This is a genomic window from Nocardiopsis sp. NPDC058631 (genome assembly GCF_042716955.1).
In the GTDB taxonomy this organism is placed as follows: domain Bacteria; phylum Actinomycetota; class Actinomycetes; order Streptosporangiales; family Streptosporangiaceae; genus Nocardiopsis.
Genome location: NZ_JBHXQY010000053.1, coordinates 1 through 46,060 on the forward strand (window position 1 = coordinate 1; position 46,060 = coordinate 46,060).

The 46,060-nt window shown below is 71.5% G+C and carries 45 protein-coding genes; 14 read left to right on the forward strand and 31 right to left on the reverse strand.

The genetic code is table 11. From position 1 onward, the window contains the following. Positions 1-172: 172 nt before the first annotated feature. The 9 genes from trpA to hisI all read right to left on the reverse strand — a co-directional run bounded on the left by trpA (position 173) and on the right by hisI (position 6,705). Entirely contained in the window at positions 173-985 is an 813-nt protein-coding gene (gene trpA / locus ACFWTE_RS18115) for a tryptophan synthase subunit alpha (protein ID WP_378780656.1), read from the reverse strand. After that, positions 985-2,202: a tryptophan synthase subunit beta gene (gene trpB, locus ACFWTE_RS18120; RefSeq protein ID WP_378780657.1), complete on the reverse strand. Its 1,218-nt coding sequence runs from the start codon at positions 2,200-2,202 to the stop codon at positions 985-987. Before trpB ends, trpA begins: the two co-directional genes overlap by 1 nt. Positions 2,203-2,579: 377 nt before the next feature. Continuing rightward, positions 2,580-3,386 (reverse strand): indole-3-glycerol phosphate synthase TrpC, encoded by an 807-nt coding sequence (gene trpC, locus ACFWTE_RS18125; protein ID WP_378780658.1) that lies wholly within the window; start codon positions 3,384-3,386, stop codon positions 2,580-2,582. 256 nt (positions 3,387-3,642) lie between these two features. After that, positions 3,643-4,035, reverse strand: coding sequence for a CD225/dispanin family protein (locus ACFWTE_RS18130; RefSeq protein WP_378780659.1), 393 nt, complete (start codon positions 4,033-4,035; stop codon positions 3,643-3,645). A 98-nt stretch (positions 4,036-4,133) separates the two neighbouring features. Next, a complete protein-coding gene (locus ACFWTE_RS18135; protein WP_378780661.1) occupies positions 4,134-4,640 on the reverse strand; it encodes a DUF2752 domain-containing protein in 507 nt (168 codons plus the stop codon). A 96-nt stretch (positions 4,641-4,736) separates the two neighbouring features. Beyond that, a complete protein-coding gene (locus ACFWTE_RS18140; RefSeq protein ID WP_378780662.1) occupies positions 4,737-5,117 on the reverse strand; it encodes a CD225/dispanin family protein in 381 nt (126 codons plus the stop codon). Between the two features lie 258 nt (positions 5,118-5,375). Continuing rightward, complete coding sequence (locus tag ACFWTE_RS18145) at positions 5,376-5,657, reverse strand: HGxxPAAW family protein (protein WP_378780664.1); 282 nt, start codon at positions 5,655-5,657, stop codon at positions 5,376-5,378. Continuing rightward, positions 5,657-6,364, reverse strand: coding sequence for a Trp biosynthesis-associated membrane protein (locus tag ACFWTE_RS18150; RefSeq protein ID WP_378780665.1), 708 nt, complete (start codon positions 6,362-6,364; stop codon positions 5,657-5,659). The genes ACFWTE_RS18145 and ACFWTE_RS18150 overlap by 1 nt, the downstream gene beginning before the upstream one ends. Beyond that, positions 6,361-6,705: a phosphoribosyl-AMP cyclohydrolase gene (hisI, locus tag ACFWTE_RS18155; protein ID WP_378780666.1), complete on the reverse strand. Its 345-nt coding sequence runs from the start codon at positions 6,703-6,705 to the stop codon at positions 6,361-6,363. The genes ACFWTE_RS18150 and hisI overlap by 4 nt, the downstream gene beginning before the upstream one ends. A gap of 191 nt (positions 6,706-6,896) precedes the next feature. Here hisI and ACFWTE_RS18160 point away from each other — a divergent pair, with 191 nt between their 5' ends. Continuing rightward, the gene (locus tag ACFWTE_RS18160; RefSeq protein WP_378780667.1) at positions 6,897-7,898 is read left to right on the forward strand and encodes a sugar isomerase; all 1,002 of its coding nucleotides are present in this window, start codon (positions 6,897-6,899) and stop codon (positions 7,896-7,898) included. A 15-nt stretch (positions 7,899-7,913) separates the two neighbouring features. On the opposite strand, the gene ACFWTE_RS18165 is transcribed toward ACFWTE_RS18160, so the two are convergent. The 10 genes from ACFWTE_RS18165 to hisD form a co-directional block, all read right to left on the reverse strand. Next, positions 7,914-9,767, reverse strand: coding sequence for an ABC transporter ATP-binding protein (locus tag ACFWTE_RS18165; RefSeq protein WP_378780668.1), 1,854 nt, complete (start codon positions 9,765-9,767; stop codon positions 7,914-7,916). Then, entirely contained in the window at positions 9,764-11,785 is a 2,022-nt protein-coding gene (locus tag ACFWTE_RS18170; RefSeq protein WP_378780669.1) for an ABC transporter ATP-binding protein, read from the reverse strand. The genes ACFWTE_RS18165 and ACFWTE_RS18170 overlap by 4 nt, the downstream gene beginning before the upstream one ends. 287 nt (positions 11,786-12,072) lie before the next feature. Next, positions 12,073-12,660 (reverse strand): peptidoglycan-binding protein, encoded by a 588-nt coding sequence (locus tag ACFWTE_RS18175; protein ID WP_378780671.1) that lies wholly within the window; start codon positions 12,658-12,660, stop codon positions 12,073-12,075. A gap of 344 nt (positions 12,661-13,004) precedes the next feature. After that, entirely contained in the window at positions 13,005-13,778 is a 774-nt protein-coding gene (hisF, locus tag ACFWTE_RS18180) for an imidazole glycerol phosphate synthase subunit HisF (RefSeq protein ID WP_378780672.1), read from the reverse strand. Then, positions 13,775-14,542: a bifunctional 1-(5-phosphoribosyl)-5-((5-phosphoribosylamino)methylideneamino)imidazole-4-carboxamide isomerase/phosphoribosylanthranilate isomerase PriA gene (gene priA / locus ACFWTE_RS18185; RefSeq protein ID WP_378780673.1), complete on the reverse strand. Its 768-nt coding sequence runs from the start codon at positions 14,540-14,542 to the stop codon at positions 13,775-13,777. The genes hisF and priA overlap by 4 nt, the downstream gene beginning before the upstream one ends. A 33-nt stretch (positions 14,543-14,575) precedes the next feature. Next, positions 14,576-15,229: an imidazole glycerol phosphate synthase subunit HisH gene (gene hisH, locus ACFWTE_RS18190; RefSeq protein WP_378780674.1), complete on the reverse strand. Its 654-nt coding sequence runs from the start codon at positions 15,227-15,229 to the stop codon at positions 14,576-14,578. Between the two features lie 16 nt (positions 15,230-15,245). Next, entirely contained in the window at positions 15,246-15,407 is a 162-nt protein-coding gene (locus ACFWTE_RS18195; protein ID WP_378780676.1) for a hypothetical protein, read from the reverse strand. Then, a complete protein-coding gene (hisB, locus tag ACFWTE_RS18200; protein ID WP_378780677.1) occupies positions 15,408-16,001 on the reverse strand; it encodes an imidazoleglycerol-phosphate dehydratase HisB in 594 nt (197 codons plus the stop codon). 85 nt (positions 16,002-16,086) lie between these two features. After that, positions 16,087-17,184, reverse strand: a complete 1,098-nt coding sequence (locus ACFWTE_RS18205; RefSeq protein WP_378780678.1) for a histidinol-phosphate transaminase — start codon at positions 17,182-17,184, stop codon at positions 16,087-16,089. A gap of 98 nt (positions 17,185-17,282) precedes the next feature. Beyond that, positions 17,283-18,584, reverse strand: a complete 1,302-nt coding sequence (gene hisD / locus ACFWTE_RS18210) for a histidinol dehydrogenase (protein ID WP_378780679.1) — start codon at positions 18,582-18,584, stop codon at positions 17,283-17,285. 247 nt (positions 18,585-18,831) lie between these two features. On the opposite strand from hisD, the gene ACFWTE_RS18215 reads away from it, so the two are divergent. The 4 genes from ACFWTE_RS18215 to ACFWTE_RS18230 all read left to right on the forward strand — a co-directional run bounded on the left by ACFWTE_RS18215 (position 18,832) and on the right by ACFWTE_RS18230 (position 22,947). Continuing rightward, positions 18,832-19,392 carry a ferritin gene (locus ACFWTE_RS18215; RefSeq protein ID WP_378780680.1) on the forward strand — a complete coding sequence of 187 codons (561 nt, stop codon included), beginning with the start codon at positions 18,832-18,834 and terminating at the stop codon, positions 19,390-19,392. Between the two features lie 178 nt (positions 19,393-19,570). Beyond that, complete coding sequence (locus ACFWTE_RS18220; protein ID WP_378780681.1) at positions 19,571-20,347, forward strand: LON peptidase substrate-binding domain-containing protein; 777 nt, start codon at positions 19,571-19,573, stop codon at positions 20,345-20,347. 151 nt (positions 20,348-20,498) lie between these two features. Then, positions 20,499-20,957, forward strand: a complete 459-nt coding sequence (gene ybaK, locus ACFWTE_RS18225) for a Cys-tRNA(Pro) deacylase (protein ID WP_378780709.1) — start codon at positions 20,499-20,501, stop codon at positions 20,955-20,957. Between the two features lie 127 nt (positions 20,958-21,084). Then, positions 21,085-22,947, forward strand: a complete 1,863-nt coding sequence (locus ACFWTE_RS18230; protein WP_378780682.1) for an AMP-dependent synthetase/ligase — start codon at positions 21,085-21,087, stop codon at positions 22,945-22,947. A gap of 21 nt (positions 22,948-22,968) precedes the next feature. Here the strand turns inward: ACFWTE_RS18230 and ACFWTE_RS18235 are convergent, their stop codons facing one another. Beyond that, a complete protein-coding gene (locus ACFWTE_RS18235; protein ID WP_378780683.1) occupies positions 22,969-23,658 on the reverse strand; it encodes a hypothetical protein in 690 nt (229 codons plus the stop codon). 83 nt (positions 23,659-23,741) lie between these two features. On the opposite strand from ACFWTE_RS18235, the gene ACFWTE_RS18240 reads away from it, so the two are divergent. After that, a complete protein-coding gene (locus tag ACFWTE_RS18240; protein ID WP_378780685.1) occupies positions 23,742-24,272 on the forward strand; it encodes a DinB family protein in 531 nt (176 codons plus the stop codon). Positions 24,273-24,410: 138 nt separating this feature from the next. Further along, the gene (locus ACFWTE_RS18245) at positions 24,411-24,944 is read left to right on the forward strand and encodes a DinB family protein (protein ID WP_378780686.1); all 534 of its coding nucleotides are present in this window, start codon (positions 24,411-24,413) and stop codon (positions 24,942-24,944) included. A 90-nt stretch (positions 24,945-25,034) separates the two neighbouring features. Here the strand turns inward: ACFWTE_RS18245 and ACFWTE_RS18250 are convergent, their stop codons facing one another. The 3 genes from ACFWTE_RS18250 to ACFWTE_RS18260 all read right to left on the reverse strand — a co-directional run bounded on the left by ACFWTE_RS18250 (position 25,035) and on the right by ACFWTE_RS18260 (position 30,671). Then, the gene (locus tag ACFWTE_RS18250) at positions 25,035-25,817 is read right to left on the reverse strand and encodes a PadR family transcriptional regulator (protein WP_378780687.1); all 783 of its coding nucleotides are present in this window, start codon (positions 25,815-25,817) and stop codon (positions 25,035-25,037) included. Positions 25,818-25,968: 151 nt separating this feature from the next. Beyond that, the gene (dnaE, locus tag ACFWTE_RS18255) at positions 25,969-29,532 is read right to left on the reverse strand and encodes a DNA polymerase III subunit alpha (RefSeq protein WP_378780689.1); all 3,564 of its coding nucleotides are present in this window, start codon (positions 29,530-29,532) and stop codon (positions 25,969-25,971) included. A gap of 275 nt (positions 29,533-29,807) precedes the next feature. Next, a complete protein-coding gene (locus tag ACFWTE_RS18260; RefSeq protein WP_378780690.1) occupies positions 29,808-30,671 on the reverse strand; it encodes a hypothetical protein in 864 nt (287 codons plus the stop codon). A 169-nt stretch (positions 30,672-30,840) separates the two neighbouring features. On the opposite strand from ACFWTE_RS18260, the gene ACFWTE_RS18265 reads away from it, so the two are divergent. Beyond that, positions 30,841-32,112, forward strand: a complete 1,272-nt coding sequence (locus ACFWTE_RS18265; protein ID WP_378780691.1) for an endonuclease/exonuclease/phosphatase family protein — start codon at positions 30,841-30,843, stop codon at positions 32,110-32,112. 49 nt (positions 32,113-32,161) lie between these two features. On the opposite strand, the gene ACFWTE_RS18270 is transcribed toward ACFWTE_RS18265, so the two are convergent. From ACFWTE_RS18270 to ACFWTE_RS18280, 3 genes are all read right to left on the reverse strand, one after another. Then, positions 32,162-32,521, reverse strand: a complete 360-nt coding sequence (locus tag ACFWTE_RS18270; protein WP_378780710.1) for a chorismate mutase — start codon at positions 32,519-32,521, stop codon at positions 32,162-32,164. A gap of 309 nt (positions 32,522-32,830) precedes the next feature. Continuing rightward, positions 32,831-33,487, reverse strand: coding sequence for a PaaI family thioesterase (locus tag ACFWTE_RS18275; protein ID WP_378780693.1), 657 nt, complete (start codon positions 33,485-33,487; stop codon positions 32,831-32,833). A gap of 145 nt (positions 33,488-33,632) precedes the next feature. Continuing rightward, positions 33,633-34,070 carry a GNAT family N-acetyltransferase gene (locus ACFWTE_RS18280; RefSeq protein WP_378780694.1) on the reverse strand — a complete coding sequence of 146 codons (438 nt, stop codon included), beginning with the start codon at positions 34,068-34,070 and terminating at the stop codon, positions 33,633-33,635. Between the two features lie 65 nt (positions 34,071-34,135). On the opposite strand from ACFWTE_RS18280, the gene ACFWTE_RS18285 reads away from it, so the two are divergent. From ACFWTE_RS18285 to ACFWTE_RS18300, 4 genes are all read left to right on the forward strand, one after another. Next, positions 34,136-34,987: a helix-turn-helix domain-containing protein gene (locus ACFWTE_RS18285; protein ID WP_378780695.1), complete on the forward strand. Its 852-nt coding sequence runs from the start codon at positions 34,136-34,138 to the stop codon at positions 34,985-34,987. Between the two features lie 126 nt (positions 34,988-35,113). Next, the gene (locus ACFWTE_RS18290; RefSeq protein ID WP_378780712.1) at positions 35,114-35,821 is read left to right on the forward strand and encodes an AzlC family ABC transporter permease; all 708 of its coding nucleotides are present in this window, start codon (positions 35,114-35,116) and stop codon (positions 35,819-35,821) included. Then, the gene (locus ACFWTE_RS18295; RefSeq protein ID WP_378780696.1) at positions 35,818-36,132 is read left to right on the forward strand and encodes an AzlD domain-containing protein; all 315 of its coding nucleotides are present in this window, start codon (positions 35,818-35,820) and stop codon (positions 36,130-36,132) included. The genes ACFWTE_RS18290 and ACFWTE_RS18295 overlap by 4 nt, the downstream gene beginning before the upstream one ends. A gap of 195 nt (positions 36,133-36,327) precedes the next feature. Beyond that, the gene (locus tag ACFWTE_RS18300; protein WP_378780698.1) at positions 36,328-38,010 is read left to right on the forward strand and encodes a thiamine pyrophosphate-dependent enzyme; all 1,683 of its coding nucleotides are present in this window, start codon (positions 36,328-36,330) and stop codon (positions 38,008-38,010) included. 69 nt (positions 38,011-38,079) lie between these two features. Here the strand turns inward: ACFWTE_RS18300 and ACFWTE_RS18305 are convergent, their stop codons facing one another. Beyond that, positions 38,080-38,985, reverse strand: coding sequence for a LysR family transcriptional regulator (locus ACFWTE_RS18305; protein WP_378780700.1), 906 nt, complete (start codon positions 38,983-38,985; stop codon positions 38,080-38,082). Positions 38,986-39,058: 73 nt separating this feature from the next. On the opposite strand from ACFWTE_RS18305, the gene ACFWTE_RS18310 reads away from it, so the two are divergent. Next, positions 39,059-40,030, forward strand: coding sequence for a DMT family transporter (locus tag ACFWTE_RS18310; protein WP_378780702.1), 972 nt, complete (start codon positions 39,059-39,061; stop codon positions 40,028-40,030). Between the two features lie 59 nt (positions 40,031-40,089). Here ACFWTE_RS18310 and ACFWTE_RS18315 read toward each other — a convergent pair whose 3' ends face one another. From ACFWTE_RS18315 to ACFWTE_RS18330, 4 genes are all read right to left on the reverse strand, one after another. Beyond that, positions 40,090-41,016, reverse strand: coding sequence for an RluA family pseudouridine synthase (locus ACFWTE_RS18315; RefSeq protein WP_378780703.1), 927 nt, complete (start codon positions 41,014-41,016; stop codon positions 40,090-40,092). Further along, on the reverse strand, positions 41,013-41,594 hold the full coding sequence (gene lspA / locus ACFWTE_RS18320; protein ID WP_378780704.1) for a signal peptidase II: 582 nt from the start codon (positions 41,592-41,594) through the stop codon (positions 41,013-41,015). Before lspA ends, ACFWTE_RS18315 begins: the two co-directional genes overlap by 4 nt. Before the next feature lie 29 nt (positions 41,595-41,623). After that, positions 41,624-42,034 carry a TraR/DksA family transcriptional regulator gene (locus ACFWTE_RS18325; RefSeq protein WP_378780706.1) on the reverse strand — a complete coding sequence of 137 codons (411 nt, stop codon included), beginning with the start codon at positions 42,032-42,034 and terminating at the stop codon, positions 41,624-41,626. A gap of 154 nt (positions 42,035-42,188) precedes the next feature. Further along, entirely contained in the window at positions 42,189-42,449 is a 261-nt protein-coding gene (locus ACFWTE_RS18330; RefSeq protein ID WP_378780707.1) for a hypothetical protein, read from the reverse strand. Positions 42,450-42,813: 364 nt separating this feature from the next. On the opposite strand from ACFWTE_RS18330, the gene ileS reads away from it, so the two are divergent. After that, positions 42,814-46,060: isoleucine--tRNA ligase (ileS, locus tag ACFWTE_RS18335; RefSeq protein ID WP_378780708.1), on the forward strand; the 3,247-nt coding region annotated here is incomplete at its 3' end.

A 46,060-nucleotide genomic window follows, 5' to 3' on the forward strand; every position in this document is an offset into this window, starting at 1 on the left:
GGGCCCCCACCCCATATCCCCCCTAAATAACCCTTTTTTATCCCTCGGCGCTCCCGGGGGGGCCCCCCCCCCGCGGGGGGGGGCCCCACCGCCAGTGCCGAAAGTCTCCCCGGGGCCGGCGGACGCCGCGCCTCCGTGCCCGGCAGGTCCCGCGCGTGCGCGCCCCTGGTGCCTACCTCCTGCGGACGCCCGCCGCCAGTTCCTCGGCGAAGGAGCGGACCGCCGTGAGTCCGGTCTCCAGGTCCGGGGCGTCCAGGATCCGCTGGCAGAACCCCGCTCCGACGATGACGCCGTCGGCGTAGGCGGCGACCTCGGCGGCCTGGGCGGCCGTGGAGATCCCCAGGCCGACGCAGACCGGCAGCCGGGACTCGCGGGTCACCTCGCGGGTGCGCCGTACCAGTGTCTCGGCGGTGTCGGCGACCTGGGTGCGGGTGCCGGTGACGCCCATCAGCGAGGCCGCGTACACGAACCCGCTGCACGCGTCGGTGGTCATGGCGAGCCGGCGGTCGGTGGAGGACGGGGCGACCAGGAAGATCCGGTCCAGCCCGGACTCCCGGGATGCGGCCATCCACTCCCCCGCCTCCTCCGGGATGAGGTCGGGGGTGATCACCCCGGCCCCGCCCGCCTTGGCGAGGTTCGCGGCGAAGCGCTCCACCCCGTACCGCTCGATCGGGTTCCAGTACGACATGACCACGGCGGCGGCGCCGGTGGCGGCGGTCGCCTCCACGACGCGGAACACGTCGTCGGTGGTGGTGCCGGCCTCCAGCGCGCGGTCCGCGGCCCTCTGGATGGTGGGGCCGTCCATCATCGGGTCGGAGTAGGGCAGTCCGACCTCGATGACGTCGCACCCCCCCTCGACCATGGCCTCGATCACGCGGATGGAGGAGTCCACGTCCGGGAATCCGGCGGGCAGGTAGCCGATCAGGGCCGCCCGGTCCGCCTCGCGGGCCTCGGCCAGCTTGGTCTGCAGTGTCGTCGCGGTCATCACGCCTGTCCCTCCGTGTCCACGAGGCCGAAGTACGCGGCCGCGGTGTCGACGTCCTTGTCGCCGCGCCCGGAGAGGTTCACCAGGATGACGGCGTCCCCGCCCAGGCGCTCGCCGAGCTTGCGGGCGCCCGCCAGGGCGTGCGCGCTCTCGATCGCCGGGATGATGCCCTCGGTGCGGCACAGCAGGCGGAAGGCCTCCATGGCCTCCGCGTCGGTGATCGGCTCGTAGCTCGCGCGGCCGGTGTCGGCGAGGTAGGCGTGCTCGGGGCCCACGGCCGGGTAGTCGAGCCCCGCCGAGATGGAGTGGCTGGGCAGGGTCTGCCCGAACTCGTCCTGGAGCACGAACGTGCGGGCCCCGTGGAAGACCCCCGGGCTGCCGGCGGTGATGGAGGCGGCGGTGCGGGCGGTGTCGGCGCCCTCTCCCCCGGCCTCGAAGCCGTACAGGGCGACGCTCTCGTCGGGGATGAACGCGGCGAAGACCGCCATGGCGTTGGACCCACCGCCCACGCAGGCGGCGACGGCGTCGGGGAGCCGTCCGACCCTCTCCAGGACCTGGGCGCGGGCTTCCTCGCCGACGACGAAGTGCAGGTCGCGCACCAGCTTGGGGAAGGGGTGCGGGCCGGCGACGGTGCCGAACAGGTAGTGGGTGCGGTCGACGTTGGCGACCCAGTCGCGGAACGCCTCGTTGATGGCGTCCTTGAGGGTGCGGCTGCCGATGGTGACGGGGACGACCTCGGCGCCGAGCATGCGCATGCGGGCGACGTTGAGCGCCTGCCTGCGGGTGTCCTCCTCGCCCATGTAGATGACGCACTCCAGGCCGAGGAGGGCGCAGGCGGTGGCCGTGGCCACGCCGTGCTGTCCGGCACCGGTCTCGGCGATGACGCGGGTCTTGCCCATGCGCTTGGTGAGCAGGGCCTGGCCGAGCACGTTGTTGATCTTGTGCGAGCCGGTGTGGTTGAGGTCCTCGCGTTTGAGGAGGATGCGGGCGCCGCCGCAGTACTCGGAGAAGTTGCGGGCCTCGCTCAGGGCGCTGGGGCGGCCCGTGTAGTCCTTCAGCAGCGCGGCCAGCTCGGCCTGGTAGTCGGGGTCGTGCTTGGCCTTCTCCCACTCGGCCTCGACCTCGTCGAGGGCGGCGATGAGCGCTTCGGGGGCGAAGCGGCCCCCGAAGCGGCCGTAGTGCCCGTCGTGGTCGGGCAGTGGTTGAGCATGGCTCATGGGACGTTCTCCTGGGAAGGGGCCGACGGCGGCTCTTCCCCCGGGCGTACGCCGCGGGGGTCCGCGCGTCGGCCGGTGGCGCGCCGCCTGGCTCCGGCGGCGCGTTCGGACTGGTGGGTCAGCGCGGCGTCGGGAACCCGCGGCTTACGCCTGCGGATTCCCCGGGGCGTGCTCTGCGGGTACGTACACTGCTGCGCGACGCCCCAGCAGCACTCTCGCGGTGTTCTCGTCGGCCTTGCGCGAGCACCGCTGGAGTGCGCCGCTCACGACGAGCAGCACCCACAGAACACGCCCTGGCACCATCGCCATCGGAGGCCGGGGTGTGCCATCACCGCGACCGTCCGTGCCGTCGTCTGTCCCATCGCGCTGTTCGTCCCCTAGTTCCGGTCCCGCAGGGCGGGGTGTGCTCCTGCGGTCACCAGGTCGGCGACGGCCTCGCGCGGGTTCCGACCGCGGACGAGGCTCTCTCCGACGAGGACCGCGCCGGCGCCGGCGCCGGCGTAGGCCAGCAGGTCGTGCGGGCCCCGGACTCCGGACTCGGCGATCTTGACGATGTCGGAGGGGATGCCGGGGGCGATCCGGGCGAAGGTGTCCCGGTCGACCTCCAGGGTCTTGAGGTTGCGTGCGTTGACGCCGATGACGGTGGCCCCGGCGTCGACGGCGCGGGTCACCTCGGCCTCGTCGTGGACCTCGACCAGGGGCATCAGCCCCAGGGAGCGGGCGCGCTCGACCAGGGAGACGAGGGCCTCCTGGGGCAGCGCCGCGACGATGAGGAGCACGGCGGAGGCGCCGAAGACGCGGGCCTCCCACAGCTGGTAGGAGCTGACCACGAAGTCCTTGCGCAGGAGCGGCGTGTCGACGGCCTGGTGGACGGCCTGGAGGTCGGCGAGGCTGCCCTTGAAGCGGCGTTCCTCGGTGAGGACGCTGATGAGGGTGGCGCCCCCGGCCTCGTAGTCGCGTGCCAGGGCGGCGGGGTCGGTGATGGTCGCGAGCGGCCCCTTGGAGGGGCTGGCCCGCTTGACCTCGGCGATCACGTGGACACCGGGTCGGCGCAGGGCGGCTTCGGCGTCCTGCGGGGTGGGCGCCGACTCGGCCTGGGCCTTGAGGCGGTCCAGGGGCAGCGCCTCCTGCCGCTCCGCCAGGTCGGCGCGTACTCCGTCGAGGATCTCGTCGAGCACGCTCACCAGTTACCGCTCCCTCGTGCAGTGGTCTGTCACGGTGGTGGTTCCGGCGGGCGGGCCGCCCGCGCGGCGTGCCCGTGCGCGCCGCCGTCGCACCGTGTTGCTGGTCATCGTATCGACCTTCGGGGGTCGGGGGGCCGCCGCCCCCCACCTGGCCCCCCGGTGTTTCCCGGGGGCCGGGCGGGGGCGGGCCCGTTCCGCACCGAACTGTCGGAAGGGTGGCGGGCAGGGGCCCGTGGACGACCCGTTTTCGAGGCGTTCAGAGGCTGGAGCCGACACCGACGATGATCATGAGGATGATGAAGAGGACGTAGAGGACCACCGGCACGAAGAGCACCACGCCGATGATGCCCATGATCTTGGCGATGTTGGAGGAGGACTCGGCGCTCGCGTAATCACCGCTCGACCACTGGCTGTTGACCATGATGGCGAAGATCAGACCGATGATGCCGATGACCGGGAAGCAGCTGACGATGCCCAGGATGTTGAGGACGAGGTAGTTCTTGGGCGGCCCCTCCGGGGGCGGACCTCCGTAGCCGGGGGGGCCGTATCCGGGCGGGCCGCCGTACCCGGAGGGCGGACCGTAGCCGTCGGAGGGACCGTAGCCGCCGGTGGGCGGTCCGTAGCCGCCGGTGGGAGGTCCATAGCTCATAGGGGTCCAGCCTTCCAGGACGTGGTGGGGTGCATTGTCTTGAACGGGGGGTGTGGCGCTCATCCGCTCAGACGGCGGGAATGCCGTTCTGGTTCTGGTCACCAGCCCGGGAACAGGGGCGTGCCGGGGGCGAGGAACGAGAACCAGGGCAGGTTGCGCAGGATCCAGTGCGAGGTGATGGCGATGAGGAGCAGCCACAGGAACCAGCCCGGGGTGAGCTTGGGCGGTTTCCTCGGTGGCCGGATCGTTCTCACGAGCCACACCGTGTAGGTCCACGCGATGTAGGGGATCAGCAGTACCAGCAGGGGGTTCATGCTGATCGCGCCGAGGATGTCGCCGTGTGTGGTCAGCGCGATCGCGCGCATGCTGCCGCACCCGGGGCAGAACGTGCCGGTCAGCAACAGCCACGGGCAGGTCGGGTAGTTGCCGGGCTCGTTGGGGTCCACGAAGTGGAGGAGGGTGGCCCCGGCCAGACCCAGAACACCCAGGCCGACGGGCCACACGACCGGGGGCAGCGCCCTGAGCCGGAGTTCGACGCGCTGGGTCCACGAGGGGGTGGGCCGCGCCTCGGTCCGGGAGTTCTCAGGGGGTTCGCTTGGATGCACGTGACCAGCCTATGTGTCGGGGAGGACAGGGTTCTGCCCCCGTAGACGCAGGGTGTACGGGGGCAGACGTGTGCCTGGTGTGCGAGTGCCGACTACTTAGTACGGCGAGCTCGACGCGATGAGAATGCCGTTCAGGATGGAGAAGCCGATGCTCAGCACGAGTGAGATGCTGCCGAGGATGAAGGCGATCTTCGTCCACTTCTTCGCCTGGGCCTGGGCCTCCATCGCGCCGGCCTGGTCACCGCGGTTCCACAGGTCGTTGACCTTGGTGGCATTGATGATCGCCGGGATGGCGAAGGGCCAGCAGCAGAAGATGGCCACGATGGCCCAGGTCAGGCCGTTGTCGGGCGGGGTGCCGCCACCCATGGGGGCGCCGTAGCCGCCGCTGGGGGGGCCGTAGCCGCCGCCGTTGGGCGGGCCGTAGCCGCCGCCGTTGGGCGGGCCGGGGTTGCCGGGGGGAGGGGGACCGTAACTCATGGTCGGCACAACTTTCAGGGAGAGGTCAAGGGATGTAGCACGGTGTGCAGGGCACACACCGGTCCGACATGGGGCAGGGTCGGGGCACCGGAACGCATACGTCACGGGCAGAAACGAATGATCCCAGATCAGTGAGACATTCACTGACAAGCGACGACACGTTTGGCAGGTCCGGTGTGGTGAATCTACCTGCCCCACGGGACCTTCGTCCATTTTCCGTTACTCACTCGTTGTGAGCTGCGGATTCACAGAAAGAAGTCAGGCCTTGCCAGCCGGGGCCGAGACCTTCCGGGCGGCTTCCCACTCCTCGCGGGACTGCGGGAAGGGGCGGGGCTCCTTGCGGCCGAGCCCGACCTTCTTCATGATGCCTGCGATCACGGCGAGGACGACGCTGAGGCCGAGCCCGATGAGGGTCCACATCACCAGTCCGCCGCCGAGGATGATGGCGACGGCCGCGACGGTCCAGGCCACGATCCAGGAGATGGTGAGGAACCAGGCGGAAACGGTGTTGCCGTGGTCGTCGTGGTGTTCGTCGGCCATCAGTGGTTCTCCTTCGGTTCGGCTGGCCGTGCTGCCAGCGAGGCGGGTTCGGCGGCGTCCCCGGGGTCGTCGGGGTTCGTGGACCAGCTCTGGTCCCCGGGTGCGTCGAGTGTGGGGTCGTCACCGGCATCCAGCGATTTCCACAGGTCGGAGGGTGTCTCGGCCCGGGTCGCGCGCGGTGTGGCGTCCCGATCGTACCGGGTGCCCATGCCCGGCCAGGCAGGGGCTCGTACCGCCGCGAGGAGCCCGGACAGGACCAGGAGCGCGGCGCCCCCCGCCGCCAGGGCGGGGCCGAGTGCGGCCAGGTGGGGGTCGCCGGCCACCTGCGCGGCTCCCCCGGTTTCGGTGGCGCTCCCCGACACCGCCTCCAGGAGCGTGTCGGGCCTGGTGGCCTCCCACACGGCGCTCAGGGCGAGGACGCCGCCGGCGGCGACCAGTGCGCCGACCAGCCGCCGCGCCCAGCCGCGTGTGGCGTACAGGCCGGCGATGCCGGCCAGCCCGGCCCATCCGACGCCGCTGGGCGCGCCGGTCAGGTCGGCCCCGGTGAGGGCGACGGGGACGGGTGGGACCGGTCCGGGTGCCGTGATCCGGCCGGTCACCCACTGCTGTCCGGCCGCGGCCAGCAGCAGTCCTGCGGCGACGGCCAGGGCGAGCATGGCGAGGCCGTACTCGCGTCGGACGCGGGGGGAGGGCGTGGACGGACTCACAGCAGTCTCCCGGCGTCGAAGCAGGTGCGGTCGCCGGTGTGGCAGGCGGCGCCCTCCTGGTCGACGCGGACCAGGAGGGTGTCCCCGTCACAGTCCATTGCGACCGACACCACACGTTGTGTGTGGCCCGACGTGGCTCCCTTGACCCAGTACTCGTTGCGGCTGCGCGACCAGTAGGTGGCGGCACCGGTCGTGAGGGTGCGGTGCAGCGCCTCGTCGTCCATCCAGGCGAGCATGAGCACCTCCCCGGTGTCGTGCTGTTGGACGACGGCGGGTACGAGGCCGTCGGCGGTCCGCTTGAGTCGGGCGGCGATGGCCGGATCGAGGCTGGTGACGCTCATGTATCCCAGGTTATGGCCGACTGTCCAGCGGTCCGCACCGGGTCCGTGCCCGGTGCGGGACACGCCCCGGGGCATTCGTCCGCGGAGGTTAGAGTTCGTGCGTCCTCCACGGTTCGGGCGCCGTCGGCCGCCTCCTGTACCGGCCCGCTCCCCCGCCCCTTTCCGTCCGCCGTCTCCACCTTGGGAGTTCCGTGACCGCCGAGTCCCTGTCCGCCGATCTGGCCGGCAAGCCCGCAGCGCTGACCTCGCTCGCCACCCGCTTTCCGCGGTGGGATCCCTACGCCGCGCTGCCCGCCCTCCTGGACGACGAGCCCGCCGCCGTGCGCTTCGTGGGCCTGGGGTCGGCCCGTTACGCGTGCGAGGTGGCGGCGGCCCGGCTGCGGCGCGTGGGCATCGCGGCGAGCGCGGACCGCTCCTCGTCGGCGGAGCAGCCGCCGGCGGGGCCGGAGACGCTGGTGGTGGCTGTGTCCCTGGGCGGGGGGCAGAGGGAGCTGTACGCGGTGCTGGACAGGTACGTGGCGCGGTCTCCGGTGATCGTGCTGGCCCCGTCCCAGGACCTGGTGGTCGGGCACTACGCCGACCTGCTGGTGCCGCTGCACGCGGGTGAGGAGGCGAGCGGGCTGGGGTGCCGTGCCTACCAGCACGCGCTGGCCCTGCTCCTGCTGCTGGGGCACCGCCTGGGCGCCCCGGTGTCCGGGAGCAGCCAGAACTTCCCGGGGATGCTGCGCAGGGCGGCCAACGCCGCGGAGTCGCTGCTGGCGAGCGCACCGGAGTGGGTACCCGAGGCGGCGCGGATCCTGGAGTCGCCGCACGGTGTGCACCTGGTGGCCCCGGACGAGCGGATGGCGTCGGCGTCGCAGGGTGTCCAGGCCCTGCGCAAGGGCCCGGTGCGTGCGGCGTACGCGTGCGAGACCGGCGAGTGGTCGCACACCGACCGCTATCTGGCGGCCGTGACGGACTATCGGGCGCTGCTGTTCGCGGGTTCGGTCTACGACGAGCGGTTCGCCGAGCATTTGGGGCACCTGCGGGGTGCGTTCGTGGCCGTGGGCCCCACCCCCGGTCACGAGCGCGTGCCGGGGGCGGAGTTGACCGTGCGGTACCCGGGGGACTCCGACCCGGACGTGAGCCTTCTGGTGGAGCCGCTGGTGGCGGAGATGCTGGCCGCCCACTGGTGGAGGGCGTCCCGCCGCTGAGGGGCCGCCGTGCGGTCAGGCCGAGGAGCTGACCCAGGAGGCGTACAGGTCGGCGTACACGCCGGGCCGCGCGACGAGTTCGTCGTGCGATCCGCTCTGGACGATGCGTCCGCCGTCGAAGACCAGCACCCGGTCGGCGGCCTCGGCGGTGGACAGCCGGTGCGCGATGGCCACGGAGGTGCGCCCCCGGGTGAGCCGGTCCAGGGCGCGCTGGATACGGACCTCGGTGTGGGGGTCGACGGCGGAGGTGGCCTCGTCGAGGACGAGCAGGTCGGGGTCGGCGACGTAGGCGCGTACCAGGGCGACGAGTTGTCGCTCCCCCGCCGACAGGGACTCGCCGCGCTGGCCGACCGGTGTGTCCAGCCCGTGCGCGAGGGAGTCCAGCCACTCCGCGAGGCCGAGTTCGGTGATGGCCCTCACCAGTTCGGTGTCGGTGCTCTCGGGACGGGCGAAGCGGATGTTGTCGCCCAGGGAGCTGTCGAAGAGGAAGCCCTCCTGCGGGACCATGACGACGCGGCTGCGCAGGGAGGAGAAGGCCACCTCGCGCAGGTCGGCCCCGTCCAGGCGCACGGTGCCCCGCACCGGGTCCATGAGTCTGGTGAGGAGCTTGACGAAGGTGGTCTTGCCCGAGCCCGTCTCCCCCACGACCGCGACGCGGGTGCCGGGGGTGATCTCGACGGCGACGTCGTCCAGGACGACGGGGCCGTCGGGGTAGGAGTAGGTGACGTCGTCGAAGGTCACCCGGACGGGGCCGCGGGGCAGGACCTTCCCGGCCTCCCCCGGGTCGGCGATGTCGGGGGCGGTGTCGAGGACGCCCAGGACCCGCCGCCAGCCCGCGATGGCGTTCTGTGCCTCGTTGAAGATCTCGGTCGCCATCATCATGGGCTGGATGAACAGGGTGAGCAGGAACAGGAAGGCGATGAGCTGCCCTGCGGTCAGGTCGCCGCCCAGGCCGAGCCAGACGCCGACGAGGACCACGGCCGCGTTGGCGATCGCGGAGACGATCTCGGCGAAGGGTGAGACCGCCATGGCCAGCCGCTGGGCGCGGACCTGGGAGTGGCGGGTCCTGAGGACGGTGGTGTCGATCCGGTCCGCGGTGCGCTTCTCGGTGCCGTGGGCGCGGATGACGGCGGCGCCCATGACGGTCTCGCCGATGACTCCGAGCATGTCGCCGGTGTTCTCGCGGACCTTCATGTACGCGCCGGACAGGTGCTTTTGGAGTCGTCGTACACCGAACAGCAGGGGTAGGACGCAGACCCACACCACGAGGGTGAGTTCCCAGGAGTAGACCGCCATGAGGGTGGTGGCGACGATGAGCTGTCCCGCGCTGACGATCAGGAGCAGGCCGCCGAACTGCATGAAGGTGCTGATCTGGTCGACGTCGCTGGTGACGCGGGAGACCAGCGCGCCCTTGCGCTCGCTGTTCTGGGTGAGTACGGACAGGTCGTGGACGTGCCGGAACGCCTTGCGGCGCAGGGTGGCCAGGCCGGACTCGGTGGCCCGGTACAGGCGCACGTTCATCAGGTACGACGCGATCATGGTGAGGACGAGGAGTCCGGCGCAGGTGGTCACCATGCGGGTGACGAAGGCGAGGTCGGGGCCTTCGGGCCCGGACAGCCCGTTGTCGATGATCTGCTGGACGGCGACGGGGACGACGATCTTGCCCGCCGTGGCGACGACGGCGAACACCAGGGTCAGCCAGAGGCCCTTGGCGAACTCCGGGGAGAGTCTCAGGCCCCGCCGGACCGTGCCCATGGCGGTGTCGGTGGGGCGGTGCAGGGAGAGGAGCGGGTCGGCGGCGCCGTCGGCCTGTCGCCCCTGGTCCGGTTCGGGACGCTGCTCGGCGCGGGTCCGGGCGGGTGCGCTCATCGGCTCGTCTCCTCGGTGGCGTGGTCGCCGTGCGCGGTGGTGCGCGGGGCGGGTTCGAGTGGTCCGGGTTCCTCGGGGACGGGGTCGCGTTCGGCCTCGCTCTCGGCGGAGGCGCGTTCGTAGGCGGTGACCAGCCTGGTGTAGCCGGGCGAGGTGTTGAGGAGTTCGTCGTGGGTGCCGCGGGCCAGGATCCGGCCCCGTTCCATGTAGACGACCTCGTCGGCGAGCTCGATGGTGGCGCGCCGGTAGGCGACGACGACCACGGTGGCGGCGTCGTCGCGTTCGCGCAGGCCGGCGAGGATCTGGGCCTCGATCTGCGGGTCGACGGCGGAGGTGGCGTCGTCCAGGATCAGCAGCCGGGGGCGGCGGACGACGGCGCGGGCCAGGGCGAGGCGCTGGCGCTGGCCGCCGGACAGGGTGGTGCCCTTCTCGCCGAGTGGGGCGTCGAGTCCGCCGTCGAGTTCCCCGATGAAGCCGTCGGCGCGGGCCAGGCGCAGGGCGGCCCACACCTGTTCGTCGCCGAGGTCGGCGCCGAGGGTGATGTTGTCGCGGACGGTGTCCTCGAACACGAAGGTGCCCTGGGGCACGAGGGCGGCGTGCCCGGGGATCTGGTCGCGGTCGAGGTCGCGGATGTCGACGCCGTCGAGGTGGACGTGGCCCGTGTCGGGGTCGACCAGGCGCATGAGCAGGGTGGTGAGTGTGGACTTGCCCGACCCGGTGGGGCCGACGAGGGCGACGGTGCGCCCGGGGGCGATGTCCAGGTCCACGCCGTTGAGGACGGTGGTGCGGGCGGTGGACGTCTCGTCGTCCATCAGGTCGCGGCCGCCTCCGGCGCCGTCGTAGGAGTCCGCGTAGGAGAAGGTGACGCCGCGGGTGCTCAGGGCGATGCCGCGGGGGCTGTCCTCCAGGGTCTGTTCGCCGTGTTCCATGGTGCCGCCGGAGCCGAGGACGGACTGGACGCGGTCCCAGCCGACGACGCTGCGGGGCAGGTCGCCGAGGATCCACCCGAAGGAGCGGATGGGCAGGGCCAGCAGGGTGAAGAGGAAGGCGATCTGGACGAGGTCGCCGGGTTCGATGGCTCCGGTGGAGAGCCGCCACATGCCGAGGAGCAGGACGGCGAGCACGCCGAAGTTGGGCAGTGCCTCCATGACCGGGTCGAACATGGAGCGCATCCTGCCGACCTGGATGAGCGCGTCGCGGAGGCTGTGCGCGGACCGGGTGAAGCGCTCGGTCTCGGTGTCCTCCCTGCCGAGGGTCTTGATGACGAGGGCACCGTCGAAGGACTCGTGGGCGACGCCGCTGACCTCGGCGCGTAGGGCCTGGGCCCGGGAGGCCATGGGTGAGACCCGGCGTTGGAAGATGACGTTGGCGGCGGCCAGGACGGGGAAGACGACGAAGGCGACCAGGGCGAGTACCGGGTCGGTGATGAGCATGGCGGCGGCGGCGATGACGAGCATGAAGACGCTGCCGACGGCCATGGGCAACGGGGCGAGCGGCTGCCAGGCGGCCTCGACGTCGGCGTTGGCGTTGGAGAGCAGCTGTCCGGTGGGGTGGCGGTGGTGCCAGGACAGCGGGAGTTCGAGGTATTTGCGGGCGACGGCGCGGCGGTAGCGGGCCTGCATGCGGAACTGCATGAGCGCGGCGAGCATGCGTCGCAGGGCGATGCCGGTGGCCTTGCCGAGGCCGACCGCGAGGAGCAGTGCGGCGGCGGTGGTGAGGGCGGCCGCGGTGGTGCTGCCCTGGGTGAAGGCGGGGAGGATGGTGGTGTCGGTGAGGTAGCCGAGGACGGAGGCCGATCCGACGGTGACGGCCGCGTGCAGCATGGCTCCGGCGACGGCGGCGAGGAAGATCCACGGTTCGGTGCGCGCGGCGACCCACAGGACGCGCATGCCCCGGCCGAAGACCCCGGCGCTGCCCGCGTCCGCGGCGTGACCGCCGGGTCTGGCGCGGCCGGTGGGTTCCGGTGGTGCGGAGCCCTCCTCGGTTACCGGATCCCTCGTGCTGGTGCCCTGCGCCATACGCCCCCCGTTCGTCTGCCTGCCGGTGCCGTCGGCGCGGCCCGGCCCTGCACGCGCCGACGACCCCCGGGCATGCCGAAGGGGGCGTGGGTGCGTGTGTCGAGCCAACCTATCCAGCGGCACCGACAAGGTTCCACCGGATTGTTTCAGCGCGGTTCGCGGCGAGGCTATTCCGTGTGGCGGGGAAGGGCCTGGGACACGGAGGCGCCCGGACCACAGGGGCGGTCCGGGCGAGGTGGCGGTCGGAGCGGCCGTTCTCCGACCACCGGGTGCTACTGGGCGGCGAGCTAGTAGGTGACCAGCGCGCGGAAGGTGAGGCGTCCGGTGATGCCGTCGACACCGATTCCGAACTGGCGCTGCGCGGTGCGGACCGCCCGTTCCGTGGCGGGTCCGTACCGGCCGTCGACGGCGAGTCCGGAGGCGATGCCCTTCTCCTTGAGGAGGACCTGGATCGCCTGGACCACGAGTCCGCGGCTGCCAGGGCCGTACTCGCCGAAGGTGCGCTCGCGCAGCAGCAGCCAGGTCTCGTCGTCGAGCGCTCCTGTCACCTGGAGGTCGTTCGGGTTGGCCCTCTGGTACCTCTTGACCGTGTTCTCGAGCGAGAGGTTGAAGAACCGCGAGGTGGTGCTGTCGGAGTTGTAGCCGTGGTGGGCGAGCAGCTTGCGGGCGACCATGATGTCGACCGACCTGTCACCGCGGACGTAGTACGGCCACGCCTCGGCCTCGATCTGGGCCATGACCTGGTCCGAGGTGCGGTTGAGGTTGTCCGCGGAGGCCGTGGGAGCGGCGGCGACGACGGCGGTGGCTGCGATCGCGGAGGCGGCGATCAGGGAGACGAAACGCCTACCAAATGCACCAAAGATGTGCGGAAACATGCGAAAAGAGGTCCTTCCCCCGTGGTTAATGGGAACTACGGAGACCATGCTCACACGAACCATCGGCGTGTTGACTCAACGCAACACGGAAACGACTGCGTGTTGTCACGCGGACATGCGAAGGTCCCCGGGACGTGTGCGTCCCGGGGACCTTTTGCCCTGCTAGAGAGTGTTTTTTGAAGGATTTCGGGTCGGCGAGCGGTCGGCCGGGCGATCTCCCGCAAGAGGATGCGCGATGTTCAGCCTGGTTGTGCTTCACGAGCGCAGAGGCGCAGCGAGAGGGAGCCTGGTGGACGCGAAGCCCGGCAAGGACGCAAAAAATATGACCTAGCTGCCGGAATTCCTCAGCGAACCGCGTGGCCCGCCTCTCGCAGGCTCCGTTTGACGTCGGCGACGGTGAACTCGCCGAAGTGGAAGACCGTCGCGGCCAGCACCGCGTCCGCGCCCGCCTCCACCGCCGGAGCGAAGTGCTCGACCGCTCCCGCGCCACCGGACGCGATCAGCGGAACGTGCACCCGGGCCCGCACCCCGCGGATCAGCTCCAGGTCGAACCCGGCCCTGGTGCCGTCGGCGTCCATCGAGTTGAGCAGGATCTCCCCCGCTCCCAGCTCGGCGGCGCGCTCGCACCACTCCAGGGCGTCGATCCCGGTCCCCCGGCGGCCCCCGTGGGTGGTGACCTCGAACCCGCTGGGGGTCGGCCGTCCGTCCTCGCGCACCCGCCGCACGTCGGCGGAGAGCACCAGGACCTGGCGGCCGAAGCGCTCGGCGATCTCCTCGATGAGCTCGGGCCGGGCGATCGCGGCCGTGTTCACCCCCACCTTGTCCGCGCCCGCCCGCAGCAGCCGGTCGACGTCGTCGGTGGCACGCACCCCGCCGCCCACGGTCAGCGGGATGAACACCTGGTCGGCGGTGCGGCGGACGACGTCGTAGGTGGTCTCCCTGTCCCCGCTGGAGGCGGTGACGTCGAGGAAGGTGAGCTCGTCGGCGCCGGCGGCGTCGTAGGTGCCCGCCAGCTCCACCGGGTCGCCCGCGTCGCGCAGGTTCTCGAAGTTGACGCCCTTGACCACCCGCCCGGCGTCCACGTCCAGGCAGGGGATGACGCGCACGGCCAGGCTCACCGGGCCACGTCCTTCACGTCGCGCACCGCCGCCAGGGCGTCCTCCAGGGTGAACGCCCCCTCGTACAGCGCGGTGCCCATGATGGCGCCCTCCACCCCCAGCGGGACCAGGGTGGCGATCGCCCGCAGGTCGTCCAGGCTGGACACGCCGCCGCTGGCGACCACCGGCTTGTCGGTGCGCTCGCACACGGTGCGCAGCAGGTCCAGGTTCGGGCCCTTGAGGGTGCCGTCCTTGTTGACGTCGGTGACGACGTACCGGGCGCAGCCCTCCGACTCCAGCCGGTCCAGGGTCGCGAACAGGTCACCGCCGTCCCGGGTCCAGCCGCGTGCGGCCAGGGTCGTGCCGCGCACGTCCAGGCCGATCGCGATCCGGTCGCCGTGCTCGGCGATGATCCTGGCGCACCACTCCGGGTTCTCCAGGGCTGCGGTGCCGATGTTGACCCGGCGGCACCCGGTGGACAGGGCGGCGGCCAGCGACTCGTCGTCGCGGATGCCGCCGGACATCTCCACCTTGACGTCCAGGTGCCCCACGATGTCGCGTAGCAGGTCGCGGTTGTGGCCGCGCCCGAACGCGGCGTCCAGGTCCACCAGGTGGATCCACTCGGCCCCGGCGCTCTGCCAGGCCGTGGCGGCCTCGAAGGGGTCGCCGTACTGGCCGCCCGAACCCGCCTTGCCCTGGACGAGCTGGACGGCCTGCCCGCCCGCCACGTCCACGGCGGGAAGCAGTTCGAGTTCGGGGGACGACGGGGTGTGCTCGCCGGTCATGAAACCTTCTCGTACTCGGTGGGAAAACGTCGGTCAGAGGGTGGCGACCCAGTTGGCGAGCAGGCGGGCGCCCGCGTCGCCGGACTTCTCCGGGTGGAACTGGGTGGCGCACAGCGGCCCGTTCTCGACGGCGGCCACGAACGGCTCGCCGTGCTCGGCCCAGGTGACCCCGGGCTCGCGGATGCGCTCGTTGTGCGAGGAGAACTCCCACTCGCGCACCGCGTAGGAGTGCACGAAGTAGAAGCGCTCCCCGGGGTCGATACCGGCGAAGAGGCGGGTGTCCTCGGGGGGCCGGACGGTGTTCCAGCCCATGTGGGGCACGATGGGTGCGCGCAGGCGGTCCACGGTGCCGGGCCACTCGCCGCAGCCGTCGGTGACCTGGTCCTCGGACCGCGGGTCGGCCCGCTCCACGCCCTTGTCGAAGAGGACCTGCATGCCCACGCAGATGCCCAGGACGGGGCGTCCCCCGGCCACGCGCCGACCGATGATCCGGTCTCCGCCCGCCGCCCTGAGGCTGGACATGCAGGCGCTGAAGGCGCCCACGCCCGGGACGAGGAGGCCGTCCGCCTCCATGGCGGCATGCGGGTCGGAGGTGACGGTGACGTCGGCGCCGGTGCGCTCCATGGCGCGCTGCGCGGAGCGCAGGTTGCCGGATCCGTAGTCGAAGACGACCACACGTGACGGCATTGGAACTGCCCTTCCTCTACAGGTAGCCCAGGCGCAGAGCACCCGAGGCGACGGCGAGCACGGTGCAGCCGGCGAGGGCGACGGCGACGATCCTGTTGACCTTCCACATCGCGTAGGCGCCCCCGGCGAGGAATCCGCCCAGCACGACGAGGGCGATCCCCCACAGGTCGGCGCCCATCTACAGGGCGCCCTTGGTCGAGGGGATGCCGCTGACGCGCGGGTCCTTCTCGGTGGCGGAGCGCAGGGCGCGCGCCAGGGCCTTGAACTGGCACTCCACGATGTGGTGGGCGTTGCGCCCGTAGGGGACGCGCACGTGCAGGGCGACCCGCGCCTGGGCGACGAAGGACTCCAGGATGTGGCGGGTCATGGTGGTGTCGTAGTCGCGGCCGATGATCTGCGCCATGCCCTCGGGTTCGCTGTGGACCAGGTAGGGGCGGCCGGAGACGTCGACGGTCACCTCGGCCAGGGCCTCGTCGAGGGGCACCTTGGCGTCGGCGAAGCGGCGGATCCCGGCCTTGTCACCGAGGGCCTCGCGGAAGGCGGCGCCCAGGGCCAGGGCGGTGTCCTCCATGGTGTGGTGCGAGTCGATGTGCAGGTCGCCCTCGGTGCGCACGGTCAGGTCGAACAGGCCGTGCTTGGCGAGCTGGTCGAGCATGTGGTCGAAGAACCCGACCCCGGTGGAGACGTCGGCGACGCCGGTGCCGTCCAGGTCGATCTCGACCAGGACCTTGGTTTCCTTGGTTGCGCGTTCGACGCGCCCGGTGCGGCTCATGGTGACTCCCTCGGTGGTTCTGGCGGGCGTGGTGGAGCGGGTCCGGTGTCCGTTCCGGCCGGTCGGCCGGGATCCGGCGGCGCGGTCAGCGTCCGGTCGAGCCGAGGAGCGCGGACCGGAAGGCCGCCATCTCCTCCGGGGTGCCGACGGTGACGCGCAGCCAGCCCGGCGGGCCGACCTCGCGGATGAGGACCTGCCTGTCGAGCATCGCCTGCCACACCTCGGTGCGGTCCTCGAACTCACCGAACAGGACGAAGTTCGCGTCGGAGTCGGCCACGGCGAACCCGTGCTCGCGCAGCCAGGCGACCAGGGCGTCGCGTTCGGCGCGCAGGTCGTCGACGGCCCCGAGGAGTTCGTCGGCGTGGTCGAGTGCGGTGAGCGCGACCATCTGGGTGACGGCGGACAGGTGGTAGGGCAGGCGGACCAGTTGGAGCGCGTCGACCACGGCCGGGTGAGCGGCCAGGTAGCCGACGCGGGCCCCGGCCAGGGCGAACGCCTTGGACATGGTGCGCGAGACGATCAGCCTGGGGTGGTCGTCCAGCAGGGTGAGGGCGCTGGGCGTGCCCGTGCGGCGGAACTCGGCGTAGGCCTCGTCCACGACCACGACCCCGGGCGCCGCGTCGGCGATCCGCTCGATGTCGGCGATGTCCAGTGCGGTGCCGGTGGGGTTGTTGGGCGAGGTGAGGAACACCACGCTGGGCCGGTGCTCGGCGATCGCGGCCAGGGCTGCGTCGGTGTCGATCCGGAAGTCGGCGTCGCGGGGGACGGACACCCATCCCGTCCCGGTGCCCCGGGAGATGATCGGGTGCATCGAGTAGGACGGCTCGAAGCCCAAAGCGACACGGCCGGGGCCACCGAAGGCCTGGAGGATCTGCTGGAGGACCTCGTTGGATCCGTTGGCGGCCCACACGTGGGCACCGGTCAGGCCGTGGCCGAGGTAGGCGGCCAGGCCCTCGCGCAGGCGGACAGCGTCCCGGTCCGGGTAGCGGTTGAGGCCCAGGGCGGTGGCGGCGACCGCGTCGGCCAGGGCCCGCGCCAGGCGCGGTGAGGGCGCGTGCGGGTTCTCGTTGGTGTTGAGCACCACCGGGACGTCCAGTTGGGGTGCGCCGTAGGGCGAGCGGCCCCGCAGGTCGTCGCGGAGTGGCAGGTCGTTCAGGGTGAAGCTCACGGGTTCCACGCTCATGGTCGGTTGTGGGCGGGCGGGCGTGCGGGACTCCTGTGGCTGGTGAGGCCACACGGTCCCCCGCGCCCGGATTCCCGCCGGGTGGTCGGCCGTCGGGCTCAGGCCGTCGTCGGGTCCGTACGCGCGGCGACGGCCTCGCCGTGCGCGGGCAGGTCCTCGGCGTTGGCCAGGGTGATGACGTGATGGGCGACGTCGGCCAGCGCGTCGCGGTCGTAGTCCACGATGTGCACCCCGCGCAGGAACGTCTGCACGCTCAGGCCCCCGGAGTGGCAGGCGCAACCGCCGGTGGGCAGCACGTGGTTGGACCCCGCGGCGTAGTCGCCGAGGGAGACCGGTGAGAAGTCGCCGACGAAGATCGCGCCCGCGTTGCGCACGCGTGCGGCCCACGCGGGTGCGTCCGCGGTCATGATCTCCAGGTGTTCGGCTGCGTAGGCGTCCACGACCGCGAGCCCGTGGTCGAGGTCGTCCACCAAAACGATGCCGGACTGCGGGCCGGACAGTGCCTCGCGGACGCGGTCGCTGTGCTTGGTGGCGGCGACGCGCCGCTCCAGGTGCCCGGTGACGGCGTCGGCGAGCACCTCGTCCGGGGTGACCAGGACGGAGGCGGCGACGACGTCGTGCTCGGCCTGGCTGACGAGGTCGGCGGCGACGTAGTCGGCGTTGGCGGTGGCGTCCGCCAGGATCGCGATCTCGGTGGGTCCGGCCTCGGCGTCGATGCCGATGACGCCCTTGAGGAGGCGTTTGGCCGCCGCCACCCAGATGTTGCCCGGGCCGGTGACCATGTCGGCGCGCTCGCACTCGCCGGCGCCGTAGGCGAACATGGCGATGGCCTGGGCGCCGCCGACCGCGTACACCTCGTCGACGCCGAGCAGGGCACACGCGGCGAGGATGGTCGGGTGCGGCAGGCCGCCGAAGTCGCTCTGCGGCGGTGAGGTGACCGCCAGGGAGCGCACCCCCGCCTCCTGGGCGGGGACGACGTTCATGATGACGCTGGAGGGGTAGACGGCACGGCCGCCCGGCACGTAGAGGCCGACCCGGTCGACCGGGATCCACTTCTCGGTGACGGTGCCGCCGGGGACGACCTGCGTGGTGTGGTCGGTGCGGCGCTGGTCGCGGTGGACCTTGCGCGCGCGGCGGATCGACTCCTCCAGTGCGGCGCGCACGGCGGGGTCGAGGTCGGCCAGGGCGCCCTTGACCACCTCGGCGGGCACGCGGATGTCCGTGAGCCGGACGCCGTCGAAGCGTTCGGTGAGCTCGATCAGCGCCTCGGTCCCGCGATGGCGCACGTCCTCGCAGATGGGACGTACGCGGTCGGCGGCGGCCGCCACGTCCAGTTCTGCGCGCGGAAGGGCTTCGCGCGGGTCGCCTTGGGTGCCTCGGAGGTCGATTCGACTGATCACGATCCCAGTCTAGGGGGCCTCGCCCATTCGGTGGGTGGCGGTGTCCGGATGATGGACACCACACCTCGGCCGCCGCGGGCGCACGCACGCGGGGACCTGGGCGGACCACCGCCAGGAATGTCCCGAATAAGCTTCGCCTAACTTTGGGACACCTAACCTAATTAAGCTTCCGAAAGGCTTGCCTAACAAATGAAGACGTGTTTTCGCGAGTTTCGCGAAACGCTTTTGTATGAGTTATCGTGGGGTCATGAGTTCAAGCAAGGACAGCGATAGCCACCTTTCCAAGTTCCACAGACTCCTGGTCGACCAGGTGCGGCACGAGTTCACGGCCTCGCACCAGTACGTGGCCATCGCCGCCTGGTTCGACGACCAGGACCTGCCCCAGCTCGCCCGGGTCTTCTACGAGCAGTCCCTGGAGGAGAGGGACCACGCGATGATGATCGTGCGGTTCCTTCTCGACACCGACATCCACTTCGCCATCCCCGCCGTGGACGAGATCGAGACCGATTTCTCCGCGCCCCGCGACCTGGTGGCCCTGGCCCTGCGCCAGGAGCGCGCGGTGACCGACCAGTTCCAGCGCCTGGCCAAGGTCGCCCGTGACGAGGACGACTACACCGGCGAGCAGTTCCTCCAGTGGTTCATCCAGGAGCAGACCGAGGAGGTCGCCAAGATGTCGACCCTCCTCAACGTGGTGGACCGCGCCGAGGGAAACCTGTTCGACGTGGAGGCCTTCGTCGCCCGCGACATGCCCAGCGAGGACAACGGCAGTCAGGGCGCTCCCGGCACCGCCGGTCCCTCGGTTTCCTGAGCGCACCGCGACCCATGGACCGGGCGGCCGCCCACAGGGCGGCCCCCTCCCACGCGGCCCGGGGCCCGGGCGCCCTTTCCTGAGGGGGGAAAGGAGCGCCGGCCTCGGGCCGCACCCCTGCCCGGACGCGCCGACCTGTCCGACGCCGTACCCCGCGCAGGGCAGGCATACTGGGAGCATGCCTGTGGCCCTGCCGATCTTTCCGTTGAACACCGTGCTGTTCCCCGGCATGACCGTTCCCCTGCACGTCTTCGAGCGGCGGTACCGGGCCCTGGTGTCGGAGCTGCTCGGCCCCACCATGGCCCAGAGCGAGGTGACCGGACGCGACCGGGGTCCGCGCCGGTTCGGTGTGGTGTGGATCGAACTGGGGCACGAGGTGGCCGCCGAGTCGGGTCAGGGCGCCGGCGGGGCGGATACGGGGGTGCCCACCATCGGCGGCCCCGGAACCTCGCTTCCCAGGGTGGCGGCCACAGGGTGCACCGCCCTGCTGCGCAACGTGCGCACCTACGACGACGGGCGCTACGACCTGGTCGTCGAGGGCGGCGCCCGGTTCACCGTCACCGACCTGTCGGAGGTGGACGCCTCCTCCCCCGAGGAGTACTCGACCGCATCGGTGGCGTTCCTGCCCGAGCCCCTGGGTCCGGACGCCGACGAGCACGCCGAGCACGTACGGGACCTGTTCGGGATCTACTCCCAGCGGTTGGCGTCGATCGGGATGTCTCCTGACGCCGCGCCGGAGCTGCCCAAGGACCCCATCGCCCTGTCCTACTCCGTGGCCGCCTCGGTCGTGCTGGACCAGGCCGAGAAGCAGCGGATGCTGGAGGCGGAGGACGCCGCGACACGGCTGGCTGTGGCGGCGAGGTTCCTGCGCAGGGAGAACCGCATCGTGGCGGCCCCGTCGCTGCCCAACCTTCCGGCGGGCCCCTTCCTCAACAACGGTGTCTCGTTCAACTGACTTGGGACGAAGGTTCAGGTCCGCGCACCCGGGCGCCGCAGCACCGCTCCGGGGTCGCGGGGACCGTGGACACGCATCCGCGCGTTCGCACACAGTTCGCGCACGGACAGAGACCAGGAAGCCGATGAGTGGAAGAGCCACACCCGCGACCGTGGCCGCCGGCCGGGCCGGGACCGCGTACACCCTGCACCCCTACGAGGTGGACGGCGGTTCGGGGGGCCACTCCTACGGCGCCGACGCCGCCGACGCGATCGGGGTCCCGCACGAGCACGTCTTCAAGACTCTGATCGCCGAGGTGGACGGGGTTTTCACGGTCGGGGTCGTTCCGGTGAGCGCCTCGCTCGACCTCAAGGCGCTCGCCGCGGCGGTCGGCGGCAAGAGGGCCGCCATGGCCGACCCCGCACGGGCGGAGAGGATCACCGGCTACGTCCGCGGCGGGATCAGCCCGCTCGGCCAGCGCAAGCGCCTGCGGACGGTCATCGACTCCTCGGTGAGGGACCTGCCCCGCGTCTACGTCTCGGCGGGGCGGCGCGGGCTGCAGATGGAGCTGAGGCCGAGCGACCTGATCTCGCTCACCGAGGCGGTCACCGCCCCGATCGGCGTCGGCTGACCCCGGTCCGGGGCCCGGGTGCCGCGGCCGGGACGGATGCCCGGGCCGCGCGGGGACAGGGAGGCACTGGATCGGGGGGTCCTCGCCGGGCTGTCGCCGGTCCACCTACCCGGGGTAGCTTTGTGACATGCGCGACATTTCATCCCCCTTTGCCTCTGTTCCCGGTATGTTCGCCTCCCGCGTCGCCGCGTCAGGCGACGCCGAGGCGTTCAGCTACCCCGTCCCGGACCCGAGCGGCGCCCCGGAGAGGTGGGAGACCCTCACCTGGTCCCAGACCCTCGACCGCGTACGCGACCTCGCCCTGGGCCTGCACTCCCTGGGAGTGACCTCCCAGGCCCGGTGCGCGATCGCCTCCAGCACCCGGATCGAGTGGATCCTCGCCGACCTGGCCATCCTGTGCGCCGGCGGCGCCTCGACGACCGTCTACCCCTCCAGCACCCCGCCCGACTGCGCCTACATCGTCTCCGACTCCGGCAGCATGGTGGTCTTCGCCGAGGACTCCGCCCAGGTCGCCAAGCTCGTCGACCAGCGGGCGCAGGTGCCCGGGGTGTCCAAGGTCGTCGTCTTCGACGGCGAGGGAGACGGCGACTGGGTCATCACCCTGTCCGAACTGGCCGCCCGGGGCGCCCGGCTCCACGCCGAGAGACCCGGCCTGTTCGACGAGCTCGTCGGATCCGTCCGACCCGAGCACCTGGCCACCCTCATCTACACCTCCGGTAGCACCGGAAGGCCCAAGGGTGTGCGTCTGGACCACTCCAACTGGCTGTACGAGGCCCAGGCCATCCAGGACCTGGACGAGGAGATGCGCGCCCAGGGCTGGGAGATGCTCACCGCCGACGACGTCCAGTACCTGTGGCTGCCCCTGTCCCACGTCTTCGGCAAACTCATGCAGGTCAGCCAGTTGCGGATCGGTTTCAGGACGGCCGTGGACGGTCGGGTCGACAAGATCGTGGACAACCTGGCCCTGGTACAGCCCACCTTCATGGCCGCCGCGCCGCGCATCTTCGAGAAGGTGTACAACCGGGTCGTCATGCAGGCCAAGGAGGGCGGCGCGGCCAAGTACCGGATCTTCCGCTGGGCCGTGGGGGTGGGCGACCGCGTCGCCCGGATGAAGGAGGAGGGCCGCACGCCCACCGGTCTGCTGGCCGTCCAGCACCAGGTCGCCGACCGGCTCGTGTTCGCCAAGCTGCGGGCGCGCTTCGGCGAGCGCCTGAAGTTCTTCGTCTCCGGCAGCGCCCCGCTCTCCCCCGACATCGGCCGGTTCTTCTACGGTGCCGGGATCATCATCCTGGAGGGCTACGGTCTCACCGAGACCAGCGCCGGGACGTTCCTCAACCGGCCCGGCTCGGTCCGCTTCGGCACGGTGGGGCTCCCCATGCCCGGCACGGAGGTCAAGATCGCCGAGGACGGGGAGATCCTCATCCGGGGCGGGTGCGTGATGCGCGGTTACCACAACCTGTCCGGCGCCACCGAGGAGGCGCTCAGCCCGGACGGCTGGTTCGCCACCGGCGACATCGGCGCCCTGGAGGACGGCCGCCTGCGGATCACCGACCGCAAGAAGGAGCTCATCAAGACCTCCGGCGGCAAGTACGTGGCGCCACAGGGCATCGAGAGCCGGTTCAAGGCCCTGTGTCCCTACGTGAGCAACCTGGTCGTGCACGGCGACCGGCGCCCCTACTGCACGGCGCTGGTGGCCCTGGACCCCGAGGCGATCGACGTCTGGGCCGCCGAGAACGGGCTGGCCGGGCTCACATACGCGGGCCTGACCAGGGATCCGAAGGTCCGGCAGATGGTGCAGGAGGCCGTCGACGAGCTCAACAGGGGCCTGCCCCGGCACGAGACCGTCAAAAAGTTCACCATCCTGCCCCACGACCTGACCGTGGAGGAGGGCGAGATCACGCCCAGCCTGAAGATGAGGCGGCGGGCGATCGAGAACAAGTACCGGAAGCTCCTCGACGCCATGTACGAGGACTCGGTCCACACGCTCTGAGCGGTCCGTACGGCCGGACGGTCAGTGTTCGGACCCCTCCGGGCCGGACCGGTCGTGCTCGACCGCGACCGGTGCGCCGGGGGCGGGCCGCGCCGACGGCTCAGCGCCGTCCTCCGGCGCCCGCTCCGCGGAACCCTCGTCCGCCTCCGGCTCGGGGGTGCGCGGGGGGACCCCGGGCAGGTCGCGGCGCACGAGGCTGACGGCGTCGAGCAGGCCGTACTGGAGCACGAACACGAACGGCCAGGCCACCAGGAACGCGATCGCGTCCAGGTGGAGCCCGGTCACGACCGCCGCGCCGGGCTCGGCCGCGGCGACGGCGGCGTGCGCACCCCCGTCCAGCGCCACCCCGACGCGCCAGGTGAGGAGGGCACCCGCGACCGACCCCAGGAACCCCGTGACCAGCACGACCAGGCGCAGGTCCTGGAGACGGCGCCGGGCCAGCGAAAACTGGACCATGTAGGCCGCGTAGCCGGCGGCCAGGCCGGCGAGCGCCGTCATGACGACGAAGTAGCCCTCACCGGCGAACACGTCCTCGGTGGTGCCGGTGAAGACCTGCCCGTCACCCAGTGCGGTGCCCTCCGCCCGGGGCGCGAGCTGCCACCACACCAGGCCCAGCAGCGCACCCAACAGAACCAGGGCCCCGAGGACGCACGCCCCCACGGCCAGCTGTCGTGCCGGCGCCGACCTGCCCGCGCGGTTCTGCTCCGTCATCTCCCCAACTCTCCTCGCCCCGCCCTGGTCCCACCCCGGAAAACCAGTGGATACGGGGCATAGCCGGAACGGAGAATACCGGCATGAGCGACAAGAACAGCCCTCTGACCTCACCTGTGCTCCAGCGTGTCGAACCGCCCACGGCAGCCGACGAGCGCACCATGCTCACCAGTTATCTGGACCGCCAGCGCGCCACCGTCCATCTCAAGTGCGCCGGGCTGGCCTCGGACCTGTCCGGTGCGGCGCCCCTCCCGGCCTCCCCGCTGATGACCGTGGGCGGGCTCGTGTCCCATCTGCGGTGGGTGGAGGCGTTCTGGTTCGAGGTGGTCATGCTCAACCAGCCCGACCTCGCGCCCTATTCGCAGAAGGACCCGGACGCCGAGTTCCGGATCGGCGCCGCACTGCCGCTGACCCGGCTGCTCAAGGAGTACGCCGCCCAGTGCGCGCGCTCGCGCGAGATCACCGCCCGGTTGGAGCTGGGCGCGTCGGCGCGCCGCTCACGGCCGCAGCCGACCCTTCGGTGGGTTCTGCTGCACATGATCGAGGAGACCGCACGGCACAACGGACACCTGGACCTCCTGCGCGAACTCGCCGACGGGGCGACCGGCCAGTAGGGCCGGAGGGAGCACGGGCAGGCGCCTGGGGCACGGCCTCCCACGGGCGCCTTCGTCGTCTCCGGCGGGCCCGCGCGGGCGCGGAAAAAGCCCGGAAATGCGCTGGCGCGGGTGTGGCTCCGACTGGACAATACGGGAATGACTGACGAGAGCACCCTCCTGAGCGCCCCCGGCCGTGTCGACCCGCCCATGGCCGCCGACGAGCTCACCATGCTCACGACGTGGCTGGAGTGGCACCGCGCCACGGTCCACGCCAAGTGCGTGGGCCTGTCCCCCGAGCTCGCCACCGCGACGCCGCTGCCGACGTCACCCCTGATGAGTGTCGGCGCCGTCGTGTCCCACCTGCGGTGGGTGGAGCACGCCTGGTTCGAGAAGCTCCTGATGGGGCTGCCGGAGAAGGGCCACGCGACCCCTGAGGACCCCGACGCGGAGTGGCGGCGCGGCGGCGAGGTCCCCCTGCGCCGACTGCTCGACGAGTACGAGGAGCAGTGCGCGCGCTCGCGTGAGATCACCGACCGGCTCGACCTGGACTCCGTGGCGGTCACCGCCCGCAGGGGCGAGGAGCCCACCACCCTGCGCTGGGTGCTGGTGCACATGATCGAGGAGACCGCACGGCACAACGGACACCTGGACCTCCTGCGCGAACTCGCCGACGGGGCGACCGGCGAGTAGGACCGGGGCCGGGAGCCCGGACGGCGGAGGGGCCCGTGACGACCGCTGAAACCCGGGTCGTGTTCACGGGCCCCTCCTGCGTTCCCGGTCTCAGACCCCGGTGCCGTCCTCGGACTCCGGCTCGGAAGCGGCGTCCTCCTCGGCCAGGATCAGGTACAGGCTGCGCCTGGTCTCGGCGAGGAGCCGTTTGGCGCGGTCCAGCTGGTCGGCGGAACCGGCCTGGGCGACCTGGGCGGCAGCCGCGGCGAGCTGGTACGCCAGGCCGCTGACCTCCTCGTAGCGGGACCGGCTGTCGGCGTAGGCGTCGGCGACCGCCTCCCATGGCGGTGTGAGGCCGGCGCCGTGCTCCTCCAGGTAGGCGATGCCCTCCTCGGTGAGCTTGTAGGGGCGGCGGCGCCCCTCGCCCTCCTCCTGGGTGACGAGGCCCTCGTCCTCCAACTGCTGGAGCATCGGGTAGACGGAGCCGGGGCTGGGCCGCCACATGCCGCCGCTGCGGTCGCGACCCTCCCGGATGATCTCGTAGCCGCTGCGCGACTCCTCGGCGATGAGCAGCAGGATGCCCGTACGGACGTCACCGCGTTTGGCCCGGTGCCCGCCCCTGGGGCGCCCGCCCCCGTGGCCGCCGCCGGGACCGGGTCCGAAGCCGCCGAAGGGGCCTCCTGGACCGAAGGGGCCTCCCCCTCCCCAGGGTCCGCCCCCCGGCGGCATGCCGGGCGGGGGCGGTGGCGGTGGCGGCGGCGCGAACCGGGACCGGCCGTGGTCGTGGTCGTGTCCGTGTCCGTGCAGGTGGGGACCGTGGTGTTCCTCGGCTGGACGGCCCCAGGGGCCGCGCGCGTTCCAGGACCAGGGGCCGGGAAGTGCCATGGCACTCATGATGCTCTCCTTCTGTCGATACAGAGCGACTGTCATGACTTGCTCTGTTAGATCAAAGATATATCTTTAACTTTTCCTCGACAAGCCCCGGGTACAGAAAAATCCCCGTGGGCCGCGCCACGCGGCTCACGGGGATCCTGGTCGGACCGGGTCAGTAGTCGACCGCGTACGCCCCCAGCAGGCTCTTCATCTCGCCGTTGAACTCCGGGGAGATCCGTACCGAGTAGCGGTCCACCGCATAGATCTTCGACCGGACCGGGTTGTCCACCCTGATCCGCACCGGGGTCGCCCCCTGGTGCGTGGCCAGCACCTGGCGCAGGTCACCGACCAGTTCCGGGGTGAGTCGCTTCTCGTCCACGGTCAGCAGCACCGGCGGCTCGCCCTCGGTGATGTGTGAGATGTCCAGGATCGACATCTCCGAGGCGAACATGGACCACGTGCCGTCACGGTCGTTCAGCCGGCCCTTGACCGTGACCGCCGTGTCCTCCAGCAGGGCCTCCACGTACAGCGGATAGGTCTTGGGGAAGAACAGGACCTCCATGGAGGCGTCGAGGTCCTCCACGGTGGCGATCGCCCACTGGTTGCCCGCCTTGTTGGTGCGCTTGTCCACCTTGGAGATCAGCCCGGAGATCCGCACCTCGCCGCGCTCCCGGCCCAGGTCGCCCGCGACGATCTGCGCGATGGACGTGTCCCGCGACCGCGCCAGGACGCGCTCGGCGCCCGCCAGCGGGTGGCTGGACACGTACAGGCCCAGCATCTCCCGCTCGAACGCCAGCTTGGTCTTGCGGTCCCACTCCTCGTCGCCCCAGTTGATGTTGAGGCCGATCGGGGTGGAGTCACCGCCCTCGTCCGCACCGCCGAACAGGTCGAACTGGCCGTGCGCCTCCTGCTTCTTGGAACTGATCATCCCGTCGACCGCGGTCTCGTGGTGGCGGTACAGCTCCCGGCGCGGCTGGCCCAGCGAGTCGAAGCCGCCCGCCTTGACCAGCGACTCGATGACGCGCTTGTTGCAGGCCGCCAGCTCGATCTTGGACAGGAAGTCGGTGAAGGAGGAGTACTTGCCCTTCTCCGTGCGGGTCTTGACGACCGAGTTGACCACGTTGGCGCCGACGTTGCGGACCGCGCCCATGCCGAAGCGGATGTCCTTGCCGACGGGGGTGAAGCGCAGACCCGACTCGTTGACGTCCGGCGGCAGCACCTTGATGCCCTGCGCCCGGCACTCGGCCAGGTAGACCGCCATCTTGTCCTTGTCGTCACTGACCGAGGTCAGCAGCGCGGCCATGTAGGCGGCGGGGTAGTTGGCCTTGAGGTAGGCGGTCCAGTAGGAGACCAGCGCGTACCCGGCGGCGTGCGACTTGTTGAACGCGTACCCGGCGAAGGGGAGCATGACGTCCCACAGGGCCTGGACGGCCTCCTTGGAGAAGCCCCTCTTCATGGCGCCGGGGAAGAACTTGGCCTCCTCCTCCTCCAGCGCCTCCTTCTTCTTCTTGCCCATCGCGCGACGCATCAGGTCGGCTCCGCCCAGCGTGTACCCGGCCAGCTGCTGGGCGATGGCCATGATCTGCTCCTGGTAGACGAGCAGGTGGAAGGTCTCCCCCAGGATCGGCTCCAGGGCGTCCTTCAGATCACGGTGGATCGCGGTGACCTCCTGGCGGCCGTTCGACCGGTCGGCGTAGTCGTTGTGCGCGTTCGCCGCCATCGGGCCCGGCCGGTACAACGACAGGACAGCCGCGATGTCACCGAACTTCTTGGGTTCCATCCGCTTGAGCAGGTTGCGCATGGCGCCGCCGTCCAGCTGGAACACGCCGAGCGTGTCACCTCGCGAGAGCAGCTGGTAGGTTTTCCTGTCGTCGAGGGGGAGCTTGGACAGGTCGATGTCCACACCCTCGGACTCTTTGATGCTCTTGACCGCGTCATCCATGATGGTGAGGTTGCGCAACCCCAGGAAGTCCATCTTGAGCAGGCCCATCTCCTCGCACTGAGGATAGGGAAAGCCGGTGATGATGGCGCCGTCGTTGTCGCGCTTGTGCAGCGGGATGACGTCGAGCAGGGGCTCCTTGGAAAGGATCACGCCCGCCGCGTGCACGCCGGTGCCGCGGGTCAGGCCCTCGATGCCCCGGGCGGTCTCCATGACCTTGTTGACCTGAGGGTCGTTGTCGACCAGGCTGCGCAGCTCGGTGGTCTCGCCGTACCGCTCGTGCTCGGTGTTGAACACCGCGTCGAGCGGGATCTCCTTACCGCCCACCGCCGCCGGGAACGCCTTGGTGATCTGGTCGCCCACCGAGTAGGGCATGCCCAGGATGCGGGTGGAGTCCTTCACCGCGGCCTTGGCCTTGATCGTGCCGAAGGTGAGGATCTGCGCGACCCGCTCCTCGCCGTACAGCCGCGTGACGTACTCGATCATCTCCCCGCGCCGACGCTCGTCGAAGTCCAGGTCGACGTCGGGCATGGAGACGCGCTCGGGGTTGAGGAACCGCTCGAACAGCAGACCGTGTTCGAGCGGGTCCAGGTCGGTGATGCCCAGGAGGTAGGCAATCATCGACCCGGCCGCAGATCCGCGACCGGGGCCGAGCGCGATGTCGTTCTTGCGGGCGTACTGGCAGATGTCGGAGACCACGAGGAAGTAGGCCGGGAAGCCCATCTCGTTGATAATGCCGAGCTCGAAGTCGATGCGCGCACGGATCTCGTCGTTGATGCCGTCCGGGTAACGGGTGGGGAGGAGTCGCTCCACCTCCTTGGCCAGCCAAGACGCCTGGGTCTCCCCCTCCGGGATGGGGAACTCGGGCATGAGGTCACGATGCTTGAACACCGCGTCGTAGGCGCCCGGGTCGATGCGCTCGGCGATGAGCAGGGTGTTCTTGCAACCCTGTTCCCACTCGTCGAAGTTGAGGATGCCGCGCATCTCGTCGGCGGTCTTGAGGTAGTAGCCCGAGCCGTTGAAGCGGAACCGGGTGGGGTCGTCCAGGTTCTTGGCCACGCCCACGGCCAGCAGGGCGTCGTGCGCCGCCGCCTGGCTCTCGTGCACGTAGTGGGAGTCGTTGGTGACCAGCGGCGGGATGTCCAGCTCGCGGCCGACCCTGAGCAGACCGTCGCGGACCTGCTTCTCGATGTCGACGCCGTGGTCCATCAGCTCCAGGAAGACGTTCTCCTTGCCGAAGATGTCCTGGAGCCCGGAGGCGTAGGCGATGGCCTCCTTCTCCTGGCCCAGTCGCAGCCTCGTCTGCACACCGCCCGACGGGCACCCCGTGCTGACGATGACGCCCTCACTGTGCTCCGCCATCAGCTCCAGGTCCATGCGGGGCTTCATGTAGTAGCCCTCCATGGACGCCAGCGACGACATCCTGAACAGGTTGCGCAGTCCGGCCTCGTTCTGCGCCAGCATCGTCATGTGCAGGTAGCGGCCGCCACCCGAGATGTCCTTGCCGCCCTCGGAGGACACGTCGTCCGACCCGCTGGACCGGCCCCAGAAAACCCGCTTCTTGTGGAACCTCGACTCGGGCGCCACGTACGCCTCGATGCCGATGATCGGAGTGACCCCGGAGCCCTTGGACTGTTGGTAGAACTCGTACGCCCCGAACATGTTGCCGTGGTCGGTCATGGCGACAGCTGGCATCTCCAGCCGCGCCGCCTCCTTGAAGAGGGGCTTCAGCTTCGCAGCCCCATCGAGCATCGAGTACTCGGTGTGGACGTGCAGGTGTGCGAAGGAGTCGGCCATGGTTCGGGTGCCCCCATGAGGGTCGTAGGACGGGTGGTATCTCCCGAGCCTACGACTTTCCCACGACGCTCGCGGCACCCTGTGGACAACGAACCGGGCCAGCCACCACTGGGTACGGGCCCGGCCGGGGCGTAGGCGATCCAGATCACGATGCCGTTCTCACGGGCATGGTGCCGGACGGAGGCGCCCATCTCCGGCTTCGTGGAGCGGAGCGGCTCCGCGGTCGGGTTCTTGGAGTCGCGGGCCGTGGTCCCGGTGTCGGTCCCGGCCGGTGCTCAGGAAGTGCGGACGCGCTGCGCGAGGGCGCGCAACCAGGGCTCACGGAAGGCGGGTTCGCCCGTCAGGACCCGGTGGAAACGCTCCCGGGCCTCAGGGGTCCGGCCGTACCTGTGCAAGGCGACCGCGCTGTTCAGGGCCGCGCGGGCCTCCTCGTCATGCCTGGGCCTGGTCACACCCGGATCCGCCCAACGGTGGCGGCGGAAGGAGTGTGCGGTCTTGGGCTGGCTGTCGGCCAGGTAGCTCCACAGCCACCCCGGAACGGACACGTTGCGCACAGCGCGGGCGGGAAGCTCCCCCACCCAGTCGGCGTGCTGCTGCCACCGCCAGGTCTTCGGGCTCGTCTTCTCCCTCGCCGTGACCCCCAGATAGCGGATCCTCGTCCGGATCACGTTCCAGGCGGCGCGGTCGTCGTCGATCCAGTCCCGCAAGTGATGGTGCAGGTTCCCGAACGTCGACCCCGCGTTGACCAGGTCGACGAAGACCAACGGCCGCTTCCTCCCCGCCAGCCTCTCCGGGGCCAGTCCCGCGTCGGTCAGGTTGACGCGCAACTGCTCCCGTTCCCGCGGGTCGAGCCCCTGACCGTCACACCCGTAGAGGGACAGCGGCAGCTGGTTCAGCCGCCCGGCGTCGCCGCTCCCCGCGTAGACCCCGCCCAGCAGGTCGTACAGGCTGTCGGGAGACCGCCCGACGAAGTACAGGTCCCCGTCGGCGCTGCGCGCCACGACCTTGGCCGCGCACTCGGTGAGTTCGGCGACGTAGTCCGGGTCGTACCCCTCGGGCCCGTCTGCGGCGAGGGACCCCAGCTGGGCCCCTCCGGCCACGTTCCAGCGGAAGGGGCGGATCGGTTCGATCTGGTCCATGAACCCATGGAAGCAACCACGCGCCGCCCCGCCAAGGGCTTTTCGGGCCGCCCGCCTCGGCGGGGACAGCGGACGTCCCGGAGTCATCCCCCCTTCACCGGCGCCTGTTACCCTCCCGCGGTCGGGGTGGCGAGACCGCTCCCCGGTCCCCCGCTGAGAGGATGCGTCCATGCGCCCACCCGTCTCCCCCCGCCGCCGTGTGGCCTCCACCGCCACGCTCGTCCTCGCGGCGTCCGCACTGGTGGCGGCGCCCGCCTCCGCCGAGGTGCCGTCGTCGGTGCCCGAACCCCCCGGTCGGCACGAGGTCCGGTTCGCGACCTTCAACACCGCCCTCGAACGCCCCTCGCAGGGGGCCCTCGCGGCGGAACTCGCCACCCCCGACAGCGTGCAGGCACGCAACGTCGCGGAGATCATCCAGCACGTGCGACCGGACGTCCTCCTCGTCAACGAGTTCGACCACGACGAGGACGGCGAGGGCGCCCGCCTGTTCCAGGACAACTACCTCTCCGTGGGCCAAAGCGGCGCGGAGGCCATTGACTACCCGTACGTCTACACCGCTCCCGTCAACACCGGTGTCCCCTCGGGCGCGGACCTCGACGGCGACGGCGAGGCGGTGATGGAGCCCGGCAGCCCCGGCTACGCCGAGGACGCCTTCGGCTACGGAGCCTTCCCCGGGCAGTACGGGATGGTCGTGTACTCGATGTACCCGATCGTCACCGAGCGGGTGCGCACCTTCCGGACCTTCCGGTGGGCGGACATGCCGGACGCGCTGCTGCCCACCGACCCCGGGACCGGCGAGTCCTACTACTCCGAGGAGGCGCTGGAGGTCCTGCGCCTCTCCTCCAAGAGCCACTGGGACATTCCCGTCGACACGGGCCGGGGGCGCCCGGTCCACCTCCTGGCCAGCCACCCCACGCCCCCGGCCTTCGACGGCCCCGAGAGGCGCAACGTGCTGCGCAACCACGACGAGATCCGCTTCTGGGCCGACTACGTCACCCCTCGCGCGGGTTCCTACATCTACGACGACGAGGGCGGGCGCGGCGGCCTGCCGGTCGGCGCGCCCTTCGTCATCGCCGGTGACCTGAACGCCGACCCCAACGACGGGGACGGCCACCCCGAGGCCGTCACCCAGCTCCTGGAGCACCCGGGGATCACCGATCCCCGCCCGGCCAGCCAGGGCGGCAGGGGCGCCGCCCAGCGCCAGGGCGGTGCCAACGACGACCACGTGGGGGACCCTGGCCTCGACAGCGCCGACTTCGCGGACGAGCCGGGCCCGGGGAACCTGCGCGTCGACTACGTGCTGCCCTCGCGGATCGTCCCGGTCCGCGCGTCGGGGGTGTTCTGGCCGACCGTGGACGACAGCCTCTTCCGTCTGACCGGCGACTACCCGTTCCCCAGCTCCGACCACCGCCTGGTCTGGGTGGACCTGGTCCGGCCCTGAGCCGGCGCCGCCGCCCCGGGCGTCCCGGCCCCGGCGCGGCGGCGGCCGCTCACGCCCGCGGGGTCGCCGTCCTCCGGCCGCCCGCCTCCTCCTCGGCGGCGGAGAGCCCGGTGCTGATGACGCTGTCCATGATCTGGGCGATCCGGTCGGGGCCCAGGCGCGGGGCGTGGCGGGCCATCCGTTCGACGAGCGCCCGCTCACGGTCCATGTCGCGGCCGGCGAAGTAGCCGACCGGCTTGAGCCGCTGCACCTGGGCCGCGACCAGTGCCCGGCGTTCGAGGAGCGCGGCCAGCTCGGCGTCCATGCGGTCGATGCGTCCGCGCAGCAGGGCGATCTGCTCCTCCGGTGCGGACGGGGGGACGGCGTCCGACGGTGGCGCGGGCTCGGGGGTGGTGGACGGGTGGTGCACGGTGGCCTCCAACGGGATGTCTCCACGGACGCGGATGCGGTGCGGCCGTACGTCCCGCGGGAACGGGTGTGACACGTTCGGGGGCGTCGGCCGCCTGGAAAACGAAAGAGCACCGGGGCTCCCGCCCGGGTGCTCTGTTGCCGACGTTCCCTGCTGCCGCCTACGTGGAAGCGGCCGACGGGCGCGTCGGCCTGCTAAACACGTGCATGCGGTGGGTCACGCCGCACATACTACCGTCCCCGGTCCGTGTACGGGCGGGGACGGCCCGTACCGGCGCACGGACCCCCGCGACCCCGTCACCCGTCTTCGTCAGGGCAGCTCGACGCGCACCATGAGGGCGGTCGCCTCGGCCGTGACCTCGCCGTTGACACGGATCTCGCCCGTGACGTACACCTTGCGCCGCTCCGTTCCGGTCACCCGCGCGACGACCTCCAGGGGTGTGAACAGGGGCGTGGGCTTGCGGTAGTCGACCTCAAGCTTGGCGGTGAGGCCGGGCGAGGTCGCGACCGAGGACGCGGAGCCCACGGCCTGGTCGAGCATGGCGGCGATCCAGCCGCCGTGGACCAGTCCGGGCGGGCCCTGGTAGATCGTGTTGAGGGTGACCTCGCCGCGCACCCCCTCCTCGGTCACGTCCAGGAACAGAGGCGGGGCGGCGGGGTTGGTGTCGCCGGCCACCACGTTGGTGATGGTCCCGTACTCGGTGTCGCCGTCCGCCAGTTCGCGCCTGACCATGGTGCCGATCTGACGGCGGGCGACGTTGAGCCTTCCGGTGATGCCCTCGACGGTCTCCGCGGCCTCGGCGAGGGTGGCGCCGTCGACCTCGGTGTTGGCGACGGCGTCGATGAGGTCGTGGACACGCGCCACCAGGGAGCGCAGCTCTGAGGGGATCTCGGCCTGTTCGACCACGGGGAGGCCGAAGGCCTGGGGGTCCGGCCGCTCGGCTACCGGCTGCGTGTTGACCGTCATGTGTTCCTCGTCGAGTCGGTGTGTGCACAGGTGGTGGGGGGCACCAACGTCGAACCGAATCGTACTCGGTAGTATTCCGGCGGCACCCCGCCCGACCGTGCGCTCCCCGTCACACCGCACGGAGCCGGGGAGCACCGACACGGTGTCAGGCCAGGTCGCGCACCATGTGCAGGTGGGGGATCCCCGCGTCCAGGAACTCGTCACCGTGTGCCGTGTAGCCGAGCCGCGCGTAGAAGCCCAGCGCGTGGGTCTGCGCGTGCAGCTCCACCCGGTCGAATCCGCGTTCGCGCGCCCGCTCCTCCACCGCCCGGACCAGCGCGGCTCCCGTGCCGCCTCCCCGCCCCTTGGGCAGGACCGCCAGCCGGCCCAGGAGCCCCACCCCGTCGCCCTGGTCCACCAGTCGGACCGTGCCCAGGGGGACCCCGTCGGCCAGGGCGAGGAAGTGGTCGGCGGCGCTGTCGCGCTCGTCCCACTCCTCCTCGACGGGGACCTGCTGCTCGGAGACGAACACGGCGCCCCGGATGACGAACACGGCGGCGCGGTCGCGCTCGTCCCGTGCCAGTCGGATCTCGGTCGTAGTCATCCCCGAAGGTTAGCCCCGCGCCGGGGACGCCCCGTCCGGAGGGCCCCTAACCTGTGGGTATGGGCATGCCCAGCACCACACACCCCGGCGTGGACGACCCGGGCACGGAGAGCGCGCGGTACTGGCGCTTCTCCGGGCTGCCCGGGACCGAACTCCTCACCGCGCGTTTCGTCACCACCTCGTTCACCCGCCACACCCACCCCACCTACACCATCGGGGTGATCACCGGCGGCATCGAGGAGTACTCGCACCCGGGCGGTAAGGCGCGGGTGGGCCCCGGAGGCCTGGCGGTGGTCGGCCCCGGAGAGGTGCACACCGGCCACGCCGGGATCCCCGAGGGCTGGGGCTACCGCGTGTTCTACCCCTCTCCCGAGGTCGTGGTGGACATCGCCCGCGAACTGGGGATACGCGGCACCCCCGGGTTCACCGAGTCGGGCATCCACGCGCCCAAGGCCGCCAGGGTGCTGGGCTCCGCCCACGTGGCGGCCGAGCACGGCGACCGCCTGACGTCCTCGGCCCTCGTCCGGCGGGGCCTGGGCATGCTCCTGCGCTCCCACGGCCGGGAACGGGGGGCCGACCCCGCCCCGCACTCCGCGCGCCCGGAGGTGGCGCGGGCCAGAGAAGTCCTCTCCTCCCGCCTGGTCGACCCGCCGACCCTGGACGAACTCGGCGCCGAACTGGGGATCGGCCCGTTCTCCCTGTCCCGTGCCTTCCGGGCCGCGTACGGACTGCCCCCGCACGCCTACCTCAACCAGGTGCGGGTGGACAGGGCCAGGGAGCTCCTCGTCGGCGGCCGCCGCGTGGGCGAGGTCGCGGCCGAGGTCGGGTTCGCCGACCAGCCGCACCTGACCCGTCACTTCAAGCGCCACCTGGGCGTGCCGCCCGGCGCCTACCAGCGCGCCCTGCTCACGCCCTGACCGGCGGCGCCCGGCGCACCCCCGGGCCGGTCCCGTCAAGAACGTTCAAGACGGTGTGCGTCCGGCATCCCTAGCGTGGGTGCGGTGAAATCCTTCTCTCTCCGCGCCCTCCTGCGATCGGCGGCGGTGCGCGACAGCATGGGGATCGGCGTCGCCGTGGGCGCCGCCGGTCTCGCGTTCGGTACCGCGGCGGTGGCCGCAGGGCTCTCGCCCGCCCAGTCCGTGTTCATGAGCCTGTTCATGTTCACGGGAGCCTCGCAGTTCGCCCTGGTCGGGGTGGTCGCGGGCGGCGGAAGCCTGCTCGCCGGGGTGATGGGCGCACTGCTCCTCGGCGCCCGCAACACGCTGTACGGACTGCGGCTGGCGGACCTGCTGGGGTGGCGCGGCGTACGCCGCGCGCTCGCCGCGCACGGGGTGATCGACGAGACCACCGCGGTCACCCTGGTCCAGCCGGACCGGGGGTCGGCGCGTACGGCGTTCGTCGCGACCTACGCGGTGCTCGGCTCCTTCTGGGTGGCCACCACCCTGGTGGGCGCGCTGGCGACGGAGCGTGTGAACGACATCGACGCGTTCGGACTCGACGCCGTGGGCCCGGCGATCTTCCTCGCCCTGCTGTGGCCGCGGCTGCGCGAGGGCGGTGGCAGGACCTGGCTGATCGCGGTCGTCGGGGCGGGGCTGGCGCTGGCGGCCACCCCTGTGCTCCCGCCCGGGGTGCCGGTGCTGCTGGCCGCGTCCGCCGCGCTGATCGCACTCCTCGGCCCGCCCTCCACTCCCCGCCCCGTGCCGGGGGCGGGCACCGGTTCCGGTTCCACCGCAGAGGAGGCCCGGTCGTGACCCTGTGGACCGCGCTCATCGTCACCGCCGCCGGCTGTTACGCGCTCAAGTACGCGGGCCTGGCCGCTCCCCGCGCACTGCTCGACAACCCGTGGCTGCGGCGGTTCGCGACCGCCGTCCCCCTCGCCCTGCTCGCCGCGCTGATCGCGGTGGAGGCGTTCCGGGGCGAGGGCCAGGCCCTGTCCTGGGACTCCGCGCGGATGGGCGGTCTGGGGGCCGCCGTCCTCGCCCTGGTCCTGAGGGCGCCGTTCCTGGTCGTGATCGTCGCGGCCGCGGCCGTCACGGCCGGTCTGCGCGCGCTGGGTCTGTGACCCTGCGGGGCCGCGGGCTGTGACCCCGGCCCCGGAGGGACGTCACCACCGCGGGATCGGCCCCGCACCACCGTCTCCCGCCTCCGCGCCCGTCCTTGACCGCCCCGTGACCGCCTGTCAGAGTCGGCCGCATGCGCCTGGCCGATCCCGGGCGCGCCGAGTGGACCTTGCGACGATGGAAGGGATCCCACCCCCATGGCCACAGCCGCCGCCCGCACCCCCTCACCCACTGACACCGCCGCCCACGCGGTGGTGGAGGTTCTCGTCTCGGCCGGGATCAGACGGTGCTACACCGTCCCCGGGGAGAGCTTCCTCGAACTCGCCGACGCCATCGACCAGCACCCCCTGATGCGCCTGGTCTCGACCCGGCACGAGAACGGAGCCGGGTTCATGGCGGAGGCGGAGGCCAAGCTGACGGGGGTACCGGCCGTGGCCGCAGCCACCCGGGGGCCCGGTGCGTCCAACCTGGCGGTGGGCGTGCACACCGCGATGCAGGACTCGACCCCGATGATCGTGTTCCTCGGGCAGGCGGAGACCGACCGGCTGGGCCGGGAGGCCTTCCAGGAGGTGGACCTCACCGCGTTCTACGCCCCCATCACCAAGTGGTCCACCACCGTGCACCGGGCCGACCGGCTCGCGGAGGTGACCGCCAGGGCGATCCGTGTCGCGACCACCGGCCGCCCCGGCCCGGTGGCGATCGCGGTGCCCGGCGACCTGTTCGGCGTACGGGTGGGGCCGTATGCCCCGCCCCGGCCGCCCCTCGTCCCGCGTCCGCCCCTGGGCGGGGAGGCCAGGGACCGGTTGGCCACGTGGCTGACCCGGGCGGTCCGTCCGGTGATCATCGCCGGCGGGGGCGCCCGCGCGGCCAGGGAGGACCTCGTCCGGGTGGCCGAGCGCTTCGGCGCCGGTGTGTACGCCTCGTGGCGGCGCCAGGACGTGTTCCCCAACGACCACCCGCTCTACCTCGGCCACCTGGGTCTGGGATGCCCGCCCCCGGTCCTCAACGCCCTGTCCGAGGCGGACGCGGTCCTGGTGGTCGGGTGCCGGATGAGCGAGACCACCACGCAGGGGTACCGGTTGCCCGACCCCGGACGGGCCCGGATCGCGCAGATCGACATCGATCCCGGCACGGTGGGTGCCACGGCCGACCTGTGGTTCGGGGCGGTCGCCGACGCCGGCGAGGCGTTGCGGGAGCTGGCCGGGGCCCCGGTCCAGGCGCCCTACCGGGACTGGAGTTCGGCCCGCCGTGTGTGGGTGGACAGCACGGTCCCCCCGCCCCGTTCCTCGGACCACGCCGGCGCGGGAATGCACCCGTGGGCGGTGGTCGCGGGCATGCGCGCGGCCCTTCCCGAGGACACGCTGATCACCAACGACGCGGGCAACTTCGCGTCGTTCCTGCACCGGGGGTGGTGGTTCCGGCACCCCTCCACCCAGTTGGCGCCCACCAGCGGGGCCATGGGCTACGCCGTGCCCGCGGCGGTGGCCGCCAAGCTCGCCGCCCCGGAGCGGACGGTGGTGGCCGTGGCCGGTGACGGGGGCGCGCTGATGACCGGTCAGGAGCTGGAGACGGCGGTGCGGGAGGGCGCGGCCGTGACCGCGGTGGTGTTCCAGAACGGGCTGTACGGCACGATCGCCATGCACCAGGCGCGGGAACTGGGGCGCATCGCGGGGACGCGGATCAGCGGCCCCCTCGACCTTGCCGGGTACGCCCGCTCGCTGGGCGCGCGGGGCGCGACCGTCCGCACCCGGGAGGAGTTGGAGAAGGCGCTGGCCGAGGCGGTCGGCGCGGACCTGCCGACGCTGCTCGACGTCCGGACCGATCCGGAGGTGATCAGCCCGTCCGCGACCCTGTCCGGCTTGTTGGGCGGGGACCGGTAGCAGCGCCGGGGGCCCGCGGCCGCCGGCGGGGATGCCGGGGCCGTCCGGGCCGCAGGAGGGGCCCCGGTCTCAGTCCCCGTAGGCGGTGGCCGCCTCGCGCAGCGCGCGGACCGCCGCCCGGATCGCCGGGCGGCGCGAGGCGTCGGTTCGCCAGAACACGTACACCTGGCGGACCAGCGCGGGCTGCACGGGTACCACCCGCACCCCGTCCGGCAGGGGGCCGCGTCCCAGTCGGGGCATGACGGCGGCGCCGATCCCGGCGGCGATGAGCGCCAGCTTGGTCTGGTGCTCCTCGACGTTGTGGATGACGTGGGGCTCTCCGCCCCGCGCCCGGATCATGCCGTGCAGCCAGTCGTCGCAGATCGACCCCCGCGACCAGCTGATCCAGGGCAGGTCGAGGATCTCCTCCGGTTCGAGGAGTTCGCGGTGCGCGAGGGGGTGGTCGGCGGGCAGGGCGATGTCGCCGACGTCCTCCATCAACGGAGCCCGGCTCATCCCCGAGGGCAGTGCCAGTGGCGAGCCGACCCAGTCGATGACCATGGCCAGGTCGGCGTCGCCCCTGGCCATGGAGGTCACGCTCTCGTGGGGCTCCTCCTCGTGGAGCTCCACCTGGAGGCCCGGGTGCGCCTCACGCAGGGAGCTGAGCGCGTGGGGCAGCAGGCCCCGGACGGCCGTGGGGGTGGCGCTCAGGCGCAGGTGCCCGGTGACGTCGTCGCGGTGCGCCTCCAGGTCCGCTTCGGCACGGTGGACCAGGGACAGGATCTTCGCTGTGTGCTCGACCAGGAGTTCGGCGGCGTCGGTGAGGCGGACTCCTCGGCCGTTGCGTTCGACGAGGGGCTGCCCGACCTCGCGTTCGAGCTTGGTGAGCTGCTGGGAGACGGCGGAGTTGGTGACGTGCAGGGCCTCTGCCGCGGCGCTGAGGGAGCCGTATGTCGCGATGGTGTGGAGGACTCGGAGGCGGTCGACACTGAGCATGTAAGCAACCCTAACCTCCGGCTTAAGAAATACGAAGTGGACCTAACACATCGGTGCGGGATAGAAACATCCCATGACCGCCGTCCCCTCCGCCGCGACCAGGTCCGGCACCCCCTCACGCCTGCTCTCCGGCTGGCGCGCCAAGTTCGTCCTCCTCGCCCTGATCTGGGGCATGAGCTTCCTCTTCATCAAGGTCGGGGCCGGCGCCCTCTCCCCGATGCAGCTCGCACTCGGCCGCATGGCGGCGGGCGCGCTCCCCCTGCTGGCGGTCGTCCTGCTGCGCGGCGGACGCCTCCCCACCTCGCCCCGCCTGGTGGGGCACATGTTCGTGGCGGCTCTGCTGCTCAACACGGTCCCCTTCACCCTGTTCGGGTACGCCGCGCAGCTGATCCCCTCCGCCCTGATGGGGATCGTGAACGCCTCGACCCCCCTGTTCGGGGTGGTGTTCTCGATGGTGCTGCTCTCGGACGAGCGCCCCGACCGTGAGCGGGTCCTCGGGCTCGGCGTCGGCTTCCTCGGCGTACTCACCGTGTTCGGGGTGTGGAACTCACTGGGCGAGGTGACCGTCAGCGACCGCGATTCCGCGGTCGGCATGCTGTTCGTCGTGGGAGCGACCGCCTGCTACGGCATCGGCACGCCCTACCTGCGCCGCTTCGTGGCGGGCAGTTCGCACGGGGCGCTGGAGCTGAGCTCGTTGCAGCTGCTCCTCGGCTCCCTGCCGCTGGTGCTGCTCGTCCCGGTGTTCACGGAGGCGCCCACGGGCCTGACCTGGCAGGTGGTGGCGTCGGTGGTCGTCCTGGGCGTTCTCGGCACCGGTGTCGCGTACGTCCTCCAGTACGCGGTCGTCCGGGAGGCCGGGGCGACCGTGGCCACCACCGTCACCTACGTGGCGCCGGTCGTGGCGATCGTCGCCGGGATCGTCCTCATGGGCGAGACCCTGACCTGGAACCAGCCCCTGGGCGCGGTGGTCGTCGTCCTGGGCGCCGCCCTGTGCCAGGGCGTCCTGCGCACCCGCCACGTCGCGCCGCCGCGTCGGAGGGCCTGACGGCGCGCGAAGGGGCGGTCGGGGGCCCCCGACCGCCCCTTCGGGCGCACGTGGTGCCGTCAGTCCTCGCGGAGCCCGTCGATCGCCGCTTCGAGGTCGGCCGGGTAGGTGCTGGAGTACTCCACCGGGCGGTGCTCGGTGGGGTGCTCGAAGCCCAGCCGGACGGCGTGCAACCACTGGCGGCGCACGCCCAGCCGCTCGGCCAGGGTGGGGTCGGCTCCGTAGAGCGTGTCCCCCACGCACGGGTGGCGCAGTGCCGCCATGTGCACCCGGATCTGGTGGGTGCGGCCCGTCTCCAGCCTGATCTCCAGGAGGCTGGCGGCCCGGAAGGCCTCCTGGGTGTCGTAGTGCGTCACCGACGCCCTGCCACCCGCCACCACGGCCCAGCGGCCGTCACCGGCCGGGTGCCGGTCGATGGGCGCGTCCACCGTGCCCCGGAGCGGGTCCGGGTGCCCCTGGACCAGCGTGTGGTAGCGCTTGTCGACGGTGCGCTCCTTGAACGCCCGCTTGAGCACGCTGTAGGCGGTCTCGCTCTTGGCGACCACCATGAGACCGGTGGTGTTGGCGTCCAGTCGGTGCACGATGCCCTGGCGCTCGGCTGCGCCGCTGGTGGCCAGCTGCACCCCGGAGGCCAGCAGGCCCTCCAGCACGCTGGGGCCGGTCCAGCCGACCGTCGGGTGGGCGACCACACCGACGGGCTTGTCCACCACGATGATGTCGGTGTCCTCGTGCACGATCCGCATGCCGGGGACGGCCTCGGGACGCGCCACGGGCGCGGTGGGCGGCGGCGGGAGAGTGATCTCCAACCACGCCCCGGCCTGGACCCGGTCGGACTTCGCCGCCCCGGATCCGTCGACCAGGACGCTGCCGTCGACGATAAGCTCGGCGGCCCTGGTCCGGGACAGGCCGAACAGGCGGGCGATGGCCGCGTCGAGGCGGTCGCCCTCCAGCCCGTCGGGCACGGGCAGGCTGCGGGTGTCGCTCACTGGCCCTTCCCTTCGGTGGTGTCGCCTCGGCCGGGCTCTGTGCCCTCGCCGTCTCTCTTCGCGGGTGTGTCCTCGATGAAGCTGCCGTCCAGGTTGAGGCCCTTGAAGGTCAGCGCCACCACCAGGCAGGCGCCGACGACCACGCACGAGTCGGCGATGTTGAAGACCGGGAAGTCGCCAACGCTGATGAAGTCGACGACCGCACCGTGGAACGGCGCGGGATCCCGGAAGAACCGGTCCACGAGGTTGCCCGCGGCCCCGCCCATCATCAGGCCGAGCGTCAGGCCCCACCAGCCGCTGCGGACCCTCAGGCCCATGTACGCGATGGCGATCACCACGATGCTGGCGATGCAGGTGAACACCCAGGTGAAGTCGGTGCCCATGGAGAACGCGGCGCCGGTGTTGTAGACCAGCGTGAACTGGAGGAGGCTGCCGATGACGTCGACGCGCTCACCCTGGTGGAAGGTCGCCAGGACCCACTCCTTGGTGAGGAAGTCGACGACGATCGCGATGGTCGCGACCAGCAGCAGGAGAAGGTACCTGCGCGGTCGGACCCCGGTCTGGTCGGTCGTGGTCATGTTGCTGTCCCCGGGGGGCTCTACCTCAGTCAGCGACGCTCCTCGCGCTGTTTGCAGGTGACGCACAGGGTGGCACGCGGAAAGGCCTCAAGTCGTGCCTTACCGATGGCCAGGCTGCATGACTCACAGACCCCGTAGGTTCCCGCGTCCATCCGTTCGATCGCCCGCTCGCTCTTGGAGAGCAGGTCACGAGTATTGTAGGCCAACGCCAGATCATGTTCGCGCTGGAAGGTCTTGGCCCCGGCGTCCGCGGGGTCGTCCCCGGCGCCCTCCACGGGGTCGGTGAGCCGCTCGGCGAGTGCGTCCTCCGCCTCCCGGACCTCCCGCCGTGCGACGGCGATCTCCTCCTCCAACCGGCGCCGGACCCCGGTCAGCTCCTCCGTCGTCCAGGGGTCCTCCCCCGGCAGGACCGGCAGCCTGGAGGCTTCGGTGGCCTTCATCGCGTTCCCCTCCCCGATGGTTCGGCACTCTCCCCGGACCCCGCTGATCTGCGGGTCCCTCCCCTGGGCGGTGCCGCGAGTGGTGCCGCGAAGCCTAGGCAATCCCCCGGTGTAAGGCAATGATCCGGGCGGTGCGCGCCGCGGCCGCCGCGCCCTACCGGGCCGCGGCGAAGCCGCCGTAGTTCTCGGCCAGCGCCGCCAGGTGGGGCTCGTCGAACACGGCCGGCCCCCCGTGGGGGCCGGTCAGCACCTCGATCACCCAGTCCGCGTCCTCGGCGTCGTCCTCACCCGCGAGCATGTCCCGGTGGACGCGGCATGGCTCGTAGCCCTGCTCCAGGAGCTGTTCGGCCAGCTCCGTCGCGTCCTCCCTGTCGGAGAGGGTCACCAGGACCGCACCCCTCACGTCCTCCGCCACGGCGGCCCCCTCATCCACGAGCGCACGGCGCAAGCACCGCGCTGCGTTATCCTGACTCCAGGTGTCGATGGGGACGAGTAGTGCTGGCCCCGACCGGACGGACCACAGCCTAGAAGGCCTGGACCGGCCAAGCGACCCGGGGGCGGTGCGAGCCCGGGGGCACGACCAGCACGAAGATCACCCCTGAACCGCCGGAGGAACGGACCCGCCCGCGTGCGCGGCCCCAGTAGAACCGGCACAGAGCAACGAAGTGGGACCCTCCGATCCCCCGCCAGGCGGCGCGGTCGCGGTCCAAGGAGGGTGGTACCGCGGGGCCCGTGCCTCGTCCCTCCGTCAGGAACGACCCTGATGGAAAGGTACGACCGTGGCCAACGACCCCCGGCCCTCATCCCGAGCACTGCCCCAGCTTCCCGCGCAGATCGACCTGCCCGCCATGGAGCGCGACGTCCTCGGCCGCTGGTCGAAGGACGACGTCTTCCAGCGCTCGCTCGACCAGACCCGCGGCGGCCCCAACTGGGTCTTCTACGAGGGCCCGCCCACCGCCAACGGCCAGCCGGGCGTGCACCACGTCGAGGCCCGCGCGTTCAAGGACGTGTTCCCGCGCTTTCGCACCATGCGCGGCTACCACGTCGACCGCAAGGCGGGCTGGGACTGCCACGGCCTGCCCGTGGAGGTCGCCGTGGAGAAGGAGCTCGGCCTGTCCGGCAAGAAGGACATCGAGGCCTTCGGCATCGCCGAGTTCAACGACCGCTGCCGCGAGTCCGTGCTCCGCAACGTCGACGCGTTCACCACCATGACAGAGCGCATGGGCTACTGGGTGAACATGGACGACGCCTACCGCACCATGGACCCGCAGTACGTGGAGTCGGTGTGGTGGGCCCTCAAGCAGATCTGGGACAAGGAGCTGCTGGTCCGCGACTACCGGATCAGCCCGTACTGCCCGCGCTGCGGTACGACCCTGTCCGACCACGAGCTCGCCCAGGGGTACGAGACCGTCACCGACCCGTCGGTGTACGTCCGCTTCCCGGTGACGTCGGGGCCGCTGGCCTCGCCCGAGCACCCGACGTCGCTGCTGGTGTGGACGACCACTCCCTGGACGCTGGTGTCCAACACCGCCGTGGCCGTGCACCCGGACGTGGAGTACGTGGTCGCCACCAACGGCGACGAGCGGCTGGTCGTGGCCCGGCCGCTGTTCGAGAAGGTTCTCGGAGAGGGCTGGGAGCTCACGGGCGAGAGCTACGAGGGCGACGAGATGGAGCGCTGGACCTACCAGCGGCCGTTCGACCTGGTGCCCTTCGACGAGCCCGCCCACTACGTGGTGCTCGCCGACTACGTCACCGTCGAGGACGGTACCGGCCTGGTCCACCAGTCGCCCGCCTTCGGCGCCGACGACATGCTCGTGTGCCGGGCCTACGGCCTGCCCGTGGTCAACCCGGTCCGCCCGGACGGCACCTTCGAGGCCGACCTGCCTCTGGTCGGCGGGGTGTTCTTCAAGGAGGCGGACAAGACGCTGGTCCGCGACCTCAAGGACCGCGGGCTGCTCTTCCGCCACCTGGCCTACGAGCACTCCTACCCGCACTGCTGGCGCTGCCACACGGCGCTGCTGTACTACGCGGTCCCGTCCTGGTACATCCGCACCACCGCGGTCAAGGACGAGCTCCTGGCGCAGAACGGCGACACCCACTGGGTGCCGGAGAACGTCAAGGAGGGCCGTTTCGGCGAGTGGCTGCGCGGCAACGTCGACTGGGCGCTGTCCCGCAACCGCTACTGGGGCACCCCGCTGCCGATCTGGGAGTTCCCCGACGGCCGCCAGATCTGCGTGGGCTCCCTGGAGGAGCTGGGCCGCCTCAGCGGCCAGGACCTGTCCAACCTGGACCCGCACCGGCCCTTCGTGGACGACATCGTCATCCCCGACCCGGACGCGGACCCGTCGCTGCCCGAGGAGCAGCGGGTCGCCCGCCGCGTCCCCGAGGTCATCGACGCGTGGTTCGACTCCGGTTCCATGCCGTTCGCCCAGTGGGGCGCGCCCCACCACAACGAGGAGACCTTCCGGGAGAACTTCCCGGCGCAGTACATCTCCGAGGCGATCGACCAGACCCGCGGGTGGTTCTACTCGCTGCTCGCGGTCAGCACCCTGGTGTTCGGCCGCAACTCCTTCGAGAACGTGGTCGTGCTCGGCCACATCCTCGCGGAGGACGGCCGGAAGATGAGCAAGCACCTCGGCAACGTCATGGAGCCGATCTCGGTGATGGACAGGCACGGCGCCGACGCGCTGCGCTGGTTCATGCTGGCCAGCGGTTCGCCGTGGACGGCCCGCCGGGTCGGCGACTCCGCCCTGGAGGAGATCGTCCGCAAGGTGCTGCTGACCTACTACAGCACCGTGTCGTTCTTCACCCTGTACGCGAACGCCGGCGACGGCTGGGACCACTCCCGGCTGGCGGACGCCCCTGCCCCCGAGGACCGCCCGCTGCTGGACCGGTGGCTGCTCTCGGAGCTGAACGAGGTCGTCAGGGACGTCACCGAGGCGCTGGACGCGTTCGACACCACGACCGCCGGGCGCCGTCTGACGGCCTTCGTCGACGACGTGTCCAACTGGTACGTGCGCCGTTCCCGCCGCCGGTTCTGGGGCGGTGCGGACACCCCCGAGGGCGCCTCCGCGTTCGCGACGCTGTTCGAGGCACTGGAGACCGTCACCCTGCTGATGGCTCCGATCGTGCCGTTCCTGACCGACCACGTGTGGTCCTCGCTGCGCCGCCCGGACGCTCCGGGGTCGGTGCACCTGGCGCCGTGGCCGAAGGTGCGCGAGGACCTCGTCGACCCGGACCTGTCCCGGCAGATGGCGCTGACCCGCCGCCTGGTGGAGCTGGGCCGGTCGGCCCGCGTGGACTCGGCCGTGCGGACCCGGCAGCCGCTGGCCCGCGCCCTGGTGGGCGCTCCGGGCTTCGCGGAGCTGCCTGAGCAGCTGCGCACCCAGGTCTCCGACGAGCTGAACGTGGAGTCGCTGGACGCGCTCTCCTCAGTGGGCGGCGACCTGGTGGACTACCTCGTCAAGCCGAACTTCCGGGCACTGGGCAAGCGGTTCGCCAAGCGCACCCCGCTGGTGGCCAAGGCCATCGAGGCGGCCGACCCCGCGTCGCTGGTCGAGCAGGTCCGCGGCAGCGGCTGGGCCCGGGTCCGTGTCGAGGACGAGCCGGTCGAGGTCAGCTCCGACGAGCTGCTGGTGACCGAGCAGCCCCGTGAGGGCTGGGCCGTCGCGTCCGAGTCCGGTGAGACCGTCGCCCTGGACCTGGAGCTCACGCCCCGGCTGCGCCGTGCCGGCCTGGCCCGTGAGATGGTCCGCATGATCCAGGACGCCCGCAAGAAGAGCGGCCTGGACGTGTCCGACCGCATCGAGGTGTGGTGGTCGGCCACGGACGAGACCACCGAGCTGGCGCTCGGCGAGCACGGTGAGGCCATCGCCGGTGAGGTGCTGGCCGACGCGTTCGTCGCCGGGGAGATGGCCAGGGACCTGCACACCACCTCCTCGGAGGAGTTCCATGATCAGGCTGAAGGCGGGGTTGGAGTCGGTCAGGAGGCTGAGGGCGCCGTTGGCCACCGCGAGGCCGACCACG

What these genes read in the sequence shown, in the direction of transcription:
- trpA (WP_378780656.1), bottom strand. Translation starts at nt 985, where the DNA reads ATGACCGCGACGACACTGCAGACCAAGCTGGCCGAGGCCCGCGAGGCG.
- trpB (WP_378780657.1), bottom strand. Translation starts at nt 2,202, where the DNA reads ATGAGCCATGCTCAACCACTGCCCGACCACGACGGGCACTACGGCCGC.
- ACFWTE_RS18130 (WP_378780659.1), bottom strand. Translation starts at nt 4,035, where the DNA reads ATGAGCTATGGACCTCCCACCGGCGGCTACGGACCGCCCACCGGCGGC.
- ACFWTE_RS18140 (WP_378780662.1), bottom strand. Translation starts at nt 5,117, where the DNA reads ATGAGTTACGGTCCCCCTCCCCCCGGCAACCCCGGCCCGCCCAACGGC.
- ACFWTE_RS18145 (WP_378780664.1), bottom strand. Translation starts at nt 5,657, where the DNA reads ATGGCCGACGAACACCACGACGACCACGGCAACACCGTTTCCGCCTGG.
- hisI (WP_378780666.1), bottom strand. Translation starts at nt 6,705, where the DNA reads ATGAGCGTCACCAGCCTCGATCCGGCCATCGCCGCCCGACTCAAGCGG.
- ACFWTE_RS18165 (WP_378780668.1), bottom strand. Translation starts at nt 9,767, where the DNA reads ATGAGCGCACCCGCCCGGACCCGCGCCGAGCAGCGTCCCGAACCGGAC.
- ACFWTE_RS18170 (WP_378780669.1), bottom strand. Translation starts at nt 11,785, where the DNA reads ATGGCGCAGGGCACCAGCACGAGGGATCCGGTAACCGAGGAGGGCTCC.
- ACFWTE_RS18175 (WP_378780671.1), bottom strand. Translation starts at nt 12,660, where the DNA reads ATGTTTCCGCACATCTTTGGTGCATTTGGTAGGCGTTTCGTCTCCCTG.
- priA (WP_378780673.1), bottom strand. Translation starts at nt 14,542, where the DNA reads ATGACCGGCGAGCACACCCCGTCGTCCCCCGAACTCGAACTGCTTCCC.
- hisH (WP_378780674.1), bottom strand. Translation starts at nt 15,229, where the DNA reads ATGCCGTCACGTGTGGTCGTCTTCGACTACGGATCCGGCAACCTGCGC.
- ACFWTE_RS18195 (WP_378780676.1), bottom strand. Translation starts at nt 15,407, where the DNA reads ATGGGCGCCGACCTGTGGGGGATCGCCCTCGTCGTGCTGGGCGGATTC.
- hisB (WP_378780677.1), bottom strand. Translation starts at nt 16,001, where the DNA reads ATGAGCCGCACCGGGCGCGTCGAACGCGCAACCAAGGAAACCAAGGTC.
- ACFWTE_RS18205 (WP_378780678.1), bottom strand. Translation starts at nt 17,184, where the DNA reads ATGAGCGTGGAACCCGTGAGCTTCACCCTGAACGACCTGCCACTCCGC.
- ACFWTE_RS18215 (WP_378780680.1), top strand. Translation starts at nt 18,832, where the DNA reads ATGAGTTCAAGCAAGGACAGCGATAGCCACCTTTCCAAGTTCCACAGA.
- ACFWTE_RS18220 (WP_378780681.1), top strand. Translation starts at nt 19,571, where the DNA reads ATGCCTGTGGCCCTGCCGATCTTTCCGTTGAACACCGTGCTGTTCCCC.
- ACFWTE_RS18230 (WP_378780682.1), top strand. Translation starts at nt 21,085, where the DNA reads ATGCGCGACATTTCATCCCCCTTTGCCTCTGTTCCCGGTATGTTCGCC.
- ACFWTE_RS18235 (WP_378780683.1), bottom strand. Translation starts at nt 23,658, where the DNA reads ATGACGGAGCAGAACCGCGCGGGCAGGTCGGCGCCGGCACGACAGCTG.
- ACFWTE_RS18240 (WP_378780685.1), top strand. Translation starts at nt 23,742, where the DNA reads ATGAGCGACAAGAACAGCCCTCTGACCTCACCTGTGCTCCAGCGTGTC.
- ACFWTE_RS18245 (WP_378780686.1), top strand. Translation starts at nt 24,411, where the DNA reads ATGACTGACGAGAGCACCCTCCTGAGCGCCCCCGGCCGTGTCGACCCG.
- ACFWTE_RS18250 (WP_378780687.1), bottom strand. Translation starts at nt 25,817, where the DNA reads ATGAGTGCCATGGCACTTCCCGGCCCCTGGTCCTGGAACGCGCGCGGC.
- dnaE (WP_378780689.1), bottom strand. Translation starts at nt 29,532, where the DNA reads ATGGCCGACTCCTTCGCACACCTGCACGTCCACACCGAGTACTCGATG.
- ACFWTE_RS18260 (WP_378780690.1), bottom strand. Translation starts at nt 30,671, where the DNA reads ATGGACCAGATCGAACCGATCCGCCCCTTCCGCTGGAACGTGGCCGGA.
- ACFWTE_RS18265 (WP_378780691.1), top strand. Translation starts at nt 30,841, where the DNA reads ATGCGCCCACCCGTCTCCCCCCGCCGCCGTGTGGCCTCCACCGCCACG.
- ACFWTE_RS18275 (WP_378780693.1), bottom strand. Translation starts at nt 33,487, where the DNA reads ATGACGGTCAACACGCAGCCGGTAGCCGAGCGGCCGGACCCCCAGGCC.
- ACFWTE_RS18280 (WP_378780694.1), bottom strand. Translation starts at nt 34,070, where the DNA reads ATGACTACGACCGAGATCCGACTGGCACGGGACGAGCGCGACCGCGCC.
- ACFWTE_RS18285 (WP_378780695.1), top strand. Translation starts at nt 34,136, where the DNA reads ATGCCCAGCACCACACACCCCGGCGTGGACGACCCGGGCACGGAGAGC.
- ACFWTE_RS18300 (WP_378780698.1), top strand. Translation starts at nt 36,328, where the DNA reads ATGGCCACAGCCGCCGCCCGCACCCCCTCACCCACTGACACCGCCGCC.
- ACFWTE_RS18305 (WP_378780700.1), bottom strand. Translation starts at nt 38,985, where the DNA reads ATGCTCAGTGTCGACCGCCTCCGAGTCCTCCACACCATCGCGACATAC.
- ACFWTE_RS18310 (WP_378780702.1), top strand. Translation starts at nt 39,059, where the DNA reads ATGACCGCCGTCCCCTCCGCCGCGACCAGGTCCGGCACCCCCTCACGC.
- lspA (WP_378780704.1), bottom strand. Translation starts at nt 41,594, where the DNA reads ATGACCACGACCGACCAGACCGGGGTCCGACCGCGCAGGTACCTTCTC.
- ACFWTE_RS18325 (WP_378780706.1), bottom strand. Translation starts at nt 42,034, where the DNA reads ATGAAGGCCACCGAAGCCTCCAGGCTGCCGGTCCTGCCGGGGGAGGAC.